This is a genomic window from Citrobacter gillenii (assembly GCF_013337685.1).
GTDB classification, from domain to species: Bacteria; Pseudomonadota; Gammaproteobacteria; order Enterobacterales; family Enterobacteriaceae; genus Citrobacter; species Citrobacter gillenii.
In genome coordinates, this window is record NZ_SUQN01000001.1 from 690151 (window position 1) to 745619 (window position 55469).

General features: G+C 53.1%; 62 protein-coding genes, 2 tRNA genes and 1 riboswitch (2 of these 65 only partly in view). Of the genes, 44 read left to right on the forward strand and 20 right to left on the reverse strand.

Features of this window, described 5'->3' with window-relative positions:
- From pduF to ldtA, 23 genes are all read left to right on the forward strand, one after another.
- Window positions 1-152, forward strand: the end of a protein-coding gene (pduF, locus tag FCH32_RS03200) for a propanediol diffusion facilitator PduF (RefSeq protein WP_096756652.1). It extends 658 nt beyond the left edge of the window; 152 of the gene's 810 nt are visible here — the last part of the coding sequence; its start codon lies beyond the left edge, outside the window; the stop codon is at window positions 150-152.
- 204 nt (window positions 153-356) lie between these two features.
- Window positions 357-1268, forward strand: coding sequence for a transcriptional regulator PocR (pocR, locus tag FCH32_RS03205; protein WP_117343318.1), 912 nt, complete (start codon window positions 357-359; stop codon window positions 1266-1268).
- Between the two features lie 331 nt (window positions 1269-1599).
- A riboswitch (cobalamin riboswitch) is annotated at window positions 1600-1774 on the forward strand.
- 88 nt (window positions 1775-1862) lie between these two features.
- On the forward strand, window positions 1863-3242 hold the full coding sequence (locus FCH32_RS03210; protein ID WP_146716948.1) for a cobyrinic acid a,c-diamide synthase CobB: 1380 nt from the start codon (window positions 1863-1865) through the stop codon (window positions 3240-3242).
- Window positions 3239-4198, forward strand: coding sequence for an adenosylcobinamide-phosphate synthase CbiB (gene cbiB, locus FCH32_RS03215; protein ID WP_153879968.1), 960 nt, complete (start codon window positions 3239-3241; stop codon window positions 4196-4198). Before FCH32_RS03210 ends, cbiB begins: the two co-directional genes overlap by 4 nt.
- 10 nt (window positions 4199-4208) lie before the next feature.
- Window positions 4209-4841, forward strand: a complete 633-nt coding sequence (locus FCH32_RS03220) for a cobalt-precorrin-8 methylmutase (protein WP_096756656.1) — start codon at window positions 4209-4211, stop codon at window positions 4839-4841.
- The gene (gene cbiD / locus FCH32_RS03225; protein ID WP_174360489.1) at window positions 4838-5986 is read left to right on the forward strand and encodes a cobalt-precorrin-5B (C(1))-methyltransferase CbiD; all 1149 of its coding nucleotides are present in this window, start codon (window positions 4838-4840) and stop codon (window positions 5984-5986) included. The genes FCH32_RS03220 and cbiD overlap by 4 nt, the downstream gene beginning before the upstream one ends.
- Window positions 5971-6576, forward strand: a complete 606-nt coding sequence (locus FCH32_RS03230; RefSeq protein WP_115258160.1) for a cobalt-precorrin-7 (C(5))-methyltransferase — start codon at window positions 5971-5973, stop codon at window positions 6574-6576. Before cbiD ends, FCH32_RS03230 begins: the two co-directional genes overlap by 16 nt.
- Complete coding sequence (locus FCH32_RS03235) at window positions 6566-7135, forward strand: decarboxylating cobalt-precorrin-6B (C(15))-methyltransferase (protein ID WP_115258161.1); 570 nt, start codon at window positions 6566-6568, stop codon at window positions 7133-7135. The genes FCH32_RS03230 and FCH32_RS03235 overlap by 11 nt, the downstream gene beginning before the upstream one ends.
- Window positions 7128-7901: a cobalt-precorrin-4 methyltransferase gene (locus FCH32_RS03240; protein ID WP_096756660.1), complete on the forward strand. Its 774-nt coding sequence runs from the start codon at window positions 7128-7130 to the stop codon at window positions 7899-7901. Before FCH32_RS03235 ends, FCH32_RS03240 begins: the two co-directional genes overlap by 8 nt.
- The gene (gene cbiG / locus FCH32_RS03245; protein ID WP_115258162.1) at window positions 7882-8937 is read left to right on the forward strand and encodes a cobalt-precorrin 5A hydrolase; all 1056 of its coding nucleotides are present in this window, start codon (window positions 7882-7884) and stop codon (window positions 8935-8937) included. The genes FCH32_RS03240 and cbiG overlap by 20 nt, the downstream gene beginning before the upstream one ends.
- On the forward strand, window positions 8937-9662 hold the full coding sequence (locus FCH32_RS03250; RefSeq protein WP_096756662.1) for a precorrin-3B C(17)-methyltransferase: 726 nt from the start codon (window positions 8937-8939) through the stop codon (window positions 9660-9662). Before cbiG ends, FCH32_RS03250 begins: the two co-directional genes overlap by 1 nt.
- On the forward strand, window positions 9659-10444 hold the full coding sequence (locus FCH32_RS03255) for a cobalt-precorrin-6A reductase (protein ID WP_117343323.1): 786 nt from the start codon (window positions 9659-9661) through the stop codon (window positions 10442-10444). Before FCH32_RS03250 ends, FCH32_RS03255 begins: the two co-directional genes overlap by 4 nt.
- Window positions 10445-10454: 10 nt before the next feature.
- On the forward strand, window positions 10455-11249 hold the full coding sequence (cbiK, locus tag FCH32_RS03260; protein WP_115258164.1) for a sirohydrochlorin cobaltochelatase: 795 nt from the start codon (window positions 10455-10457) through the stop codon (window positions 11247-11249).
- On the forward strand, window positions 11246-11959 hold the full coding sequence (locus FCH32_RS03265) for a cobalt-factor II C(20)-methyltransferase (protein ID WP_117343324.1): 714 nt from the start codon (window positions 11246-11248) through the stop codon (window positions 11957-11959). The genes cbiK and FCH32_RS03265 overlap by 4 nt, the downstream gene beginning before the upstream one ends.
- Complete coding sequence (cbiM, locus tag FCH32_RS03270) at window positions 11956-12693, forward strand: cobalt ECF transporter S component CbiM (RefSeq protein ID WP_096756666.1); 738 nt, start codon at window positions 11956-11958, stop codon at window positions 12691-12693. The genes FCH32_RS03265 and cbiM overlap by 4 nt, the downstream gene beginning before the upstream one ends.
- A 2-nt stretch (window positions 12694-12695) precedes the next feature.
- Window positions 12696-12977: an energy-coupling factor ABC transporter substrate-binding protein gene (locus FCH32_RS03275; protein ID WP_096756667.1), complete on the forward strand. Its 282-nt coding sequence runs from the start codon at window positions 12696-12698 to the stop codon at window positions 12975-12977.
- On the forward strand, window positions 12964-13641 hold the full coding sequence (locus FCH32_RS03280) for an energy-coupling factor ABC transporter transmembrane protein (protein WP_174360522.1): 678 nt from the start codon (window positions 12964-12966) through the stop codon (window positions 13639-13641). Before FCH32_RS03275 ends, FCH32_RS03280 begins: the two co-directional genes overlap by 14 nt.
- An 8-nt stretch (window positions 13642-13649) precedes the next feature.
- The gene (locus FCH32_RS03285) at window positions 13650-14465 is read left to right on the forward strand and encodes an energy-coupling factor ABC transporter ATP-binding protein (protein WP_146716945.1); all 816 of its coding nucleotides are present in this window, start codon (window positions 13650-13652) and stop codon (window positions 14463-14465) included.
- Window positions 14462-15982: a cobyric acid synthase gene (locus tag FCH32_RS03290; RefSeq protein ID WP_174360490.1), complete on the forward strand. Its 1521-nt coding sequence runs from the start codon at window positions 14462-14464 to the stop codon at window positions 15980-15982. Before FCH32_RS03285 ends, FCH32_RS03290 begins: the two co-directional genes overlap by 4 nt.
- A complete protein-coding gene (gene cobU / locus FCH32_RS03295) occupies window positions 15979-16524 on the forward strand; it encodes a bifunctional adenosylcobinamide kinase/adenosylcobinamide-phosphate guanylyltransferase (RefSeq protein WP_096756671.1) in 546 nt (181 codons plus the stop codon). The genes FCH32_RS03290 and cobU overlap by 4 nt, the downstream gene beginning before the upstream one ends.
- Window positions 16521-17264, forward strand: coding sequence for an adenosylcobinamide-GDP ribazoletransferase (cobS, locus tag FCH32_RS03300; RefSeq protein ID WP_135911858.1), 744 nt, complete (start codon window positions 16521-16523; stop codon window positions 17262-17264). Before cobU ends, cobS begins: the two co-directional genes overlap by 4 nt.
- A 25-nt stretch (window positions 17265-17289) precedes the next feature.
- The gene (gene cobT, locus FCH32_RS03305; RefSeq protein ID WP_135911859.1) at window positions 17290-18354 is read left to right on the forward strand and encodes a nicotinate-nucleotide--dimethylbenzimidazole phosphoribosyltransferase; all 1065 of its coding nucleotides are present in this window, start codon (window positions 17290-17292) and stop codon (window positions 18352-18354) included.
- A gap of 118 nt (window positions 18355-18472) precedes the next feature.
- Window positions 18473-19399, forward strand: a complete 927-nt coding sequence (gene ldtA, locus FCH32_RS03310) for a L,D-transpeptidase (RefSeq protein ID WP_117343330.1) — start codon at window positions 18473-18475, stop codon at window positions 19397-19399.
- Between the two features lie 30 nt (window positions 19400-19429).
- Here the strand turns inward: ldtA and FCH32_RS03315 are convergent, their stop codons facing one another.
- The 5 genes from FCH32_RS03315 to FCH32_RS03335 all read right to left on the reverse strand — a co-directional run bounded on the left by FCH32_RS03315 (window position 19430) and on the right by FCH32_RS03335 (window position 24756).
- Window positions 19430-20104 (reverse strand): ABC transporter ATP-binding protein, encoded by a 675-nt coding sequence (locus tag FCH32_RS03315; RefSeq protein WP_135911860.1) that lies wholly within the window; start codon window positions 20102-20104, stop codon window positions 19430-19432.
- A gap of 10 nt (window positions 20105-20114) precedes the next feature.
- Complete coding sequence (locus FCH32_RS03320; protein ID WP_115258171.1) at window positions 20115-21803, reverse strand: ABC transporter permease; 1689 nt, start codon at window positions 21801-21803, stop codon at window positions 20115-20117.
- Window positions 21787-22824 carry an extracellular solute-binding protein gene (locus FCH32_RS03325; RefSeq protein WP_115258172.1) on the reverse strand — a complete coding sequence of 346 codons (1038 nt, stop codon included), beginning with the start codon at window positions 22822-22824 and terminating at the stop codon, window positions 21787-21789. The genes FCH32_RS03320 and FCH32_RS03325 overlap by 17 nt, the downstream gene beginning before the upstream one ends.
- A 245-nt stretch (window positions 22825-23069) precedes the next feature.
- On the reverse strand, window positions 23070-24113 hold the full coding sequence (gene dctP, locus FCH32_RS03330) for a TRAP transporter substrate-binding protein DctP (protein ID WP_244958372.1): 1044 nt from the start codon (window positions 24111-24113) through the stop codon (window positions 23070-23072).
- 52 nt (window positions 24114-24165) lie between these two features.
- Complete coding sequence (locus tag FCH32_RS03335) at window positions 24166-24756, reverse strand: nuclear transport factor 2 family protein (protein ID WP_117343332.1); 591 nt, start codon at window positions 24754-24756, stop codon at window positions 24166-24168.
- Between the two features lie 109 nt (window positions 24757-24865).
- On the opposite strand from FCH32_RS03335, the gene FCH32_RS03340 reads away from it, so the two are divergent.
- Complete coding sequence (locus FCH32_RS03340) at window positions 24866-25753, forward strand: LysR substrate-binding domain-containing protein (RefSeq protein ID WP_174360491.1); 888 nt, start codon at window positions 24866-24868, stop codon at window positions 25751-25753.
- Between the two features lie 43 nt (window positions 25754-25796).
- Here FCH32_RS03340 and FCH32_RS03345 read toward each other — a convergent pair.
- From FCH32_RS03345 to FCH32_RS23400, 3 genes are all read right to left on the reverse strand, one after another.
- Window positions 25797-25872 (reverse strand) — tRNA-Asn (locus FCH32_RS03345).
- Between the two features lie 99 nt (window positions 25873-25971).
- Window positions 25972-27459, reverse strand: a complete 1488-nt coding sequence (locus FCH32_RS03350) for an EmmdR/YeeO family multidrug/toxin efflux MATE transporter (protein WP_244958373.1) — start codon at window positions 27457-27459, stop codon at window positions 25972-25974.
- A gap of 19 nt (window positions 27460-27478) precedes the next feature.
- The gene (locus FCH32_RS23400; RefSeq protein WP_226794618.1) at window positions 27479-27613 is read right to left on the reverse strand and encodes a DUF5951 family protein; all 135 of its coding nucleotides are present in this window, start codon (window positions 27611-27613) and stop codon (window positions 27479-27481) included.
- 6 nt (window positions 27614-27619) lie between these two features.
- Here FCH32_RS23400 and FCH32_RS03355 point away from each other — a divergent pair.
- A tRNA-Asn gene (locus FCH32_RS03355) sits at window positions 27620-27695 on the forward strand.
- 316 nt (window positions 27696-28011) lie between these two features.
- Here the strand turns inward: FCH32_RS03355 and purT are convergent.
- A complete protein-coding gene (gene purT / locus FCH32_RS03360) occupies window positions 28012-29190 on the reverse strand; it encodes a formate-dependent phosphoribosylglycinamide formyltransferase (RefSeq protein WP_174360493.1) in 1179 nt (392 codons plus the stop codon).
- Between the two features lie 131 nt (window positions 29191-29321).
- Here purT and yebG point away from each other — a divergent pair, with 131 nt between their 5' ends.
- From yebG to ptrB, 4 genes are all read left to right on the forward strand, one after another.
- A complete protein-coding gene (gene yebG, locus FCH32_RS03365; protein ID WP_115258185.1) occupies window positions 29322-29612 on the forward strand; it encodes a DNA damage-inducible protein YebG in 291 nt (96 codons plus the stop codon).
- Between the two features lie 119 nt (window positions 29613-29731).
- Window positions 29732-30085, forward strand: coding sequence for a protein YebF (gene yebF / locus FCH32_RS03370; RefSeq protein ID WP_096756683.1), 354 nt, complete (start codon window positions 29732-29734; stop codon window positions 30083-30085).
- 93 nt (window positions 30086-30178) lie between these two features.
- Window positions 30179-30838 (forward strand): tellurite resistance TerB family protein, encoded by a 660-nt coding sequence (locus tag FCH32_RS03375; protein ID WP_096756684.1) that lies wholly within the window; start codon window positions 30179-30181, stop codon window positions 30836-30838.
- Between the two features lie 86 nt (window positions 30839-30924).
- On the forward strand, window positions 30925-32985 hold the full coding sequence (gene ptrB, locus FCH32_RS03380) for an oligopeptidase B (protein WP_096756685.1): 2061 nt from the start codon (window positions 30925-30927) through the stop codon (window positions 32983-32985).
- Here the strand turns inward: ptrB and exoX are convergent.
- From exoX to FCH32_RS03395, 3 genes are all read right to left on the reverse strand, one after another.
- Window positions 32982-33644 carry an exodeoxyribonuclease X gene (gene exoX, locus FCH32_RS03385; RefSeq protein WP_174360494.1) on the reverse strand — a complete coding sequence of 221 codons (663 nt, stop codon included), beginning with the start codon at window positions 33642-33644 and terminating at the stop codon, window positions 32982-32984. The two genes, ptrB and exoX, sit on opposite strands and share 4 nt — an antisense overlap.
- 23 nt (window positions 33645-33667) lie before the next feature.
- Window positions 33668-34324 carry a carbon-nitrogen hydrolase family protein gene (locus tag FCH32_RS03390; RefSeq protein WP_153879980.1) on the reverse strand — a complete coding sequence of 219 codons (657 nt, stop codon included), beginning with the start codon at window positions 34322-34324 and terminating at the stop codon, window positions 33668-33670.
- Between the two features lie 106 nt (window positions 34325-34430).
- Complete coding sequence (locus tag FCH32_RS03395) at window positions 34431-34655, reverse strand: DNA polymerase III subunit theta (protein WP_174360495.1); 225 nt, start codon at window positions 34653-34655, stop codon at window positions 34431-34433.
- Window positions 34656-34799: 144 nt separating this feature from the next.
- Between FCH32_RS03395 and yobA the strand changes: the two genes are divergently transcribed.
- The 4 genes from yobA (at window position 34800) to pphA (ending at window position 37461) form a co-directional block, all read left to right on the forward strand.
- Window positions 34800-35174 (forward strand): CopC domain-containing protein YobA, encoded by a 375-nt coding sequence (yobA, locus tag FCH32_RS03400; RefSeq protein WP_135911868.1) that lies wholly within the window; start codon window positions 34800-34802, stop codon window positions 35172-35174.
- A 4-nt stretch (window positions 35175-35178) separates the two neighbouring features.
- On the forward strand, window positions 35179-36051 hold the full coding sequence (copD, locus tag FCH32_RS03405) for a copper homeostasis membrane protein CopD (RefSeq protein WP_135911869.1): 873 nt from the start codon (window positions 35179-35181) through the stop codon (window positions 36049-36051).
- Window positions 36052-36067: 16 nt separating this feature from the next.
- Window positions 36068-36406, forward strand: coding sequence for a YebY family protein (locus tag FCH32_RS03410; protein ID WP_115258191.1), 339 nt, complete (start codon window positions 36068-36070; stop codon window positions 36404-36406).
- A 413-nt stretch (window positions 36407-36819) separates the two neighbouring features.
- Window positions 36820-37461, forward strand: coding sequence for a protein-serine/threonine phosphatase (gene pphA, locus FCH32_RS03415; protein ID WP_137362932.1), 642 nt, complete (start codon window positions 36820-36822; stop codon window positions 37459-37461).
- Here pphA and FCH32_RS03420 read toward each other — a convergent pair whose 3' ends face one another.
- The 5 genes from FCH32_RS03420 to yebS all read right to left on the reverse strand — a co-directional run bounded on the left by FCH32_RS03420 (window position 37462) and on the right by yebS (window position 43478).
- Window positions 37462-37653 carry a YdfD/YebW family protein gene (locus FCH32_RS03420; protein ID WP_045444034.1) on the reverse strand — a complete coding sequence of 64 codons (192 nt, stop codon included), beginning with the start codon at window positions 37651-37653 and terminating at the stop codon, window positions 37462-37464.
- A 102-nt stretch (window positions 37654-37755) separates the two neighbouring features.
- Window positions 37756-37992 carry a YebV family protein gene (locus FCH32_RS03425; protein ID WP_161959030.1) on the reverse strand — a complete coding sequence of 79 codons (237 nt, stop codon included), beginning with the start codon at window positions 37990-37992 and terminating at the stop codon, window positions 37756-37758.
- 100 nt (window positions 37993-38092) lie between these two features.
- Window positions 38093-39514, reverse strand: coding sequence for a 16S rRNA (cytosine(1407)-C(5))-methyltransferase RsmF (gene rsmF, locus FCH32_RS03430; protein WP_117342937.1), 1422 nt, complete (start codon window positions 39512-39514; stop codon window positions 38093-38095).
- A gap of 78 nt (window positions 39515-39592) precedes the next feature.
- Complete coding sequence (locus tag FCH32_RS03435) at window positions 39593-42226, reverse strand: PqiB family protein (RefSeq protein ID WP_174360496.1); 2634 nt, start codon at window positions 42224-42226, stop codon at window positions 39593-39595.
- Entirely contained in the window at window positions 42195-43478 is a 1284-nt protein-coding gene (yebS, locus tag FCH32_RS03440) for a membrane integrity lipid transport subunit YebS (protein WP_096756695.1), read from the reverse strand. The genes FCH32_RS03435 and yebS overlap by 32 nt, the downstream gene beginning before the upstream one ends.
- Window positions 43479-43606: 128 nt before the next feature.
- Here yebS and FCH32_RS03445 point away from each other — a divergent pair, with 128 nt between their 5' ends.
- The 4 genes from FCH32_RS03445 (at window position 43607) to htpX (ending at window position 48029) form a co-directional block, all read left to right on the forward strand.
- Complete coding sequence (locus FCH32_RS03445; protein ID WP_096756696.1) at window positions 43607-44104, forward strand: GAF domain-containing protein; 498 nt, start codon at window positions 43607-43609, stop codon at window positions 44102-44104.
- Window positions 44105-44200: 96 nt separating this feature from the next.
- Window positions 44201-44887, forward strand: a complete 687-nt coding sequence (proQ, locus tag FCH32_RS03450) for an RNA chaperone ProQ (RefSeq protein WP_096756697.1) — start codon at window positions 44201-44203, stop codon at window positions 44885-44887.
- A gap of 19 nt (window positions 44888-44906) precedes the next feature.
- Window positions 44907-46955, forward strand: a complete 2049-nt coding sequence (prc, locus tag FCH32_RS03455) for a carboxy terminal-processing peptidase (protein ID WP_096756698.1) — start codon at window positions 44907-44909, stop codon at window positions 46953-46955.
- 192 nt (window positions 46956-47147) lie between these two features.
- The gene (gene htpX / locus FCH32_RS03460; RefSeq protein ID WP_096756699.1) at window positions 47148-48029 is read left to right on the forward strand and encodes a protease HtpX; all 882 of its coding nucleotides are present in this window, start codon (window positions 47148-47150) and stop codon (window positions 48027-48029) included.
- 49 nt (window positions 48030-48078) lie between these two features.
- On the opposite strand, the gene FCH32_RS03465 is transcribed toward htpX, so the two are convergent.
- Complete coding sequence (locus tag FCH32_RS03465; protein ID WP_117342934.1) at window positions 48079-49452, reverse strand: MFS transporter; 1374 nt, start codon at window positions 49450-49452, stop codon at window positions 48079-48081.
- A 175-nt stretch (window positions 49453-49627) separates the two neighbouring features.
- On the opposite strand from FCH32_RS03465, the gene kdgR reads away from it, so the two are divergent.
- Window positions 49628-50419: a DNA-binding transcriptional regulator KdgR gene (gene kdgR, locus FCH32_RS03470; protein WP_096756701.1), complete on the forward strand. Its 792-nt coding sequence runs from the start codon at window positions 49628-49630 to the stop codon at window positions 50417-50419.
- 113 nt (window positions 50420-50532) lie between these two features.
- On the opposite strand, the gene FCH32_RS03475 is transcribed toward kdgR, so the two are convergent.
- Window positions 50533-50772 (reverse strand): YobH family protein, encoded by a 240-nt coding sequence (locus tag FCH32_RS03475; protein WP_096756702.1) that lies wholly within the window; start codon window positions 50770-50772, stop codon window positions 50533-50535.
- 163 nt (window positions 50773-50935) lie between these two features.
- On the opposite strand from FCH32_RS03475, the gene mgrB reads away from it, so the two are divergent.
- The 6 genes from mgrB to rlmA all read left to right on the forward strand — a co-directional run bounded on the left by mgrB (window position 50936) and on the right by rlmA (window position 55278).
- Complete coding sequence (gene mgrB / locus FCH32_RS03480) at window positions 50936-51079, forward strand: PhoP/PhoQ regulatory lipoprotein MgrB (protein ID WP_115258239.1); 144 nt, start codon at window positions 50936-50938, stop codon at window positions 51077-51079.
- A 74-nt stretch (window positions 51080-51153) separates the two neighbouring features.
- Entirely contained in the window at window positions 51154-51435 is a 282-nt protein-coding gene (locus FCH32_RS03485) for a YebO family protein (RefSeq protein ID WP_117342933.1), read from the forward strand.
- A gap of 639 nt (window positions 51436-52074) precedes the next feature.
- Window positions 52075-52218 carry a DUF2627 domain-containing protein gene (locus FCH32_RS03490; protein WP_003034983.1) on the forward strand — a complete coding sequence of 48 codons (144 nt, stop codon included), beginning with the start codon at window positions 52075-52077 and terminating at the stop codon, window positions 52216-52218.
- Window positions 52219-52230: 12 nt separating this feature from the next.
- The gene (cspE, locus tag FCH32_RS03495) at window positions 52231-52440 is read left to right on the forward strand and encodes a transcription antiterminator/RNA stability regulator CspE (protein ID WP_001062678.1); all 210 of its coding nucleotides are present in this window, start codon (window positions 52231-52233) and stop codon (window positions 52438-52440) included.
- A gap of 219 nt (window positions 52441-52659) precedes the next feature.
- Window positions 52660-54405: a peptidoglycan glycosyltransferase FtsI gene (gene ftsI, locus FCH32_RS03500; RefSeq protein WP_137399982.1), complete on the forward strand. Its 1746-nt coding sequence runs from the start codon at window positions 52660-52662 to the stop codon at window positions 54403-54405.
- 63 nt (window positions 54406-54468) lie between these two features.
- Window positions 54469-55278 carry a 23S rRNA (guanine(745)-N(1))-methyltransferase gene (gene rlmA / locus FCH32_RS03505; protein WP_174360497.1) on the forward strand — a complete coding sequence of 270 codons (810 nt, stop codon included), beginning with the start codon at window positions 54469-54471 and terminating at the stop codon, window positions 55276-55278.
- Here rlmA and mntP read toward each other — a convergent pair.
- Window positions 55275-55469, reverse strand: partial view of a manganese efflux pump MntP gene (gene mntP, locus FCH32_RS03510; RefSeq protein WP_174360498.1) — the end only. 372 nt of this gene lie beyond the right edge of the window; only the last 195 of its 567 coding nucleotides appear in the window; its start codon lies off the right edge, out of view; its stop codon occupies window positions 55275-55277. The two genes, rlmA and mntP, sit on opposite strands and share 4 nt — an antisense overlap.

Consider the following 55469-nt stretch of genomic DNA (forward strand, 5'->3'; position numbering starts at 1 on the left):
TTGCGATGACGGGGGGACGCGATATCCCATACTTTATCGTCCCGATTGTGGCACCGATCATCGGTGCGTGCGCCGGGGCAGCAATTTATCGTTACTTTATTGGCAAAAATTTACCGTGTAATACTTGTAAGCTGGAGGAAAATGAGAACTAGCTTCATGGAAATTGTTTATTTCTGAAATGCAAAAACTGATTTCGTGATCCGGTTTCCTGAACAGCTTAAAAAGTCTCCCCACAATGGGAGACTTTTGTTATGGTCCATTAACACCTTTTATCATTGCGTCTAATAGCGAGATGAAAAGTGAATGTAAATAATGTGTTTTTATTTATAACAATAAATTAACTGAGAGGTTTTATCATGATTTCTGCGAGCGCCCTGAACTCAGAACTCATTAATAAAATCGCACAGGATTTTGCACAGGCCACCAGTCTGGCCGTTGTGGTTGTCAATATTCACGGTGATGAAATTTCTGAACTCTTTAATTTTACCCCTTTCTGCCAGTTGATGCGCCAGCACCCGCAACACAGCACGCGATGCCGTATGAGCGATCGTTGTGGGGGCCTTGAAGCATCAAAATCAGACCAGCCGTGTATTTATCGCTGTCATGCCGGCCTTACCGATTTTTCTATCCCTTTGGTGATTGCAGGCCACTTGGTTGGATTTGTTTTATGCGGTCAGGTGCGCTTAAGCAATGACGTAGGCCTGGTTGATATTTTGAGTGTCGATGATCGCTGGCAAGCCGATCCCGAACTGCTCAATGAATTTCGTAATGTTCCGGAAATGGACTATTCTCGCGTCATCGCCTCTGCAGATTTGTTGAAGTTGATTGTTGAAAATTGCCTTAAAAAACAATTGAATTTCGTTGTCATTAAAGACAGTACACAGCAGTCAGAGTCGGTGCGTCCAACCCGTAGCCCGACTCCGCATGACAGTAAAATGAAAAAAGCGTTGCGCTATATCGACGCACATTTGTCGGATGAGCTTCGCCTCGAGGAGGTGGCTTCGCATGTTTATCTCAGTCCGTACTATTTCAGCAAGCTGTTCAAAAAATATCAGGGGATCGGTTTTAATGCCTGGGTAAACCAACAGCGAATGGCAAGTGCTAAAGAGTTGCTTTGTCATAGTGACTGGAGTATTGCCAGTATTGCGCGAAATTTAGGCTTTTCGCAAACCAGTTATTTTTGCAAAGTTTTCCGCCAGACATACCAGGTGACGCCGCAGGCTTTTCGCCAGCAAATTAGTGTTGTTTCGTCCGAAGAGTCAGCATAAATAGCAATATTTTGCTATTGCCGATTTTTGATATCGTATTGTATGTCCGTCATTATAAAATGAAAAATAAGGATAGAAGACAATAAATTGTCATAGCGCAACAAAGTAATAGTGTCTGAAGGATAAACTGCACCAGTTTTTATTTTTGTGATGAGATACAGTGTCTGTGTGAATGACTTTCTTTATTATTAATTGAAGCTTTCATACGGAATGCAAACTTAAGAATAAGCTGAATGACGCCATAACATTGGCTGAATGAGCGTAAAAGATATTTAAATGAATTTTTGTCATGAGGTGTGTTAATTCATCTCATGCCTGGAGCTTAATAGAATTTGCTCCTGAGCTGACAGGTTTACCACGTTTGTGGTAGGGAAGGGGGTGAGAATCCCCCGCAGCCCCCGCTGCTGTGATGCTGACGACCCCGTATAGACCACTGATCGCGAGATTGGGAAGGACGGGTGAGAATGACGCTAAGCCAGAAGACCTGCCTGTCAGTGACTACCAACAACTTCGGTGGGAAGTGGGTTGCTCAGATGCATACAGTCGAAAGACTGGGTATCTCTACACCCCTACCACCCTGAACAGGATCAGGGTATGGCGGCCAATTTTCGCGCGTTTGTTCTTGCAGGTACCGGAAGCGGCTGTGGTAAAACCACGGTAACGCTGGGCTTGTTGAGTCTGCTGAAAAAACGCGGTTTGCGCGTCCAGCCTTGCAAAGTCGGTCCTGATTATCTGGATACCGGCTGGCATACCGCCGTATCCGGCACAGCCTCCCGCAATCTTGATAGCTTCATGCTCCCCACTTCCACGCTGAACGCCTTATTTTGCGAACATATGCAGCATGCGGATATCGCCGTCATCGAAGGCGTTATGGGGTTGTATGACGGTTATGGTACGGACCCCAATTACTGCAGTTCCGCCGCGATGGCGAAGCAGTTGGGCTGTCCGGTCATTTTGCTGGTGGACGGTAAAGCCGTCTCAACATCAATTGCCGCCACGGTGATGGGATTCCAGCATTTTGATCCAACGCTGAATATTGCTGGCGTGATTGTTAACCGGGTAAACAGCGAAACGCATTACCAGCTACTTAAAGTCGCCATCGAACGCTACTGTTCGATACCGGTATTGGGCTATGTTCCCCGCGTGGATGGCGTGGCGCTCCCTGAGCGTCATCTGGGACTGGTGACCGCGCGGGAATCAATCGTCAATCAGTTGCCGTGGCAGGAATTTGCTACAACGCTTGAGCAAACGTTAGATATCGACGCGCTGCTGGCCTTAAGCCAGTTAGACACCCCACCGGTGGGCGAATGGCCCGCGCTTCCTGCCGCCGATGCCGGAGCTGGACTGACGCTTGCCATTGCTGATGACGAAGCATTCAACTTCTACTATCCGGATAACATTACGCTACTGGCGCGCACGGGCCTCAATATTGTCCGTTTCAGCCCGCTACACGACAGCCGTCTCCCTGATTGCCAGATGATCTGGCTAGGGGGCGGATACCCTGAGCTGCACGCAGCCGGGCTTGCCCGAAATTCCACCATGCTGGCGCAACTGCGTGCGGCTCATCAGCGCGGTGTGGCGATTTACGCGGAGTGCGGTGGTCTGATGTACCTGGGGAGTTCGCTGGAAGACAGCAACGGCGATATCTGGCCGATGGCGGATATTATTCCCGGTCACAGCAAAATGGGCAAACGTCTGACCCGATTTGGCTATTGTGAAGCGCAGGCCGAACAACAAACCTTACTCGCTGCGCCCGGTGACGTGCTGCGCGGACATGAATTTCACTATTCCGATTTTACCCCTCAAACCCAGGCCGTGATGAGCTGTCGCAAAGTTCGCGATGGCGAAACGTTACAGGCGTGGTCTGGCGGTTGGCAGGTTGGCAATGCGTTTGCCAGCTACCTGCACGTTCATTTTGCTCAGCGTCCTGAGATGCTTAATCACTGGCTGGACGCCGCGAGGAGCGTGAAATGACACTGCTCGCGTGGTGTGTCGCCTGGCTGCTTGATTTTATCATTGGCGATCCGCAGAGCTGGCCGCATCCGGTACGTTGGATTGGCAATCTCATTACCGCTGTGCAGCGCCTGGTGCGCCGCTACTGCCATAGCGATGGCATGCTGCGTATCGGTGGCGCAGTGCTGTGGGTTGTGGTGGTCGGCGTGACCTGGGGCGTTTCATGGGGCGTACTGGCGCTGGCGCAATCGCTTCATCCGTGGCTAGGGTGGGGCGTCGAGGTGTGGATGATCTTTACCGTGTTGGCTGGCCGCTGCCTGGCGAATGCCGCACGAGATGTCGAACGTCCACTGCGTGCCAATAATCTCACAGAAAGTCGGGAAAAACTCTCCTGGATTGTGGGGCGTGACACCTCACAATTACAGCCGAAACAGATCAATCGCGCGGTGGTGGAAACCATCGCTGAAAACACCGTGGACGGCATCATTGCACCGCTGTTCTTCCTGTTTCTCGGCGGTGCCCCGTTGGCGATGGCCTACAAAGCGGTGAACACCCTGGACTCCATGGTTGGCTATAAAAATGAAAAGTACCGTGCTATCGGGATGGTCAGTGCGCGACTGGATGATGTCGCGAATTTGATTCCTGCCCGACTGGGGTGGCTGTTGCTCGGGTGCGCTGCATTTTTATGCCGTAAAGACGGCTTCGGTGCATTACACATTGGTTGGCGCGATCGCTACAACCACAGCAGTCCAAACTGTGCCTGGTCCGAGGGGGCCGTTGCCGGGGCATTAGGCATTCGACTGGGTGGTCCTAACGACTACTTTGGCGAGCGCGTTGAGAAACCGTGGATCGGTGATGCACAACGAGACATTTCAGTAGACGACATTTCCCAAACGATACGATTGATGTGGGTAGCATCGACCCTGGCTCTGGCGCTATTTATTGCGCTGCGGTGGCTGTTGGTCGGTGTGGCCTGAGGACAAAACAATGCAATACATTCAGCAACCCCAGGCGATTGAAGCCAAAAGTTTCGACATCATTGGCGACATTATTCGTGAAACCCGCCCGGACTATCAGTTTGCCAGCCCATTACATGAGGCCATCATCAAGCGGGTGATCCACACCACCGCTGACTTCGACTGGCTGGACATTTTGTGGTTTTCCGATGATGTACTGGCGCAGTTTTGCGCCGCGTTAAACCGATCAAGCGTGATTTATACCGATACTACGATGGCCCTTTCCGGGATCAACAAAACGTTGCTGGCAAAATTCGGCGGAGAATGCCGCTGTTACATCAGCGACCCGCGTGTGGTGCGCGCCGCAAAAGAACAGGGTATCACTCGTTCGATGGCCGCCGTCGACATTGCGGTTCAGGAAGAGGGCGAAAAGCTGTTTGTCTTTGGCAATGCGCCGACGGCGCTGTTCCGCCTGATGGAACACGATGTTGCCGTGAGCGGCGTGGTCGGTGTGCCGGTAGGGTTTGTCGGCGCGGAGGAGTCGAAAGATGCGCTGACGAAAAGTCATCTGCCTGCCATAGCTGCCCTGGGCCGCAAAGGCGGAAGCAACGTCGCCGCCGCTATCGTCAACGCGATGCTCTACCACATGCAGGGGGCGCGATGAGCGACCAACCCTTTGACGCACCGGTATGGCACAACGGTAAAGCGCTGCGCAAAGGGTACACCACCGGATCGTGTGCGACGGCAGCAGCCAAAGTCGCTGCATTGATGGTATTGCGTCAGCATTTGATCCATCAAGTATCCATAGTCACTCCGTCCGGGGTCACGCTATGCCTGAACGTTGAGTCGCCGCACATTGAAGGGCTGCAGGCGATTGCCGCTATTCGTAAAGACGGCGGCGATGATGTGGACGCCACCCACGGGATGCTGATTTTTGCTCGTGTGACGCTAGACGACAGCGGCGAAATAGCGCTGCAGGGCGGCGAAGGTGTCGGCACGGTCACCCGCAAAGGAATTGGCCTACCGGTAGGCAGTTCGGCAATCAATCGCACGCCGCGTCAGACTATTGAGTCAGCGGTTCGCGAGGCGATCGGCCCAAATCGTGGGGCACAGATTGAAATTTTTGCCCCGGAAGGTGAAGAGCGGGCGCAGAAAACCTACAACTCGCGTCTGGGTATTCTGGGCGGCATTTCCATTATCGGCACCACCGGCATTGTTACGCCCATGTCGGAAGAGAGCTGGAAGCGTTCACTGTCGCTGGAGTTGGAAATCAAACGTGCGGCGGGACTAGAGCGTGTGGTGCTGGTGCCGGGTAACCATGGCGAACGTTTTGTCCGCGAACAGATGGGGATTGACACGCAGGTGGTGGTCACCATGAGCAACTTTGTCGGCTACATGATTGAAGAGGCCGTCCGCCTTGGGTTCAAACAAATCGTTCTCGTCGGACATCCGGGCAAGCTCATCAAAATTGCAGCGGGTATTTTCCATACCCACAGCCATATTGCCGACGCGCGTATGGAAACTCTGGTCGCCCACCTGGCGCTGCTCGGTGCGCCGCTGGAATTACTGACGTTGGTCAGCGACTGCGATACCACCGAAGCCGCGATGGAGCACATCGATGCCTACGGTTTTCAGCATATTTACGATCATCTGGCTAAACGTATCTGCATGCGTGTCCTGCAGACCTTGCGTTTTACCAAAAATCCGCCGACCTGCGACGCCATCATGTTCTCTTTTGATAACCAGATCCTCGGCAGCAACCGCCCGGTCACAGAGATTGCGCAGGAGATGACATGCTTACCGTTGTAGGGATGGGACCCGCGGGGTTGCATTTGATGACGCCCGCAGCACGCGAGTCTGTCGCCACGGCGGATGTGCTGGTCGGTGGTAAACGGCATTTGCAGCAGTTCCCGGATTTTACCGGCGAGCGGTTTGCCCTTGGCGCCAATATCCCGGAGTTATTAACCTGGATTGGCGAGCATCAGGGGAAGCATGTAGTGGTACTGGCCTCTGGCGATCCGTTGTTCTACGGCATTGGCACCCGGATGGTGGCGCATTTTGGCATTGAACATGTGCGCATTATTCCTGGCATCAGTGCGGTGCAATATCTGTGCGCGCAGTCCGGTATTGATATGAACGACATGTGGCTGACCAGTAGCCACGGCCGTAGCGTCTGTTTCGATGAACTGGCACGACATAACAAGGTGGCGATGGTCACGGATGCCCTGTGCGGTCCGCGCGAAATTGCACATCAGCTTATTGCCCGTGGTAAGGGGCATCGCTGGATGGTGATTGGCGAAAACCTGGCAATGGAAAATGAACGCATCCACTGCCTGCCGCTCAGTGAAATTAATGCCGACTATGACATGAATGCAGTGGTGATCCTCGATGAAAGATGAGCTTTTTCTGCGTGGAGAGAAGGTGCCGATGACCAAAGAAGCGGTACGTGCACTTGCCCTCTCAAAACTTGAATTACACCGTGCCACGCACCTGATTGATATTGGCGCAGGAACCGGCAGCGTGTCGATAGAAGCGGCGTTGCAATATCCATCGCTACGCGTGACGGCGATTGAGCGTAACCCGGCGGCACTCAGACTGCTGGACGAGAATCGCCAGCACTTTGCCTGCGCCAACGTTGATATTTATCCCGGTATCGCGCCGATGACCATCGCGGAAAAAGCTGATGCCATCTTTATGGGCGGCAGTGGTGGTCACTTGACCGACCTGATCGACTGGTCGATGCGCCAACTGCATCCCGCCGGACGGCTGGTAATGACCTTCATTCTTCAGGAAAACCTGAATACCGCGCTGGCGCATCTGGAGCACCTTGGCGTGCAGGGTGTGGACTGCCTGCAAATGCAGGTGTCATCGCTGACCACGCTTGGCAGTGGCCACTATTTCAAACCGAATAATCCCGTTTTTGTTATCGCCTGTCAGAAGGAAGGAAACCATGTCTGAGATATTTGATCCCCGTAGTGTGTGGTTTGTTGGCGCTGGTCCTGGCGATCGCGAGCTGATTACCCTCAAAGGTTACCGGTTGCTGCAGCAAGCGCAGGTGGTTATCTATGCCGGATCGCTGATTAACACCGAACTGCTGGAATATTGCCCACCTGACGCTGAGTGTCACGACAGCGCCGAACTGCATCTGGAACAGATCCTCGACCTGATGGAAGCCGGTGTAAAAGCGGGTAAAACGGTTGTGCGTCTGCAAACCGGCGACGTCTCGCTGTACGGCTCGGTCCGCGAGCAGGGTGAAGAGCTGACCAAACGCGGGATTGAATGGCAGGTGGTGCCTGGCGTCAGCGCGTTCCTCGGGGCAGCGGCAGAACTCGGCGTCGAGTACACGGTACCTGAAGTGTCGCAGAGTCTGATCATTACCCGTCTTGAAGGTCGTACGCCGGTACCGGAGCGCGAACAACTGGAGGCGTTTGCCAGTCACCAGACGTCGATGGCGATTTATCTTTCCGTCCAGCGTATCCATCGGGTGGCTGAGCGTCTGATTGAAGGCGGTTATCCGGCGACCACGCCAGTGGCGGTCATCTATAAAGCCACCTGGCCTGAAAGCCAGACCGTACGTGGCACCCTTGAGGATATTGGCGACAAAGTGCGCGATGCGGGGATCCGCAAAACGGCGCTTATTCTGGTCGGCAACTTCCTGGGCACGGAGTATCACTACTCCAAACTCTATGCGGCGGACTTTAGCCATGAATACCGTAAAGCCTGAGTCTATCGCGTTGTTCTGCCTGACGCCCGGCGGTGTTTTGCTGGCGAAGCGTCTGGCGGCAATGCTACCGGTGACCTGTTTCACCAGTGAAAAATTGCTGGAGGAGGGATTTCTTCCCTTCGAAAACGGGTTTGCCAATGCGGCCCGCGATGCGTTTGCGAACTATTCGGCGCTGATTTTTATCGGCGCGACCGGTATTGCGGTACGTGTGCTGGCCCCGCTGGTTAACGACAAGTTTTGTGACCCGGCGGTGGTCGTGATCGATGAGCGTGCGCAGCATGTCATCAGCCTGCTGTCGGGCCATGCGGGGGGCGCTAACACGTTGGCGCGCTACCTGGCGGGCATGCTGGGTGCGGATCCGGTGATCACCACGGCGACGGATGTGAATGACATGGCGGCCCTTGATACGCTGGCGTTTCAACTGAATGCGCGAATGACCGACTTCCGTTCGGTGGTAAAAATCGTTAATCAGATGCTGGTCAGCAACAAGCGGGTTGGCCTGTGGTGGGACGACGAACTGGCGCAGGACGTCAGTCATTGCGATCGTCGTGGTTTCATCACGGTGACTGACCTGAACCAACTCCCTGAACTCGATGCGCTGATTTGCATCACCTTGCGGACCGATCTCCCCGAGTTGCCCCTTCCGCACTGGAAGTTGGTGCCACAGCGGGTTGTCGCCGGGATTGGCTGTCGTCGCGATACGCCGTTCCCGCTGTTAGCTGAACTGCTTTCCCGCCAACTTGAAGCCCAACGGCTCGATCCGTTGGCACTAAAAGCCATCGGCAGCATTACGCTGAAAAAAGATGAACAGGGGCTTATCCAACTGGCTTCCTGCTGTCGCGTACCTTTCGAAACCTTTACTGCTGACGCGCTGCGTGAGCATGAACACCGTTTTCCTGCCTCATCGTTTGTGCGTAAAACGGTCGGGACGGGGAGCGTCTCCGGTCCTGCAGCCTGGCTGCTGAGCCATGGACAACTGTTAGGCGAGACCCTGCGTGAACAGGGTGTCACTATTACTTTGGGAGTTTCACACTGATGTTAACCGTAATTGGAATTGGTCCTGGCTCGCAGGCAATGATGACCATGGAAGCCGTTGAAGCACTGAAAGCGGCAGAAATTATCGTGGGTTACAAAACCTACACCCACCTGGTAAAAGCCTTCACCGGCGATAAGCAGGTGATCAAAACCGGGATGTGCAAAGAGATAGAACGCTGCCAGGCGGCGATTGAGCTAGCGCAGGCCGGTCATAACGTGGCGCTAATCAGCAGCGGCGATGCCGGAATTTACGGCATGGCCGGGCTGGTGCTTGAGCTGGTCAGCAAGCAGAAGCTGGATGTTGAGGTCAAGCTGATCCCGGGGATGACTGCCAGTATTGCCGCGGCCTCTTTGCTCGGTGCTCCGCTGATGCACGACTTCTGCCATATCAGTTTAAGCGACCTGTTAACACCGTGGCCGGTGATTGAAAAACGCATTGTGGCTGCGGGCGAAGCTGACTTCGTTATTTGTTTCTATAACCCGCGCAGCCGTGGCCGCGAAGGGCATCTGGCACGTGCTTTTGAGCTGCTTTCTGCCAGCAAAAGTGCACAAACGCCGGTGGGTATCGTGAAGTCAGCCGGACGTAAAAAACAGGAAAAATGGCTGACCACGCTCGGCGAAATGGACTTTGAACCGGTGGATATGACCAGCCTGGTGATTGTCGGCAACAAAACGACCTACGTTCAGGATGGCCTGATGATCACCCCACGCGGTTATGTACTGTGAATTACGGTGATGTGCTGGTCATGGGCGGTACCAGCGACGCGCGCATGCTGTGCCAGCAACTGGATGCGGCGAACGTGGCTTATACCCTGTCGGTAGCTACCCCAACGGGGAAACAGCTGGCGGGCGATATTAAAGGTCAGGTGCGCTGCGGACGTCTGGAGCGGGAACACATGGTTGCCTGGCTGCAGGAAAACCGTACGCGCTGGGTGATTGATGCCTCACATCCGTATGCCGAAGTGGTGAGTCGTAACATCATGAGCGCCTGTGAAGCAGCGGGCGTGCTGCTGAGCCGCTATCAGCGCCCTGAGCAGTTGAGTGGCTTAACGCATCCGCATCTGTACACCGTGCAGAGTATTCAGCAAGCCTGCGACGTAGCGCGTCGCTTTGGCGAACGTGTGCTGCTAACCACCGGCAGCAAAGATCTGGCTATCTGGCGCGCGGGGCTGCCGGAAAAAACACTGCTGGCCCGCGTACTGCCGGTGCCTGACGTTATCCAGCAATGCGCCGATTTAGGATTTGGCGTTGGCGAAATATTCGCCCTGTGCGGGCCGTTTAGCGCTGAGTTTAATGCCGTGTTTTACCGTCAGTGTCAGGCTGACGTGGTCATCACCAAAGCATCGGGCGCGGAAGGTGGTTATCAGGAAAAAGTACAACCCTGTCTGGATGCTGGGATCCCCTGCATCGTGATTACACGTCCGGCACCGTTGGTGACGGGAGAAGAATTACTGGATAGTCAGGCCGCATTTACGGCGCGTTTAGTGCGCTGGCTGGCTGTGGCTTAAGGAGTTAGAGATGAAAAAGGCGCTTCTGGTGGTCAGCTTTGGCACCAGCTATCACGACACCTGTGAGAAAAATATTGTGGCCTGTGAACGCGATCTTGCGGCCAGTTGCCCTGACCGTGACCTGTTTCGGGCATTTACCTCCGGGATGATCATCCGCAAGCTCAAACAGCGCGACGGCATTGACATCGACACGCCGTTGCAGGCCCTGCAAAAGCTGGCGGAGCAGGGGTATCAGGATGTGGCTATTCAGTCGCTGCACATCATTAACGGTGACGAGTACGAAAAAATAGTTCGTGAAGTACAAAGTATGCGCCCGCTGTTTGCCCGCCTGACGCTGGGGGTTCCCCTGCTGAGTAGCCATGATGATTACGCGCAACTGATGCTGGCGCTGCAGCAGCAGATGCCGTCGCTTGGTGAGCGCGAAAAAGTGGTGTTTATGGGGCACGGGGCCAGCCATCACGCCTTTGCCGCTTATGCCTGCCTCGATCACATGATGACCGCGCAGGGTTTCCCGGCGCGAGTTGGTGCGGTAGAGAGCTACCCGGAAGTGGATATTCTTATCGACAGCTTAGGTCGCGAAGGGATAACTGCGGTGCATCTTATGCCATTAATGCTGGTTGCGGGTGACCACGCTATCAACGATATGGCCTCCGACGAAGACGACTCGTGGAAAACATTATTTAACGCGGCAGGCATTCCGGCCACGCCATGGCTGAGTGGTCTGGGTGAAAATCCGGCGGTACGCGCCATGTTCGTGGCACATTTACAGCAGGCGCTGAGCGTGGCGCTGGAGGAAGCAGCATGAGTGGCAAATTGTATGCATTGAGCACCGGGCCAGGTGCCTCCGATCTGGTAACCGTGCGCGCGGCGCGCACGCTCGGCTCACTGGATATTCTCTATGCGCCCGCCGGGCGTAAAGGTGGCGACAGCCTGGCGCTGTCTATCGTTCGGGAATATGTCGGTGAGCAGACCGAAATCCGCTGCTGCCATTTCCCGATGAGCGCCGACAGTACCGAAAAAGAAGCCGTCTGGGATGAGGTTGCCGCTGCACTGGTTGCGGAAGTGGAGGCCGGCAAGCAGGTCGGTTTCATTACCCTCGGCGATGCCATGCTGTTCAGTACCTGGGTCTTTTTACTCCAGCGTATTGGTAATCCTGATTGGTTAGAAATCGTCCCCGGCGTGACCTCATTTGCTGCTATTGCCGCGCGCTCAAAAACGCCGCTCGCCATGGAACAGCAGTCGCTGGCGGTCGTCTCGTGCACTGCGCCGGAGGCAGAAATCCGGCAGGCGTTAAAGCAGCATGACAGCCTGGTGCTGATGAAGGTCTACGGTCGGTTTGCACGCATCAAGGCGTTGCTGCAAGAAGAAGGCATTCTGGACTGCGCGTTAATGATGTCCGAAGCCACGCTACCGGGTGAGCAGTGCTGGCGCCAACTCAGTGAAGTGAGTGACGATCAGCCGCTGCCGTATTTCTCGACCATTCTGGTCAATAAACAGTGGGAGTATGAAAGATGAAGCTAGAACACCAGCTAAAACAGCTGTCTTTCAGCGGGTTGGCTGCGGCGCTATTGCTGATGATTGTGCCTGAGCAGGCGTTTGCTATGCACATTATGGAAGGCTTTTTACCGCCGATGTGGGCGCTGGCCTGGTGGCTGCTGTTTTTACCCTGCCTGTGGTATGGGCTGGTGCGCCTGCGCCAAATTGTGCAGGAAGATAACCACCAGAAAGTGTTACTGGCCCTGTGTGGCGCGTTTATTTTCGTGCTGTCAGCGCTGAAAATTCCATCTGTTACCGGGAGTTGTTCGCATCCGACCGGGGTCGGTCTGGCGGTGATTCTGTTCGGGCCAGGCGTGGTGGCCATTCTCGGGGCCATCGTTTTGTTATTCCAGGCATTATTGCTGGCACATGGCGGTTTGACCACGCTGGGCGCTAATGGTATGTCGATGGCGGTTATTGGTCCGGTCGTCGGCTATATGGTGTGGAAGATGGCTTGCCGTGCGGGGTTCCGTCGTGATGTCTGCGTCTTCCTCTGCGCCATGCTGGCCGATCTGGTGACCTATTTTGTGACGTCGGTGCAACTAGGTGTTGCTTTCCCTGACCCGTCCGTAGGTGCTACGGGCTCCATCATCAAGTTCATGGGGATTTTCTGCCTGACGCAGATCCCAATCGCTATCGCAGAAGGCTTGCTCACGGTGATGATTTATGACCAGCTCACCAAACGGCAGCTCATCACCGCACAAGGACATTAACCATGAAAAAGACGCTGATTCTGTTAGCAATGGTGATTGGGCTGGTTGTCCTGCCATTTTTCATCAACCACGGTGGAGAATACGGAGGATCAGATGGCGAAGCGGAAAGCCAGATTCAGGCCATCGCTCCGCATTATGAGCCGTGGTTCCAGCCGCTGTATGAGCCAGCCAGCGGTGAAATTGAAAGTCTGCTGTTTACGCTTCAGGGATCGCTCGGTGCAGCGGTAATTTTCTACATTCTGGGTTACACCAAGGGCAGACAACGCCGTGATGACCGGTCTTGACAGGCTGAGCTACCAGAGCCGCTGGTTTCATGTCACACCGCAGCGCAAAATTCTGCTGTGGTTAGTGATGATGATTCTGGCGTTTACCCTGCCTCCGTTGGGGCAGGGTATCGAGCTGTTACTCATTGCCGCACTGAGCTGCTGGCTGCTGCGCATCTCTTTCTGGCGTTGGTGTCGCTGGATGGCGTTGCCGTTTGGTTTTTTGCTGGTCGGGGTAGTGACGATCCTATTCAGTGTGAGTCGCGATCCGCATAGTTTACTGGTTAGTCTGCCAGTGGGTAGCTACTGGTTAGGCGTCACCGAAGCGGGTGTACTCACTGCCAATGCAACATTCTGGCGAAGCCTGGCGGCGCTGGCATCCACCTTTTGGTTGGTACTTAATCTGCCGTTCCCGCAATTAATTCTTTTACTGAAATGGGCGCGCGTTCCGCGCCTGCTGACTGAGCAGATCCTGCTGACCTGGCGATTTATTTTTATTCTTTTAGACGAAGCGCTCGCTATTCACCGCGCGCAAACGCTGCGTTTTGGTTATCGTAGCGTGCCGCTGAGCTATCGCTCGTTGGCAATGCTGGTGGGGCTGTTGTTTACGCGTGTGTTAATCCGCTATCAGCAAATGACCACCACACTGGATATCAAACTGTATCAGGGTGATTTTCACCTGTAAGGATAAGTATGCTTGCCACCTCAGCGCTTTGGTTTCGCTATCAGGATGACCCGGTCCTCAAAGGGCTCACGCTGGATTTTTCCGCGCAGGCCGTCACTGGACTGGTGGGGGCCAATGGGTGCGGAAAATCCACGCTGTTTATGAACCTGAGTGGCTTGTTGCGTCCACAGCAGGGGGCGGTGATGTGGCAAGGAAAACCGCTGGATTACAGCAAGCGAGGCCTGCTGGCACTGCGTCAGCAGGTGGCGACCGTATTTCAGGACCCCGATCAGCAAATCTTTTATACCGATATCGACAGCGACATCGCCTTTAGCCTGCGCAATATTGGCGTGGATGAAAAAGAAATTGCTCGCCGGGTGGAAGATGCCCTGACGCTGGTGGATGCACAACATTTCCGTCATCAGCCTATTCAATGCCTAAGCCACGGACAAAAAAAACGCGTGGCGATCGCTGGCGCGCTGGTACTGCAGGCGCAGTATCTGCTGCTGGATGAACCGACTGCGGGCCTTGATCCCTCGGGCCGTACGCAAATGATTGAGATTATTAAACGGATCGTGGCGCAGGGAAATCATGTGGTTATTTCCAGCCATGATATCGATCTTATCTATGAAGTGAGCGACGCGGTTTACGTTTTGCGCCGGGGAGAAGTGCTGACGCACGGCACTCCCGGTGAGGTATTCGCGCACACGGACCTTATTGAACAAGCAGGATTAACTCAGCCCTGGCTGGTGAAGTTGCACACGGAGCTAGGCTTTCCATTGTGTAAAACAGAGGCTGAATTTTATCGTTGTATGCGAGAGAACGCACTGAAGGAGGCGTCATGACGCAGGCAATAATGTTGCAGGGAACGGCATCTGATGTAGGCAAAAGCGTATTAGTCGCCGGGCTGTGTCGTATTTTTTATCAGGATGGACGACGTACTGCGCCGTTCAAATCGCAGAACATGGCGCTGAACTCGGGTATTACGCCTGAGGGGAAAGAGATGGGGCGCGCGCAAATTTTCCAGGCTGAAGCGGCAGGGATCACCCCAGATGTACGTATGAATCCGGTGCTATTGAAACCGACCAGCGACCGCAAAGCGCAGGTGGTATTGATGGGCAAAGTGGCGACCGATATGGATGCGGTAAGCTACCACGAGTACAAACCGCGTCTGCGCGAGCAGATCATTTCGGTTTATAACAGCCTGGCGCAGGAATTTGACGTTATTGTGCTGGAAGGGGCGGGAAGCCCGGCTGAAATTAACCTGCGCGATCGCGATATCGTCAATATGGGGATGGCGGAGATGGCGCAGTGCCCGGTTGTGCTGGTGGCGGATATCGATCGCGGCGGCGTGTTTGCCTCGATTTATGGCACGCTGGCGCTGCTGCATGATCATGAACGCGCGCGCGTAAAAGGCGTGATTATCAATAAATTTCGTGGCGATGTGGCGCTGCTCTATTCCGGTATTGAACAAATTGAAGCGCTGACCGGCGTTCCCGTACTCGGCGTGATGCCGTGGCTGGATGTTGATCTCGAAGATGAAGATGGCGTCGCGCTGCAAAAAGGCAAATATTTACGTACTGACAAACGCGATATCGAGATTGCTGTGGTGCAACTGCCGCATATTTCCAACTTTACGGATTTTAATGCGCTGGCCGCCCAGCCGGACGTTCGGGTGCGCTATGTTCGCCACCCGGAAGAGCTGGCAGGCGTCGATCTGGTGATTTTGCCAGGCAGTAAAAATACGCTCGGCGATTTAGTCTGGCTGCGCGAAAGCGGTCTTGCGCACAGCGTGTTGCAGTTACACCGTCAGAATGTGCCGGTGGTGGGGATTTGCGGTGGCTATCAAATGCTCGGCGAGACCATTATCGATGACGTGGAGTCGGGCCTGGGAACGCTGCCGGGCCTTGGCTTGCTCGATACCGTTACCCATTTTGCGCAGCACAAAACCACGACCCTGGTTGAAGGGCAAATGTCGGCCACATTGCCGGACTGGCTGGCAGACGCCTCAGGGTTAGCTGTTCGCGGCTATGAAATTCATATGGGTGAAACGGTGTTATCCGGGGAGTGTCAGTCGGTGATGACGCTGCAAAAAGAGGGCGGTAACGTTGCTGATGGCGCGGTGACTCACGACGGTCTGGCGTTCGGCACCTATCTCCACGGCCTGTTTGATAGCGATGAATTTACGCGCGCGCTGGTGAATGGCCTGCGGGTGCGCAAAGGGTTAGCACCACTGGATTCAACCTTCCATTACGCGCAATATAAATCACAGCAGTTTGATCTGCTGGCGGATGCGATGCGGCAACACATCGATATTGAGAAAATTTATACCATCATGCAGCAACACCAGGAGCCAGTATGATGATTCTGGTTACCGGTGGTGCCCGTAGCGGCAAGAGCCGTCACGCAGAGGCGCTGATCGCGGACTCCCCAAACGTGCTGTACATCGCGACGTCGCAGATTTTCGACGAGGAGATGGCGGCGCGAATTCAGCACCATCGTGATGGACGCCCTGCGCACTGGCGTACAGCCGAGCGCTGGCAACATCTTGATGCGCTGATTACGGCCGAGAACGATCCGCACGAGGCGATTTTACTGGAATGCATTACCACGATGGTGACGAACCAGCTGTTTGCGTTAGGCGGCGACAGTTCACCGGATGGCTGGGACTACGCCGCGATGGAACGGTCCATTGAGGATGAGATCCGTGTGCTGATTGACGCTTGTCAGCGTTGCCCGGCAAAAGTCGTGCTGGTGACTAACGAAGTGGGGATGGGGATTGTTCCGGAAAATCGTCTGGCGCGGCATTTTCGCGATATTGCTGGACGGGTAAACCAGCGCTTGGCGGCAGCGTCAGATGAGGTCTGGCTGGTGGTATCTGGAATTGGAGTCAAAATTAAATGAGTAAGTTGTTTTGGGCAATGCTCTCTTTTATCAGTCGCTTGCCCGTTCCTGCACGCTGGTCGCAAGGACTGGAGTTCGAACAGTACTCGCGCGGCATCGTCATGTTCCCGCTGATTGGCGTGGTGCTGGGAGGGTTGACGGGACTGGTCTTCATGGCGCTGCAAACCTGGTGCGGTATCCCGCTGGCAGCGCTGTTTAGCGTGCTGACGTTGGCGCTGCTGACCGGCGGTTTTCATCTTGACGGTCTGGCGGATACCTGTGACGGCGTGTTTTCTGCTCGTCGGCGCGAGCGGATGCTGGAAATAATGCGCGACAGCCGCCTGGGGACCCACGGCGGACTGGCGCTGATCTTTGTTCTGCTGGCTAAAGTGCTGGTGGTGAGCGAACTGGCTCTACGCGGAACGCCAATGCTGGCTGCACTGACTGCAGCCTGTGTGGCAGGGCGTGGAACCGCAGTTCTGCTGATGTACCGGCATCGTTATGCCCGCGAAGAAGGGCTGGGAAATGTCTTTATAGGCAAAGTAACCGGACGACAAACCTGCGTTACGTTGGGGCTTGCGGCGATCCTTGCTGCTGTACTGCTTCCCGGCATGCGTGGAGTGGCGGCGCTGGTCGTCACGATGGTGGCAATTTTCATTCTTGGGCAATTATTAAAACGCACGTTAGGTGGGCAGACCGGCGATACGCTTGGCGCGGCCATCGAACTTGGCGAGTTGATCTTCTTACTGGCTCTGCTTTGAGCCAGTCAACACATTGAGAACCCTTATGCAGACTTTATCCGCTTTACTCCACGCGATCCCTTCTCCCGACAGTGCTGCAATGTTACGCGCACAGCAGCATATTGATGGCTTACTTAAACCACCGGGCAGCCTGGGACGTCTTGAGTCCCTGGCCGTGCAACTCGCCGGTATGCCAGGCCTGAAGGGCGTGCCGCGCGTGGGAGGGAAAGCGATGCTGGTGATGTGCGCCGATCACGGCGTCTGGGATGAAGGTGTGGCTGTTTCGCCGAAAGTGGTTACGGCGATTCAGGCAGCAAATATGACGCGTGGCACGACCGGCGTTTGCGTACTGGCGACCCAGGTTGGCGCAAAGGTTCATGTGATTGATGTGGGGATTGACGCTGAACCTATTCCTGGCGTGGTGAATATGCGCGTTGCGCGTGGCTGCGGCAATATTGCTGAAGGCCCGGCAATGCACCGTTCTCAGGCCGAGGAACTGTTGCTGGAAGTGATGCGCTATACCCGTGAACTGGCGAAAGAGGGCGTCACGCTGTTTGGCGTCGGCGAGTTGGGCATGGCCAATACCACGCCTGCGGCGGCGATTGTTAGCGTACTGACCGGCAGTGATGCTGAGGCGGTGGTGGGGATTGGCGCTAACCTGCCACTCTCGCGGGTGGGCAATAAGGTGGATGTGGTGCGTAGGGCGATCGCCGTTAATCAGCCCGACCCCACAGATGGTATCGATGTGCTGGCCAAAGTCGGTGGTTTTGATCTTGTGGGGATGACGGGTGTGATGCTGGGGGCTGCCTCCTGCGGTCTGCCGGTGTTGCTGGACGGGTTCCTTTCTTATTCCGCTGCGCTGGCAGCCTGTCAGATTGCGCCTGAGATTAAGCCGTACCTGATCCCATCACATTTTTCCGCCGAAAAAGGTGCCCGTACCGCCCTGGCGCATCTGGAACTAGACCCGTATCTCAACATGGGCATGCGTTTAGGTGAAGGCAGCGGTGCCGCGCTGGCAATGCCGATCGTTGAGGCCGCCTGCGCCATGTACAACAATATGGGGCATTTAGCCGCCAGCAATATTGTGCTTCCGGACGGTAAGGAAGCGTAGTCAAGCTGCACCCCGCTCAACGGCGGGGTTCTTGTTGGTAGGGGCCGTCGTAACCCCGTTAACCCGATAAAAAAGCTATAATTAACGGATATCTGCTGCGGCGAAGGAAAGGACAATGATGCGTCGTGTAAAACTGTTGTGTTCACTTATCATACTGCTTGCCGGCCAGGGAGCTCAGGCGGTGAGCTATCCGTTGCCGCCAGAGGGCAGCCGCCTGGTCGGCAGTCCGCTGACTATTACGGTGCCGCCAGCCAATACGCAACCGCTGGAAGCATTTGCGGCGCAGTACGGGCAGGGGCTGAGCAATATGCTGGAAGCCAATCCGGGGGTGGATGTCTATTTGCCGAAGTCGGGCTCTACGTTGGTGGTGCCACAGCAGGTTATTTTGCCGGATACCGTGCGCGAGGGCATTGTTATAAACGTCGCTGAAATGCGTCTTTACTATTACCCCAAAGACAGCAATACAGTTGAAATCTTACCCATCGGTATCGGTCAGGCGGGGAGAGAAACGCCGCGCAACTGGGTGACGACGGTACAGCGCAAGCAGGAAGCACCGAGCTGGACGCCAACAGCAAATACCCGCCGGGAATACGCCGCGCGTGGCGAAAGCTTACCGGCGTTTGTTCCGGCCGGGCCGGAAAATCCGATGGGGTTGTACGCCATTTATATTGGCAAGCTGTACGCTATTCACGGCACCAATGCTAATTTCGGAATTGGGCTGCGAGTCAGCCAGGGCTGTATTCGCCTGCGCAATGACGATATTAAATACCTGTTTGATACCGTGCCGGTGGGAACGCGGGTTCAACTTATCGACCGGCCTGTTAAATACAGCACTGAGCCAGACGGTAGCCGCTGGGTTGAAGTTCATGAACCGTTGTCACGCAACCGCAGCGAATATGAGTCGGATAAAAAGATCCCACTGCCGGTGACTCCGGCATTACGCAGTTTTGTGAGCGGAGAGGGAGTGGACGTCAGTCGTGCTAATGCAACGCTGGAACGCCGCTCCGGGATGCCAGTGAATATCAGCCAGGTGCAGAGATTCTAATCACTACCACGCGCGGCCTGTATGTTACTGTCAGGCCGCGTGCTTCGTTTGAAACTGACCCATTTTCACAAAACCAATATGGTCCGCCATCAACTGCGCTTCATGCTCACTGTGGGTGACCAGCAGCGCCGTTTGTCCGGCGGCGCGCAAAATATCCCGCACCTCGCCACCCAGACGCTCGCGGGTGCTTTTATCCAGACTGGAAAACGGTTCATCCAGCAGCAGAATATCCGGATGTGGCGCCAGGGCGCGGGCCAGGGCGATACGCTGCTGCTGCCCGCCAGAAAGCTCATGAGGGTAATGGCTGGCGTGGCTGTGTAGTTCAACCATTTTTAACAGCTCGGTGACTCTGGCCTGTTGCGCTTCTCGTGGCAGACGGCGCAAACCAAAGGCCACGTTTTGTTGGGCTGTCAGATGTGGGAATAACGCGTATTCCTGAAACACCATGCCGACATGCCGTTTTTCCGGCGGCAGATGCACGCCGGGGCCAGCAACACGCCGCTGTGAAACATAAATCTCTCCGCGTTGCAGGCGTTCAAATCCGGCGACCGCGCGCAAAACCGTGGTTTTCCCACAGCCTGACGCACCCAGCAGGCAGGCGATTTCGCCTTTGCGCACCGACATTGAAAAGCCGGTCAGCACCGATTGCTGGCTGTTGCCGTAGGCCACGTGTACATCCTGGAGTCGTAACGCGATTTCTGACATTGTTGCTCTCTCAACCACGGCGCGTCATTTGATGACGAACCAGCAAAATAACAGGCAGTGTGCCGGCTAAAACAATCATTAGCGCAGCAATTGCCCCTTCTTCATAGGTACCTCGCGCCGCTTCTGCATAAAGCAGCGTGGCCAGCGTTTCGAAGTTTACCGGGCGTAGTAGCAGGGTAGTGGGCAACTCTTTCATTGCATCGGCAAACACCAGCAATGCACTGCTTACCAACGCTGGACGCAGCAGCGGGAAATGCACGCGAGCAAACGTACCGGCCCCATTTTCTCCCAGTAAACGTGAGGCTTGCTCAAGGGAAGGAGGAATACGGCCCAGCCCGGAATCCAGCGCGCCGATGGCTATGGCCTGAAAACGCATCGCACAGCAAATGATCAGCAAAATACCGGCAGACATCAGCGGTAAACCGCGCATGTCGAGCAGATCGGCCAGCCAGCGGTCAACCGCCATCGCCGGGGGAAGAAAACCAATCGCCAGAATCGTACCAGGCACGGCGTAACCTAACGAGGCCAGACGCATCACACCGCGACGAAAGCCGGGCATTGCGTTGTCTGCGGCGCTACGACGTGCGCTCCACGCTACCAGCATGCTGACGCAAATCACCACCAGCGTGGTACCAGCCGCCAGCGATAGCGTGTTTTGCAATGCAGAAAGTAATGACGCGGACAGCGGATTCTCACCGCCTAACCGTTTGGCGCTCTCCCACAGTAAAAACAATACCGGGGCCAGGAAACCCAGTACAACCGGGAGCGAAATAACCACGCCGAGCAGCCAACCGCGCCAGCCATGCACGCGCGTGGGTTGAATTTCTCGCAGACTGCGACTGCTGAATCCTTGTTTTCTGCGACCGTAAAACTCCAGCGTCAGGATAAAAAAGATAAACATCAACATCATGCAGGCGATTTGCGCCGCAGCGGATAAATCAGAGCGCGAGATCCACGTGGTGTACACGGTGACGGTTAAGGTTTGTACCCCAAGGAATTCCGACGCGCCGATATCATTGAGCGTTTCCAGCAGCGCCAGGCTGATCCCGACCGCCAGCGCCGGACGGGCCATTGGCAGGGCCACGCGGAAGAAGGTTCCGCTGGCGCTGCAGCCCAGGGTACGTGCCGCCTCCAGCAAATGCGCAGGCTGGCTGATAAACGTGGCGCGAGTGGTTAAATAAACATACGGATACAGTACTAAACCGAGCAGCAGGATCGCGCCGGAAAGGGAGCGTAAATCCGGCAAGCGGAACTGTCGCGGGCTATCGAAACCGAGTAAAAAACGGATGAAGGTTTGCAGTGGGCCAATGGGATGCAGTAAATCGAGCCAGGCAAAGGCCACGATATAGGTCGGCATCGCCAGCGGCAGCAGCAGCGCCCAGCTCAGTATTTTGCGCCCAGGAAAATCCCATGCAGTGACTGCCCACGCGCTGCCAACGCCAATCACGCCGACCATGACCGCGACACCTGCCAACAACAGTACAGTGTTTTTTAACGCAGAGGGCAACACCCAGGTGATGAGATTATCCCAGTGAGACAAATCAGCCTGTGTGGCCTGCCAGATGAGCGCCACAATAGGGGTCAGGACACCGAGTGCAATACACAGGGCACCAAGATGTAACGGCGTTAATAATGACTGCGGCCCGGAAACCAGGCCGCGTAACGTCGGAAGCAATAGCGGTTTATTGATCGAATCCAACTTTATCTACCAGCAGACTAGCTTGTTTACGGTACTTCACGATTTCAGTTAACGGGATCTTGTCGACGTCGATTTCACCGATAGTGGCGCTGATAACCGGGTCGAGCGTTACACCTTTGAGTACCGGGTATTCGAAGTTCGCTTTCGCGTACTGTTGCTGGGCAGGTGCGGAAACCAGATATTCCATCAGCTTAACGGCGTCGGCTTTATTGGGTGCGTAACGGGCTACGGCAGCACCGCTAATGTTGACGTGCGTGCCGCCTTTCTCAAAGGTCGGTTTCACCACTTTAATGGCATCGCCCCACTGACGTGCATCGGTGCCTTCTTTGGCATTTTTCATATGACCGACGTAATAGGAGTTGGCGAGGCCAATATCACAAATCCCGCCCAGAATATCGCGGGCAACGTCACGATCGCCGCCGGTTGCTTTACGTGCCAGGTTCGCCTTCACGCCGCGCAGCCACTCTTCTGTTTTGGCCTCACCGTGGTGGGCAATCATGGCGGCAATCAATGCGGTGTTATACGGATGCTGCCCGGAACGGATACAGACTTTGCCTTTGTACTCCGGGCTTGCGAGCTGCTCATAATGCCAGTTATCGATAGGCATCGATTTCTCAGCGTAGAGCACGCGTGCACGCATGGAAAGCGCAAACCACTGATTATCTGCACCGCGCAGGTTAGCCGGAATGGCGGCTTTCAGCGCATCGGACTCTACCGGTTGCGTTACGCCCGCTTCGACTAAATCGATGAGGTTACCGGCATCGACGGTCATCAGCAGGTCTGCAGGGGAGTTCTTCCCTTCCGCTTTAACACGTTCAAGCATGCCATCCTTGATATACACCGTGCTCACTTTTATACCGCTGGTTTTTGTCCAGCTATCGAGCAGGGGTTGGATCAGGCCTGGTTCACGGGTGGTATAAAGCGTTAACGTATCCTGTGCGAAAGCCGGCAGGCTGACGGAGAGGACCAGGGCAGATGCAAGCGTGATACGGCGCAGTCCGGTGCGAGGCAGAGCATTCATCGTTTATATCCCAGAGTAATTGGAACGTACAGTGACCCGAGCAGGCGCTCGTTCTTTTGGCCCGCGTACAATAAATGATAATCACTAGCACTTACAATAATGGCAAAGTTTAAACGATTTACATTTACATAACTTTAAACAACGGTGTGATGTGGGGTTTACTCGGCGAAAAGTGGCGGGTAGAGAGAGGGTGAGACTCCCTGCCTCTAGTTCATGGATAGCTACCGTTTTACGCGCGCTTTTTGTTACAGGGTTTCATCCATAATGGCGCTAACTTGTTTCATCACCGTGCCTGCGTTTTTGACGCCTTTCGCTTCCTGCTCGTGGACCCACTTGGTTTGCGCAGCCCGATATTGGGTGGCGGTGTTCCACTGCGCGACCTCCTGCGATTGCAGAACGCGTACCGAGGCCCCAGCCTGGCGTAAATCGTCTATCTGGGTGTTAAAACACCGGTCCATGACTGAACCCAGAGATTGATACGCCGTTTCAGCCGCACGCTGAATGGCGACCCGATCTTCATGAGAAAGCGCGTTCCAGGTTTTTTTGTTCATCGTCAGAATATAGAGATGCCCCAGCCACAGATTTTTGGCGAGAAGCACATTGGGTGCGAACTGATACGCTTTAAGATCGTAACCGCTGTCCACGTTCAGCATCATGCCATCGATTGCCCCCGTTTTTAGCGCGTTATAGGTCTTTTCACCCCAGGGCATGGTCACCGGTTTAGCCCCAGCGTTTTGCAGAAAATCACGGTGCCAGAAGCTGGCAGAGCGCCATGTGCCGCCTTTGATATCGCTCAACGTCGCTATGGGCTTAGCGCTGAAAAAGGCCAGTGGATAGCCAGTGGCAAGGAAAATACTCACCACATTATTTTTCTCAAGCTCAGCCGGGAATGCCGGGATGTCAGCGTAGACGTGGCGGAAGAAGGCCACCTGTTGTTCACTGGCCGGTCCGACGGGAAAGCTTTTAAATATCTGATTCAGGGGCAGCGCGTCGGCGGTGTATTCAGGTACGACAGTCGCCATATCCACCTTTCGTTCGTTGCCAACGTTGCGTAACGCATCGTAGCTGTTACTGAGCTCACCGCTCCAGTGCGCCTCTATTTTCAGCCGTCCGTTTGACTCTTTCTCAATGGCGGGGAAGAGCACGTCGTTAAGAAAGCGAGTGCGCATCCCACCCAGCGGTTCATGATCACTGTATGTCAGGATTTGTGTAGCCGAAACCGTGGTCGGTAGCAGCAGGGCGATGAACAGCATTGCCAGATATTTTCCGTATATTTTGTTGGGGCGCATACATTTCCTTTGCGTTGCTGAGATGAAAAAGGGTCAAGGGCGGATGAAATTGTCAGGCCGTCTGCCCGGCTAACCAGCGCGTACCACTTGCTTTCATTTGTTGTTCCAGATCGCTGCCACGGGTGGCAAAGACGCGCTGAACCGGAAAACCACTTTTTTCCAGCAGATAAGCCAGCGCGGCGTATTCACGCGGATATTTCTCTGCCGCACTTTGGTCAATCGCGACCATGCCGAGCGGAAAGGTAAAGCTGGCCATATCGTAAATACTCTGGCGATGGAACAGCTTCCAGACGCCGTCGCGTTTTTCTGCCATGTCATAGAAACGGTTATGACCAATGCAGCCCAGATTCAGCTTAACGTGCTCAGCGATAATCATGGCGTTGGTTTCGACAATAGCCCTCGTCGCGTTGGCATTGAAGGTGACTACCGGCGTGCCAATCAGATGCTTGGTGCGCACATCTGACGCTCCCATCCGCATTGAGCCCTCAACGAAATCGCTGGCGAGGCCCTCAAACCACGTGATTTCAATGGTGCCGTCCGGGTGAAAAAGGTTGCGCAGCTGCTCCCATTCCCCCAGATCGCGGTGCATCCAGCCCGTGAGAAGATCGGTGATTTGCTGACGGTCGTCCAAATAATTTTGCATAACATGTACTCTGGTATGGGATTGGATTTCAGTCTCATCCCCAATGGAGATAAACTCAAATAGATAGATATGACTGATCAATCATTTTATTTGATGACGGAGTAACGATATGGATCTGCGCCATCTGCGCTATTTTCTGGCTGTTGCCGAAGAAGGCCATTTTGGTCGCGCGGCTCAACGTCTGCATATCGTCCAACCTGCGCTGAGTATGCAAATCAAGGCCCTGGAAGAGGAACTCGGTGGTCCGCTGTTTGTACGCACCAGCCGCAAAGTGGAGTTAACGGACGCCGGGCGGCTACTACAGGTCGAGGCGCAGCGCACGCTGGAGCAAGCGGATCACGCCCGACTGACCGTTCAGCGCTCAATACGCGGTGAAACGGGTCAAGTACGCGTGGGGTTTGCCGGTAATGCCGTCTTTAGCGGCAAGCTCACCAACGATCTACGTGCTTTTCGCCGAACCTACCCTGATGCCGAACTGGTTGTGAATGAAGTCGCACCGTTGTTGCAAGCCGAGGCTATCCTGACGGGACAGCTCGATGTGGGTTATACCCCCGATCACCACAAAATCCATGATGCCGCGCTAATGGCTGAACAGATCGGTGTCTGGCACCGGCAAGTGGCGATGGCTGACGACCATCCGTTGGCCGCACGGGCGTCGCTGACAATCGATATGCTCGCCGAGCAGCCACTCATTTTTTATGACGCGCATGGGACTGATGAGTCGCTTTACACCGCACTTACCGAAATTATGGGCCATGCTCCGCGTATCGCCCATTGCACCGCAAGTACTCTAAGCGTGCTTGCACTCGCCGCCGCCGGTCAGGGGCTGGCGCTGGTGCCCGATCCTCTGCAGCATGTGAATATTCCTGGATTGGTATACCGCCCACTGGATGCGCCGGAACTGTCGGCGAATCTGATGCTCATCAGCAGGCAACAAGAGAATAAGGGGGCTGTACAGGCTTTTCTGCAGATAGCGCGTGAAAATGCGGGAGTATAAAAGCAAAAAACCCGCTTAGTTTCCTAAGTAGGCTTCTTAAATATGGCTCCTCTGACTGGACTCGAACCAGTGACATACGGATTAACAGTCCGCCGTTCTACCGACTGAACTACAGAGGAATCGTGTGAACGGGGCGAATATTAGCGATGCCAGTCAGCGTTGTCAAAGCCTGAATGGAGAAATGCGATCGTTTGCCGAATATTTCTTCATTTCGTTGCTTATTCAGACGCAACGGGTTGTTTTATAGACTTTTCCCGTTCCGGACGCGGATACTTCCATAACCATCGCCCGGAGATCATGCGCCAGTAAAACAGCGCAGCACGCACTGCCCAGTCGAAGAACATCCCCATCCAAACCCCGACGACACCCCAATCTAAGACGATCCCGAGGGTATAACCTGCCACCACGCGACAGCCCCACATGCCCAGCATGGAAACCCACATTGCAAAACGGACATCGCGTGCCCCCTTAAACCCGGAAGGAAGAACCCATGATGCCGCCCATATCGGCATAAATGCCGCGTTGAGCCAAATCAGAACAACTATGACCTCTTTTACATCCTGATCGCGGGTATAGAACGAGGCCATTAATCCGGCAAAGGGAGCTGATAACCAGGCTATGGCGGTTAAACCAATTGTGGATAGCCAGAATACATGCCGCAACTGAATCTCAGCCTGGGCAATCTGTCCATTTCCCAGACGCCGCCCGGTAATAATGGTGGAGGCAGAACCCAGAGCATTGCCGGGCAGGTTAATCAGTGCTGCGATAGAGAAGGCAATAAAGTTACCGGCAATGACGCTGGTTCCCATCCCTGAGACAAACATCTGAGTGAGCAGCTTACCGCCGTTAAACAGTACTGATTCGATACTCGCAGGAATACCGATCCCCATCACCTCCCAGATAATGGAAAAATTCAACGGCTTAAAATAGCTCTTCAGGGGAATCCGCAGCGCTGGGTTAAAACCAATCATCAATACCCAGATAATGGCGACAGCACCGATGTAACGAGAAATCGTCAACCCCAGCCCAGCGCCTGCAAACCCCAGCCCTTGCCAGGAAAAAATACCGTAGATCAGGATACTACTGATGATGATGTTCAGTATGTTCATACCGCCGTTAATCAGCAGCGGTATTTTGGTGTTACCAGCACCGCGTAGCGCCCCACTGCCGATCAACGCAATGGCTGCCGCAGGATAACTGAGCACCGTCAGTTCAAGATACGTTAGCGCCAGCGCTTTAACCTCAGGTGTCGCTTCTCCGGCAACGACATTAATGATCTGTTCCCCAAAGTAATGAATGATCGCGGCCAGCACGACGGCAAAAATTGTCATGATCACCAGTGACTGTCTGGCTGCGGCTCGGGCTCGACGACGATCGCGTTTTCCCAGACTAAAGGCCACGACTACCGTGGTGCCAAGATCGATGGCGGCAAAAAATGCCATGATGACCATATTGAAACTGTCGGCGAGGCCGACGCCTGCCATCGCTTCTTTGCCCAGCCAGCTTACCAGGAAGGTACTCAGTACCCCCATTAAGAGCACGCAGGTATTTTCCAGAAAAATAGGTACGGCAAGCGGGGTGATTTCGCGCCAGAATAGAACTTTATAACTCTTGCGTTTGGCGTACCAGGGCGTGCGGGAAACGACCTGGCGTAAGGCAGCGGAGACGTTCAAAGTGGACCTTAATGAAGAAAGTTGAAACCTCATTTCAAATGATGAGGGAGAATCAAAAAAGCTGCAAAGTTTTTTCCATATAAAATGTCTGTAAATGCAACAAACTGTCGAGAGAAGCACCAATTGATACGCATTGAAGGAAATGGGGTTTGACAAAAAATTTTTCGCCGCTAAGATAAGCCTCCACACCGATTCCTCTGTAGTTCAGTCGGTAGAACGGCGGACTGTTAATCCGTATGTCACTGGTTCGAGTCCAGTCAGAGGAGCCATATTTAAGAAACCTGCTTAGGAAACTAAGCGGGTTTTTTGCTTTTAGCGCAGTACAGCCGTTTGAGTCGGGATAGCAAGCCAGGCGGCGGTTTCACCTATCGAAAATTGTTTATCCCAAACGTTTTGCTGTGCGAAGGGTCCGATCCTTTTTGGAGAGAATACGGTCAACTAACGTCAGTTTCGTTTCCAGAGAATATTGTGATTTAGTCAAAAAAAACTGCACCTTATTCAGTTGGATAACCAATCTTGGGGTGCAGTCCACTACGCTTTTCGGTCCGACGGAATACCTTAAAACGGGCCAGAAGGCCCGATATTTTATCCTGCGACGTTCACCTGTGCGACAGCATTCTTTGCCCGTTCAACCGCCTCGTCAACGCTTTCATCTGTTGCCAGCACAACGCCTAAGCGACGTGAGCCATCAATTTCCGGCTTACCGAACAGACGAAGCTGCAAACCTGCGCCAACGGCACTTTCTACGTGATTAAACGTCACATTCTGACTGGTGAGTTGTGGCAGGATAACGGCTGATGCGGACGGACCATATTGGCGGATTGCGCCGATGGGTAATCCGAGGAACGCGCGGACGTGCAGCGCAAACTCGGACAGATCCTGCGAAATTAACGTCACCATGCCGGTGTCGTGTGGGCGAGGGGAGACTTCGCTGAAAATTACCTCATCACCGCAAACAAATAGCTCTACGCCAAACAATCCGTGACCGCCCAACGCCAGCACGACCTTGCGGGCAATTTCCTGTGCGCGTTTCAGCGCCAGTTCACTCATCTGCTGCGGCTGCCAGGATTCGCGGTAATCGCCATCTTCCTGGCGATGGCCTACCGGCGCGCAGAAGTGCACACCGTCAACGGCGCTGACGGTGAGTAGGGTGATTTCAAAATCAAAATTCACTACCCCTTCCACGATTACACGTCCCGCACCAGCTCGGCCGCCCTGCTGGGCATATTCCCAGGCTTCGGTAAGCTGCTCAGCGGAGCGAATAAAGCTCTGACCTTTGCCGGAAGAACTCATTACCGGTTTCACGATACATGGAAAGCCGATTTCAGCCACCGCATCTCGAAAGCGGGCTTCGCTATCGGCGAAGCGGAAAGAGGATGTGGGTAATAACAGCTCTTCAGCAGCCAGACGACGAATGCCTTCACGGTTCATGGTCAACTGTGTGGCGCGCGCGCAAGGCACGACGTTCATACCTTCCTGTTCCAGTTTTACCAGCATATCCGTCGCAATAGCTTCAATTTCTGGCACGATATAATGGGGTTTTTCGCGCTCGACAACCTCGCGCAATGCCTCGCCATCCAGCATATTAATCACGTACGCACGGTGGGCTACGTGCATCGCTGGCGCGTCGGGGTAACGATCCACGGCGATGACTTCTACACCCAGGCGTTGGCATTCAATCGCCACTTCTTTACCCAGTTCCCCTGAACCTAATAACATCACTCGCGTTGCTGCCGGACGCAGCGCTGTGCCTAATAACGTCATAAATTAATCCCCTGTTTTATCTGGGCGCAGTATATACGAAAACGTTTGCGTCTGTCTTTATTACCAGGTTGATTTTGCGGCTGAAAAAGAATATACTGTACATAATTACAGGTAATTTAAGAGGCTGCAAAATGGCGGTTGAAGTTAAATACGTAGTCATTCGGGAAGGTGAGGAAAAAATGTCGTTTACCAGCAAAAAGGAAGCCGATGCGTATGACAAAATGCTGGATACAGCAGACCTGCTAGACACCTGGCTGGAGCAGTCGCCGGTCGCGCTGGAAGATGAACAGCGTGAAGCGCTTTCTCTTTGGCTGGCCGAGCAAAAAGACGTGCTAAGTGCGATCCTGAAAAACGGCAAACTGCCGTCGCCTCAGGCAGTAGAAAACACGGCGTCCGACGGAGATGACACACAAGCAGCCTGATCCGACTTGCGCTCCCGGCGTTTTGTACCATGCTTTTCCCTGAATCATTGTGCTGTACCCAACTGATTTCGCGTTGCATTTCTGCGGCCTGAAGGACGAAGGGAATAAAGGAGAAAAGAATGAATAAAAGAAAAACGCTGTTAAGCCTGCTGCTGTTATCCGCCAGCGTGTCGACCTTTGCTGCAAATACGGAAAGTAAGACCGTTCAGTTTCCCAAGTGTGAGGGACTGAACGCCGACGGTATTGCTGCGAGCGTGAAACGTGATTATCAGCAAAATCGTATCGTGCGCTGGGCTGACGATCAGAAAAAACTGGGACAACTCGATCCCGTTGCCTGGGTTAATCCACAGGACATTGTCGGCAAAGACGGGCAGTGGACGGTACCACTTACCGTGCGCGGCAAAAGTGCGGATATTCGCTATCAGGTGAAGGTTGATTGCAAAACGGGCAGCGCAGAGTATCTGGCGCAGTAACCTGGTATTTGCGCATCTTTTGCTACAATAGACACTTCCTGACATCCCCTCGGGTACGCTGTGATAATTAATCGTCAGTATTTGAGGGGCAAAATGGCTAACTGGCTGAATCAACTGCAATCTCTTCTTGGGCAAAAAGGATCTTCCGCGTCTTCTTCGGGCGATCAGGGACTGAGCAAATTGCTGGTTCCCGGCGCATTAGGCGGACTGGCGGGGTTACTGGTAGCCAATAAATCCTCGCGCAAATTGTTGACCAAATACGGTACCAGTGCGCTGCTCGTTGGTGGCGGCGCGGTGGCTGGCAGCGTGTTATGGAACAAATACAAAGATAAAGTCCGCACGGCGCATCAGGATGAGCCGCAGTTTGGCGTGCAAAGTACGCCGGTGGATGAGCGGACTGAACGCCTGATCCTCGCGCTGGTTTTTGCGGCAAAAAGCGATGGTCATATCGATGCAAAAGAGCGTGCGGCCATCGATCAGCAGCTGCGTGAAGCGGGAGTAGAAGACCAGGGGCGTATCCTGATTGAACGCGCCATTGAGCAACCGCTGGATCCTCAGCGTCTGGCACAGGGGATCCGCAACGAAGAAGAGGCGCTGGAAATCTACTTCCTCAGCTGTGCGGCGATTGATATCGACCACTTTATGGAGCGCAGCTATCTGAACGCGCTGGGCGATGCGTTAAAGATTCCACAGGATGTTCGAGAAGGTATTGAGCAAGATCTTAAGCAACAAAAACAGGCATTGCCGGGCTAAATAGTTACGGCGCAGGAGCATATTTCGCTTGCATCATTGCTGACTTTTGCCACCCTTATAGGATGATTAAGCAAAAGAACAGTGACATGCTACCGAACGCTCCTCGTATTCCACACGCCATGACGCAACATGGCGACACCCGCGTCGATAATTATTACTGGTTGCGAGATGACACGCGCTCGCAGCCAGAGGTCCTCGATTACCTGCAGCAAGAAAATGCTTATGGTCGCCAGGTTATGGCCTCACAGCAGGCATTACAGGATCGCGTGCTGAAAGAAATTATCGACCGTATTCCCCCGCAGGATGTTTCGGCTCCCTACGTGAAAAACGGTTATCGCTACCGGCATATCTATGAGCCCGGTTGTGAGTATGCCATTTACCAGCGTCAGTCTGCGCTCAGCGAAGAGTGGGATGCCTGGGATACGTTGCTGGACGGAAACCAGCGCGCAGCTCACAGCGAGTTTTATACACTGGGCGGTCTGGCAATCTCCCCGGACAACACCATCATGGCGCTGGCTGAGGATTATCTCTCGCGCCGGCAATATGGTGTGCGTTTTCGCAATCTGCAAAGCGGTAACTGGTATCCGGAAGTCCTCGACAACGTCGAGCCTGAACTCGTCTGGGCCAATGACTCGCAAACTTTCTACTACGTGCGTAAGCATGAAACAACGTTACTGCCGTATCAGGTCTGGCGACACACCATCGGTTCGCCGTCATCCGAAGACAGGCTGGTATATGAAGAGGCAGACGATATGTTTTATGTCAGTCTGCACAAAACGACTTCGCAGCATTATGTCGTTATTCATATTGCCAGTGCGACCACCAGTGAGGTTCTGCTGCTTGACGCTGAGCTGGCCGACGCTGAACCGTTGGTTTTTTTACCGCGGCGTAAAGACCATGAGTACAGCCTCGATCACTATCAGCACGCGTTTTATCTTCGATCTAACCGACAGGGTAAAAACTTTGGTCTGTACCGTACCCGTGTGCGTGATGAACAGACCTGGGAAGCGTTAATTCCGCCGCGTGAAAACGTTATGCTGGAAGGGTTTACGCTGTTTACCGATTGGCTGGTGGTGGAAGAACGTCAGCAGGGCTTAACCAGCCTGCGGCAGATCAACCGTAAGACGCGTGAAGTGGTTGGGATTGCCTTTGACGACCCGGCTTATGTCACCTGGCTTGCTTATAATCCCGAACCGGAGACGTCGCGGCTGCGCTATGGATATTCATCCATGACGACACCGGACACGCTATTTGAACTGGATATGGACACCGGAGAGCGACGGGTGCTCAAACAGACGGATGTCCCCGGTTTTGATGCGACAAACTACCGCAGCGAGCATGTATGGGTAACCGCCCGTGATGGCGTAGAGGTGCCGGTTTCACTGGTTTATCATCAGCGGCATTTCCAAAAAGGGAAAAATCCACTGCTGGTATATGGATATGGTTCGTATGGCGCCAGCATGGATGCTGATTTCAGCAGCAGCCGTTTGAGCCTGCTGGATCGCGGCTTTGTATATGCTATTGCCCACGTCCGTGGCGGTGGTGAGCTGGGGCAGCAGTGGTACGAAGACGGTAAATTCTTGCAGAAGAAAAATACCTTCAACGATTATCTCGACGTCTGTGACGCGCTGCTCAAACTGGGCTACGGAGCGCCTTCACTCTGCTACGGCATGGGAGGAAGCGCGGGTGGAATGCTGATGGGGGTCGCCATTAACGAACGTCCGGAGTTATTTCACGGCGTGGTTGCCCAAGTGCCGTTTGTTGACGTAGTCACAACGATGCTGGACGAGTCGATCCCGCTCACCACCGGAGAATTTGAAGAGTGGGGCAACCCGCAGGATGTAGAATATTACGCTTACATGAAAAGCTACAGCCCATACGATAACGTCACCACACAGGCTTATCCGCATCTGCTGGTCACCACCGGGCTTCACGACTCCCAGGTGCAATACTGGGAACCGGCAAAGTGGGTAGCGAAACTGAGGGAGCTGAAAACGGACGACAATCTACTGTTGCTGTGTACGGATATGGACTCCGGTCACGGCGGCAAGTCCGGACGCTTTAAATCTTATGAAGGTGTGGCCCTTGAGTTCGCCTTTTTGATTGGCCTGGCGCAGGGGACGTTGCCCGGCAACGCGGCCGTCTAGGCGTTATCCAGATAGTGCTTCAATGTTAACCGCAGTTCCGGGCTCATACTGTCAAGGTTATTAAACAGCCAGCGCAGATAGCCCGGATCGCGTTCTGCCACCTCGGAAACGGGTTTACCGCGGTATTTACCAAAGGTAAATGTGGTTAACAGCGCAGGGCGACCGGTGATCTCGACCATTTGCTCTGCCGACCAGCCTGAGGTGTTCATGATGTCGATCAGCAGTGCCGCGGTAATGTAGCAATCGTATAGCGCGCGGTGCTGATGCAAACCAACGGGGGTTTGTACGCTCAGCTTGCGGGAATTATACAGCGCCATGTTGCTGTATTTTATCCCCGACCACAGGCGGCGGGACAGCTTCATCGTGCAAATCCATTCCCCCGGCATGTCCGGCAATACGCGACGGTCGAAACTGGCGTTGTGCGCGACGTACCACTCGCTACCGTAATAATGATGGATGACGTCTTCAATCCACGGTTTATCCGCCACCATGGCTTCCGTAATCCGATGTATCGCCATTGCCTGCGGGCTGATGGGGCGGTCGGGTCGCACCAGGTGGCTCATCGGATTCACAATTTTGCCATCAACCACATCGACAGATGCGATCTCAACAATGCCTCCCTGCAGACCGCAGGTTTCTGTATCTATTATGCGCAGCATGCCATGCTCCTGGCCGAAAACGCCTAGCGTAATGGAATGATATCGCCTTGCCAACCCTGAGAGGTGCGCTTGCCGGTTAAGAGCAGTGAGCCGCTGTCCGCGCGAACAATTAAACGGCCCCGTTCATCCCATAATGCGCTGCTTCCGCGTGCATTGGCCATCAGTACCGCAATGGCGAACTGATGCGAGAAACGTTGCAGGCGAGAGGTTGATGAGAGAAGTTCAGGTTCGCTGACGCACTGGCAGGTGGTAAACAGTGAAAACGCAGGATCAATATCGATGCCTTCTGGCTGGCTGTCGACAACGCTAATGGTATTTCGCTGTCTGGCAATACAAGCCCCATGGCTCTGGTGGAACATTAAGGGGGCGGTCATCCACGGCGAAAAAAGCGCCATACCTTTCACAAAACGTTCGTTATGTTCAACCGGCAACCCCACAATAATGGTCATGCGATACGTCGCCGCGGCGTGGGCGAGGGGCTGCAACAGAGATTCATCGGGTGGGGCTGGCAGCTCATCGCTTTCATCCATACAACCTAATAGAGAAAGGGAGGGGAAAACCAGCAATTCACATTGGCATTTGGCCGCCGCCCTGATGAATTGCAGGTGATGGGCGACGTGTTCAGTTAGTGAGGTTTGAAGCGGTTCATACTGCGCTGCGGCAATTTTCCAGTGTGACATAATGACTTCCTTTTCATAGTGTCTACAATCATCTCTAAAGTATAGATTAAGAATATACTTATACTGTAGCAGTCATCATGTAAGGAATCGTAACGTATTATAAGGTTTATTTAACTTTCGGCTCGTAAGGTAAACGTGAGAGGGAAACGGACGCTAAACGATGCGCAATTAACTGTTCACGAAACCAGTCTCGCAGGTGTGCGGGTTGCTCACGTTCGACGACTTCGGCAACAACAGGCATGTTATAGCGCTCTTTAAAGGCGACACCAGCGGCGGCCAGGTCAACATTGACCTTATCCATTTCAGATTGTTCGAGTTTGGCCAGATTCATGCGTTTCTCCTTATAGGTATCCCGTAGCGCGCAAAAGTTACTAAGAGTGTGCGCTAATGGCAAGCCTGAATTGATGATTCTCGACTCGTTCATTGTAGAAGGTTATTCTCTATAGATTAGACATAACAAAAAGGAATAGTTGATATGGCTTCATCTGCATCCTCACTTCGCTTTGCTCTCATCGCTCTCGTCTCCACGTTGATTTCTCCTGCCGCACTGGCACATGCACACCTGACGCAACTAAATCCGGCAGCGAATGCGCAGATTACCGTGTCTCCTGAGGCGCTGACCCTGAATTTTTCAGAGGGCGTTGAACCTGCATTCAGCGGTGCAACGCTGACAGGCCCACAGCAGCAGCCGATTAAAACGGGTAAGGCGACGCGTAATGAGCAGGATAAGACGCAACTGATCGTTCCTGTGGAACAATCGCTGGACGCCGGAAAATATACGGTTGACTGGCACGTTGTGTCGGTAGACGGTCACAAAACCAAAGGACACTATACCTTTAGCGTGAAATAAAACGATGCTGGCATTCACCTGGGTTACGCTGCGGTTTATCCATTTCACCTCTTTAATGCTGGTATTTGGCTGTGCGCTGTACGGCGCCTGGTTGGCACCTGTTTCGGTACGACGTTTAATGATGCGCCGTTTTATGCGCCTGCAACGCCATGCCGCGATGTGGAGCTTTATCAGCGCGACGCTGATGCTGGCTGTCCAGGGGGGATTAATGGGGGCCGGCTGGCAGGACGTTTTCTCCGTTGATATATGGGGAGCGGTCCTGCAAACGCAGTTTGGCGGCGTATGGCTGTGGCAAATTATCCTCGCTCTGGTTACGCTGGTGGTGACCCTCATTGTGCCGCGCAGTATGTCACGACTGCTGCTGATGCTGACAATTGCGCAGTGTATTTTATTAGCCGGTGTCGGACATGCGACGCTGCATGACGGCGCAACGCGGGCGGTGCAGCAGCTTAATCACGCTCTGCATCTGGTCTGCGCCGCAGCCTGGTTTGGCGGCTTGCTGCCCGTTCTTTACTGTATGAGAATGGCGCAAGGCCGCTGGCAACAACAGGCGATCGCCACCATGATGCGTTTTTCCCGCTTTGGGCATCTTTTCGTAATTGGCGTCTTGCTTACGGGCATCACCAACGGCCTGTTTATTGTCGGATTATCCTTTCCCTGGCATGCAGCCTATGGGCAACTTCTGTTGTTAAAATGTGTGCTGGTCGCGCTAATGGTGGCGATTGCGCTGGCGAACCGGTATGTTCTCGTACCACGTATGCAGCAGGATAATCGCTGCATGACTCTCTATTTTATTTGGATGACTAAGATTGAATGGGGAATAGGGGCCGTCGTGCTGGCAATCGTCAGCCTGTTTGCAACCCTGGAACCGTTCTGATGGACTGGCAAAACGTATGAAAAAATTGATTATCTCTGTGTTACTGCTGGCAAGTTCAGGAGCTGCATTGGCCGCGCCGCAGGTTATTACCGTCAGTCGCTTTGAGGTTGGCAAAGACAAGTGGGCGTTTAATCGCGAAGAAGTGATGCTGACGTGCCGACCGGGTAATGCGCTGTATGTCATCAACCCCAGCACGCTGGTGCAATACCCGCTGAACGATATTGCCAGACAGCAGGTGGCAAGCGGTAAAACGACCGCCAAACCGATCGACATTATCCAGATTGACGATCCGGCAAAATCTGGCGAAAAAATGAGCCTGGCCCCGTTTATTGAGCGTGCAGAAAAGCTCTGTTAATTGTCAGATGTAGCTTTCTGATTTCCAATAAAAAACCGCAACGTTCTGGCTGCAGAACTTGCGGTTTTTGCATTCTAGCGGGTGACAATCGTCCTTTTTTTCAGGCCACTTTGGTCGCGGACTGGAAAACCTGGCGCTGTCATCTATTCTTAAATGGCAGGGTAACTTAGCCTGCATTAATGCCAACTTTTAGCGCACGGCTCTCTCCCAAGAGCCATTTCCCTGGACCGAATACAGGAATCGTATTCGGTCTCTTTTTATCTGTCGAATACGATGCCGTCCAGGGCAAAACACTGCGTGTCGCATGCTGTATTCTTCCCAAACCATACCATACTCCGCCCCTCAATCGTCCAGGCTTTTTTGCTGCTATTGTTAAATTATTATAAGGGCGATCGCTCTATCCGGGAGGTCGAATGGAACACCCTGATGCTGTCTACCAGAGAATAGAAGGTACGCGTTGGCGCCACGTCTGGGTGGTGGGGGATCTCCACGGCTGTTTTTCCATGTTGATGGCTAAATTGCGCCAGTGCCGTTTTGATCCGTGGCAGGATCTGCTGGTTTCAGTCGGTGATGTGATTGACCGTGGACCAGACAGTTTGCGCTGTCTGGTGTTATTGCGTAAAAACTGGATGGTAGCGGTCAGGGGGAATCATGAGCAGATGGCGCTGGATGCGCTGACAACGGGAGAACAGTTGCTGTGGCAAATGAACGGGGGAGAGTGGTTTACCCATGCCGTGCAACCGGCGGCGAGGCATGCGCTTGAGGCGTGTCAGCAATTACCCTGGATTGTGGAACTGCGCTGTCAGAATGGTGTGCATGTTATTGCCCATGCCGATTACCCGGATGATCAATATCAATGGCAAAAGCATGTCGATTTACAGCGGGTATTGTGGGATCGCTCGCGGTTGATGAACAAAAGTGGCGGAATTGGTGGCGCGGACCATTTCTGGTTTGGTCATACGCCGCTGCGCCATCGTCTGGACGTTGATAACCTGCACTATATCGATACCGGTGCGGTATTCGGCGGCGAGCTAACGATGGTGCAATTACAATAATCAAAAATCGCTATATTCCTGCGCAGGTCGCCAGAAGCTGTCGATGTAGCCATCTGCTGGCAGGCATCCGCCATTGCGAATCCGCTGATCGTCCATCGAAATAAGGCACTGCTGTTCCGTATTGTAGACATCGACCACGATGTCTTCACAACCGCCATCCAGGTAGCAAACAAAAAGAACCAGCGTGAACATTCCATCCCCAAATTATACTGCCGTACCGATAGTGTAGAAGAGGTTACTGCGTGGGGGAAATGAAGACATAAATAACCCGTCTGGCGACGGGTTCTTTTTGAATCAGGCAAAACGCATGATCCAGGCATCTGACTTACGATCGTAGTGCTCGCGGAATAGAACGGAATGTTCGCCATTAAGGAGAGCCGGGACGCTGGTATCGGCATCCCAGGCGTCCAGTTGCATACATAAATCCGGATCGGATTTACACGGAATGGTTAACGTTCGGTCTCCCGGCGATTCGCCGTGTAACTCGGCGTCGTCGATTTCAAAAGCGCCAATGCGCACACTGGTTTTCATCATCGTGCTCTCCGTCAATTTGCTGGTTGTGGTACGACCAGTTAGGCCGTCCATTTTTCAGCGTAGTCAACGTGAGCAAAAGCGCCAGTAAAAACGTGCGTTATCCTGTAAAGAGTTTGCCATCCCGGACAAGATCGCGTGGATAGCTGTTCTTCAACCGTGAACCAATCCGTTTTGCCAGCCCAATCGGCTGGTGCTGGAAGGTGACCAGCACGTCGTCGCTGGCAGGCGCGGTCTGCGGGTAGACATCTCTGCCGCGATACCACTCTTCTGCTTCTTCAAGGTTCAGTTCGAACGCGTTGCGGTGATGTGGGTTGGCGAGAGCGATGACGGCCTCATGTTGCCAGCGGTACCCTTTATTGTGGGTTTCAGCCAGCTTAATCCCGAGGCGGGAAAAACGCACTTTACCAATCAGTGACTCAATCTCAACAGGGAATAACCAGACTTCTTTATCACGCTGCCAGAGGCGCAGATTGTCTTCCCATTGTAATCCGCTGGCGTTTGCCGCCGCAGTGATTTGTGCGGTTTCACGACCTTTCAATGGGCTGAACGGGAAATTGCCGACCTTATATTTAGGGGCAGGCAGAGGAGGGATAGCGGCTGTTTTTCGCAAACGGGCAACAAAGAATCCTTCGCAGTCGTAAATTTGCGGGAAGACATGCAGAAAACCTTCTGGCGTCAGCGCGCGTTCAGCATCCGGGAATAAATCACCTAATGGGAGAAACTCCACGGCGTCCGGATAGGTTTCTAGCAGCCACTGCATGACGAGTTCATTTTCATCACGGTTCAGCGTACAGGTGGAATACACCAGCGTGCCGCCAGGGCGTAAAGCATGAAATGCGCTGTCGAGCAGTTCGCGCTGGGTGGCGGCAATCTCAAGATTACTGGCGACGGACCAGTTTTTCAGCGCATCGGGATCTTTACGCACCACGCCTTCACCGGAGCACGGTGCGTCCAATAGGATGGCATCGAAAGATTCTGGCAACGCTGCGCCAAATACGCGTCCGTCAAAGTGGGTGAGGGCAACGTTAGCGATCCCACAGCGGCTGATATTGGCATGCAGCACTTTAACGCGACTGGCGGAAAACTCATTGGCCAGGATCGCGCCCTTATTCTTCATTTTTGCGGCGATTTGCGTGGTTTTTGAACCCGGCGCGGCGGCTACGTCCATCACCCGATCCGGAGTATTCCCTTCGGCAAACAGCGCGGCAACCGGCAGCATTGAACTGGCTTCCTGAATATAAAACAGCCCACTTAAATGCTCGGCGGTGCTGCCCAGTGGGACTGACTGCTCTTCGTCACGCTCGATCCAGAACCCTTCTTCACACCAGGGGATCGGCGTGAGCGACCAGCCGTAAGGTGCCGTTAAGGCGAGGAAATCAGCAACGGAGATTTTCAGCGTATTGACACGAATGCTGCGTCGTAACGGACGCTGGCAGGCGGCGAGAAAATCATCGAAAGAGAGCGTGGAAGGCATTGCTTCCCGCATTTGAGTCAGAAAGGCGTCAGGAAAATAAGCCACTTGGTACCACCGGAAAAAAAACAGGCGCGCAGTGTAGCATATTTGCTCCGGCGCGAGTACGCCGGAGCAGGAGGGTCATTAACGCGGCAGGGCGGTTCCCCATTCACGCCACTCTTTGGGTTCGCTTTCCAGCAACAGGAAGTGTTTTCCAGCCTGTGCTTTTGGTGCCAGTGGCGTACCCGGTGGAGTGGCGAAGGCAATACCGCCGCGAATGAACTGATTAAAGGTCCCGGTTTTCACCACGCCGCCGGTCAGGCCGAAGTCGAGGTTGTAGCCGGACGCCAGCCAGAACACGGAGTTATTACGCACCAGATGCTGATAGCGCTGGCTGATGCGCATGGCAATCATCACGCGGTCAGAAAGCGAACCCAGCGTCAGCCCGGTGACGGTACCCACCTCGATACCTCTGAACAGAACCGGAGTGCCGATATTCAGCGACCCGGCTTCCGGCGCTTCGACCACGATGCTCAGGCCATCAAGATAACGCGAGTCGGTAATAGTGGCTTCCTGTAGCTCAAAATCACGGCGTGGATTCCCGCGACCCGGCTCCACGTTAATATAAGGCTGCAAGATGGTATCGAGGTGCTCCACACCTGCCGCAGAGATTTGCGGGGTAATTACCGAGAAGCGTGTCCCGCTGCGCGCAAAGGTCTGGACATATTCCGGGTACAGTACCGCTTTCGCCTGCACTTCATTGCGTGCGGTGATGAGTTCCAGGGTTTGGATCTGACCAATATCGATGCCAAGATAGCGAATTGGCATGCCCGCGGCGAGCTTACCGGCGTCAAAGGCGTGCAGGGTAATTTGGCCGCCTACCGCACGTGCGGCGGTTTCAGAAGCGTACAGAATCCGCTTGTCACCTTTGCGTTGGCTGGCGCTGGCACCGCTCAGGTTGTCGAAGCTAATTGCCCCTTTTAGCGCGCGAGACAACGGAGAAGCCTGTACGGTCAGTCCGCTACCGTTAAGTTGAACTTTTGCGCCGCCTTCTGCCCAGAACACGCTGTTGTTGGTTAACAGGTTGCGGTATTCCGGTTTGATGTGCAGGTCGATATCAAACGCATCGGCGCGAGGGCGCACGCTAATCACTTCACCCACTTCGAATTTACGGTACAGCACCACTGAACCGGCCTGAACGTCAGGCAACGTTTCGGCGCGCAGGCTGAGCGTGGTGGTCGGCAGATCGCTCAGGCTGTTTTCAATCGCTTTCTCCAGGTTGGCATAAAGCGGATAGTTGGGTTTCATTTCACCTTTGGTGCCGGGTAAAATACGAATACCGCCGCTAATCCATTCGCTGGCACTGGCTCCTAAGAACTCCACGCCGTCAATGCCTACTTTGACGTCAACCCGACTGTTGACCACAAATTTACTGTCACCTTGTACCAGGTCGCGATGCTGGGGTTCGATGGCAACAGTAAAGGAAACGCCTTTGCTGGACAGCGTACGTTCAATCACTTGTCCAACCTGGACACCATGCAGGATCAGCGGTTGACCCGCCTCAATGCCGTAGCTTTCCGGTGCAGTCAGGGTGAGCGTCATCACACCTGGATCATGCAATAAGGATTTTTCGCCGGGAACTACTACAAACTGACTGCGAGGTTCGCCCTCGCCGGGGACCAGTTCGAAGGTTTTACCGGTTAACAGCGAACTGAGGTTTGCATCGCTCAACGACAATTTGGGGCTGCGCAGTTCAATGCGCGTATTGTCCCGCAGCAACGAGACGACGCTCGGATCCACCGTCATTTCGCCGGTGACTTTGCCTCCTGGGATAAGTTCCAGTTTCGTCAGTTCGCCGACCTCCAGGCCCTGGTACATCAGCGATGTGGACCCTGCTTTTAGCCCATCGCCGCTGGGTAATTCCAGCTTGACGATCACGCCGCGCTGGCTGTGGGCAAGATCTTGATACAGACCAAATGTATCGTCGGCAACAGCGGGCTGTGAATCTTCCGGTGAGTCAAAGGCGATGGCACCATTCACCAGTGCGGCCAGACTTTCCAGCTTAACCTTCGCCCCACTGAGGCTGATATCCGCATTGACCCCAGACACGTTCCAGAAACGGCTGCCTTTTTTGACCAGATTAGTAAATCGGCGCTCAATGAGCACATCGATGGTTACGCCCTGATTATTGGGGTTAATGGTGTAGTCATATACCCTGCCTACCGGTATTTTGCGGAAATATACCAGCGAGCCGCTGTTCAGGGAGCCGAGGTCAGGTGCATGCAGATGCAACATTAAATCGCCGTTATTCAGGCGATACTTGGGCTGCGTATCCAGGGCGACGAAATGATCTCTCGGCTCTCCGGTTCCGGGCATCATTCCGATATAGTTTCCGCCAACCAGTGCGTCGAGGCCGGAAACGCCTGCCAGCGAGGCTTTTGGCGTCACCAGCCAGAACTGCGTATCTTTACGCAGGGCATCTTTCATGCTGGCCTTGATGCTGACGCGAACTTCAATCTTGCGCAGATTTTTGCTGAGACTGATATCCTGCACCGTGCCAACTTCGACACCCTGATAGCGAACAGGCGTCCGGCCCGGCACAATACCATCTGCAGACATAAAGTCGATGGTAACGGTGTTGCCGCGGTCTTCATAGCTTCCCCAGATCAGCCACCCGGCGATCATCAGGGCGATGAACGGTAGCAGCCAGAATGGAGAAATGCGGCGTTTTGTTTTAATCTGCGCTTCAGTCTGCGAAGCGGGCGTTTCCTGACTCATGTGCATCCCAAAGTAAGCGGCTGTCCAGCCATTCCACAGCAAGAATAGTCAAAATTACCGCTGCGCCGAAATAAAACGCAGCCGGTCCCATAGTAAAAGCCAGTATCTGGTCGCGATTAATCAGCGACATGGTTAAGGCAATAACAAACAGATCCAACATTGACCAGCGGCCAATCCACGTCACTATGCGCAGTAGCAGAATGCGCGTGCGTAAGCCCTGTTCACATTTAAAATGGATGCTAATCAATAGGGTAAGCATCACGATCACTTTGGTGAAAGGCACCAAAATACTGGCGATAAAGACGATTGCCGCGACACCAACATTGCTGCTTGCCAGCGACATAATGCCGGACAGGATCGTGTCTTCCTGCCGGGATCCGTTAACGTAAATAACCGAGATGGGCAGCAGATTAGCAGGCAGCAGCAGGACAATCGAGGCCAGCAGCGCGGCCCAGCACTTTTGTATGCTTTGATTCCTGCGCCAGCGCAACGGAATATGGCAACGCGGGCAGCGACTGCGGGTGTCCGGATAGCCTGTAAAATGGCAGCCGAGGCACACGCGAAGCTGTTCATCGGGGCGCCGTGCGGGTCTTTGCGGGTAAAAACGGTCCCACAACTGTTCCACGTTGAGGTGCGACAGCGTCAGAATACTGAGGATCACCAGCGCAAGAAAAGCATACAGCCCCACGCCCGGCAGTAGGAAAGCGTAGTCCTGCACTTTGATCGACGCGACGCCGATACCGACCAGGTAAATGTCGAGCATGACCCACTCTTTGAGCCTTTCCAGCATCAGCAGGACCGGGCGCAGGTTCATACCGAGAATGTTGCCTAACCACAGATAAGCAATGGACGAGACAAGTATTATCGGCGCGCCCATCACGCAAAAGAGCACGAAGGAGGCGGTGAGTGGATCACCCTGGCGGGTCATTTGCCAGATCCCCTGAACCACATTGGCGTCAATACGAATGCCTAATAAAAAGATGTGTAACAGCGGCTCTCCCCAGGCAAAAGGCATCAGCAGCAGCATGGTGAAGGCCATTGCCGCCAGCCGTGTTAATGACCAGTCGCGTCCGTCACGAATTTTTGCCTGACAGCGGGGACAGTATGCACTTTGGTGCGAACGCATTTTCGGCAAGCTAAATAGCATGTCGCATTCGGGGCAACGCTGGTAGTGCGCACGGGGTAGCGCCTCACCGACGGACCTGATCGCTATTTTTTTGGATGGCTTGATGCGTGGAGTATTTAGGGCCATGTATCGCGGATCAAAGTGTTAGAGTAATGTTATCTTAACCCATGACGGGAATGATCTTGAGCATTAACGCATTTAATGTTTATTTTAGTAGGCTGCAGTTTTAAGTAAGACAACTAAGTGATTACATAATGAACAAAATAGAGCTATACACGGATCTGAACCGTGATTTTCGCGCATTGATGGCAGGTGAAACCAGTTTTCTGGCAACGTTGGCAAATACCAGCGCCTTGTTGTACGAACGTCTTTCAGAAGTGAACTGGGCTGGTTTTTATCTGCTCGAAAACGACACGCTGGTGCTCGGTCCCTTCCAGGGAAAGATCGCCTGTGTGCGTATCCCTGTTGGGCGTGGCGTGTGTGGTACAGCGGTGGCGCAGAACCAGGTTCAGCGCATTGAAGACGTTCACGCCTTTGACGGGCACATTGCTTGCGATGCCGCCAGCAATGCTGAAATCGTCCTGCCAATCATGGTTGAAAATCAGATAATCGGCGTGCTGGATATTGATAGCACAGCGTTTGGCCGCTTTACTGAAGAGGATGAACAGGGGCTGCGTACGCTTGTGGCACAGCTTGAAACCGTGCTTGCAATGACGGATTACAAAAAATTCTTTGCGACCGTCGCAGGATAATCAACGGATAACGTAGCAATTACTGATGACGTCATTATAATGACGCCTGTTCATGCCTGCGCTTGTTGGCTACGTCCGTTGTAATCAGGAAATTTCATGGAAAATCAACCTAAGTTGAATAGCAGTAAAGAAGTTATCGCGTTTCTGGCCGAACGCTTCCCGCAATGTTTTAGTGCGGAAGGCGAAGCGCGCCCGCTGAAAATTGGCATTTTTCAGGATCTGGTAGAGCGTGTTGAGGGTGAAATGAACCTCAGCAAGACACAGCTTCGTTCTGCCTTACGTCTCTACACTTCAAGCTGGCGCTATCTGTATGGCGTTAAGCTGGGCGCAACGCGTGTCGATCTCGACGGCAACCCATGTGGTGAGCTGGATGAGCAACACGTCGAACATGCGCGCAAACAGCTTGAAGAAGCAAAAGCCCGCGTTCAGGCGCAACGTGCCGAGCAACAGGCGAAAAAACGCGAAGCGGCAGCTGCTGCGGGTGAAAAAGACGGCGCACCGCGTCGCGAGCGTAAGCCGCGTCCTGCTCCGCGTCGTAAAGAAGGTGCAGAGCGTAAACCTCGCGCTGAAAAACCGGCCGCTCAAGCACCGCGTGCTCCTCGCGAAGAACAGCATACCCCAGTGTCTGATATTTCAGTGCTGAAGGTAGGGCAGTCTTTAAAGGTGAAAGCAGGTAATAATGCGATGGATGCCACCGTATTAGAAATCACCAAAGATGGCGTCCGTGTACAGCTGAATTCGGGTATGTCTTTGATTGTACGCGCAGAACACTTGGTGTTCTGAAACGGAGGCCTGGCCTGGCATGAACACTTTTTTTAGGCTTACTGCGTTAGCTGGTCTGCTTGCATTAGCAGGCCAGGCACTCGCTGTGGAAGACATCACGCGTGCCGATCAACTCCCCATACTGAAGGAAGAAACGCAGCACGCGACGGTGAGCGAACGTGTCACATCGCGTTTTACGCGTTCTCATTATCGCCAGTTCGATCTGGATCAGGCGTTTTCGGCAAAAATTTTTGACCGCTATCTGAATCTGCTCGACTACAGCCATAACGTGCTGTTAGCGAGCGATATAGAGCAGTTTGCTAAAAAGAAAACCGTCATCGGTGATGAACTGCGCACGGGCAAGCTGGATGTCTTTTACGATCTCTACAATCTGGCGCAAAAGCGCCGGTTTGAACGTTACCAGTACGCGTTAAGCGTGCTGGCGCGTCCAATGGATTTCACCGGTAACGACACGTTTAACCTCGATCGCAGCAAGGCCCCATGGCCAAAAAGCGAAGCCGAGCTAAACGCATTGTGGGACGGTAAGGTTAAATTCGATGAACTTAGCCTGAAACTGACCGGTAAAACCGATGCTGAAATTCGTGAAACGCTGACCCGTCGTTACAAATTTGCTATTCGCCGTCTGGCGCAGACTAACAGTGAAGATGTGTTCTCACTGGCGATGACGGCGTTTGCGCGTGAAATCGATCCGCATACCAACTACCTGTCTCCGCGGAATACCGAACAGTTCAATACCGAAATGAGCCTGTCTCTGGAAGGTATTGGCGCGGTTCTGCAAATGGATGATGACTATACCGTTATTAATTCAATGGTAGCGGGTGGTCCGGCAGCCAAAAGCAAGGCGATAAGCGTAGGCGATCGTATTGTTGGCGTCGGCCAGGCTGGTAAAGGCGTCGTTGATGTGATTGGCTGGCGTCTCGATGACGTTGTCGCGCTGATCAAAGGACCAAAGGGTAGCAAGGTTCGCCTTGAAATCCTGCCTGCCGGTAAAGGCACCAAGACACGTACCGTTACGCTAACGCGTGAACGTATTCGTCTGGAAGACCGTGCTGTTAAAATGTCGGTCAAAACCGTTGGCAAAGAAAAAGTCGGTGTGCTCGATATTCCCGGTTTCTACGTTGGCTTGACGGATGACGTTAAAGTTCAGCTGCAGAAGCTGGAAAAACAGAATGTCAGCAGCGTGATCATCGATTTGCGCACTAACGGTGGTGGTGCACTGACCGAAGCCGTATCGCTTTCCGGTCTGTTTATTCCTTCTGGCCCTGTTGTTCAGGTTCGCGACAATAACGGTAAAGTGCGCGAAGACAGTGATACCGACGGCGTTGTTTACTATAAAGGCCCGCTGGTGGTGCTGGTTGACCGTTTCAGTGCTTCTGCTTCTGAGATTTTTGCCGCGGCAATGCAGGATTACGGCCGTGCGTTAATCGTCGGGGAACCGACCTTTGGTAAAGGCACCGTGCAGCAGTACCGTTCTCTGAACCGTATCTACGATCAGATGCTGCGTCCGGAATGGCCAGCGCTGGGTTCCGTTCAGTACACTATCCAGAAATTCTACCGTGTTAACGGTGGCAGCACGCAACGTAAGGGCGTGACGCCGGATATCATCATGCCGACAGGCAATGAAGAAACTGAAACCGGTGAGAAGTTCGAAGATAACGCCTTACCGTGGGATAGCGTTGATGCTGCAACCTATGCGAAGTCAGATAATTTAACGCCGTTTGGTCCTGAATTACTGAAAGAACATAATGCGCGTATCGTTAAAGATCCTGAGTTCCAGTACATCATGAAGGATATTGCTCGTTTCAATGCCCTGAAAGATAAGCGCAACATCGCGTCTCTGAATTACGCTCAGCGTGAGAAAGAGAATAACGAAGATGATGCCCTGCGTCTGGCGCGTATCAACGATCGCTTGAAGCGTGAAGGTAAACCGCCGCTGAAGAAACTGGACGATCTGCCGAAGGATTACCAGGAGCCGGATCCGTATCTCGATGAGACGGTGAAAATCGCGCTCGACCTGGCGCGTCTTGAAAAAGACAAGCCAGCGGAACAGTCTGCGACCAAACAGTAATATCCAACAGGCACAAGAAATTGTGCCTGTTTTTTTAACAAGCGTATGAAGTCGTCAGTCTGATACGGTAAAATGTAAAGTTGTGTCTTTCTACTGACTTAGCACGTATGCATGCTTGAAAATAGCCGTAAGACCCATACGATATGGGTAATCGCATAGTGCGTTTTGTTAAATTGAGGTTAAAAGAAAATTATGATGCGAATCGCGCTCTTCCTGCTGACGAACCTGGCTGTGATGGTCGTTTTCGGGCTGGTATTGAGCCTGACAGGGATTCAGTCAAGCAGCGTTCAAGGCTTGTTGATTATGGCTCTGCTGTTTGGTTTTGGTGGTTCCTTTATTTCGCTGCTGATGTCCAAATGGATGGCGTTAAAGTCCGTTGGTGGGGAAGTAATTGAACAGCCCCGTAATGAAAGAGAACGCTGGCTGATGAATACTGTAGCAACTCAGGCTCGTCAGGCTGGGATCGCTATGCCACAGGTGGCTATTTACCATGCGCCAGATATTAACGCGTTTGCGACCGGTGCTCGCCGGGATGCGTCGCTGGTGGCTGTCAGCACCGGCTTGTTGCAAAACATGAGTCCCGATGAAGCCGAAGCCGTTATCGCACATGAAATTAGCCACATTGCCAATGGCGATATGGTTACCATGACGCTGATCCAGGGCGTGGTGAACACCTTTGTTATCTTTATCTCACGTATTCTGGCGCAACTCGCCGCCGGCTTTATGGGCGGAAACCGTGAAGAAGGTGAGGGTAGCAACGGCAACCCGCTAATCTATTTCGCGGTAGCGACGGTGCTGGAGCTGGTGTTTGGTATTCTGGCGAGCATTATTACCATGTGGTTCTCACGTCATCGTGAATTCCATGCGGATGCAGGCTCTGCCAAACTGGTGGGTCGTGAGAAAATGATTGCTGCGTTGCAGCGGCTGAAAACTAGCTATGAGCCGCAGGAAGCAACCAGCATGATGGCCTTCTGCATCAACGGTAAATCTAAGTCGCTGAGTGAGCTGTTTATGACTCACCCGCCGCTGGATAAGCGTATTGAAGCGCTGCGCAGTGGGGAATACCTGAAATAACCCGCAGCAGGTTAAATAATGAAGAAGCGCGTCGTTAGACGCGCTTTTTTTACGCCTGAATCCGAGGTTGGGTGATCCGCAGTCCGCTGACAATAGCGGCAAGCGTCGCCAGAATGCCAGCCGCCAGCAGAGACATGTGGGTACCGCTGTCGCCAAACTGATTCAACATCAACGCCACTAACGCGGCACCGGTGCTTTGTCCCAGTAAACGCGCCGTTCCCAGCATCCCGCTTGCGCCACCGCTGCGTTCACGCGGCGCGGAAGTGATGATGGTATGGTTGTTTGGTGACTGGAACAGACCAAAGCCAGCACCGCACAGGATCATCGGCCAGATAATATTGAAGTCCGACGGGGCGGAGGGCAGCAACACCAGAGAAAATAACCCGCATGCCATCACCACCATGCCTAATGCCCCTAAAAGCCCGGCGTGGACGCGTTCAATCAGGTAACCCGCCAGCGGTGCCATAACCATGGTGGCCAGCGGCCATGGGGTCAACAACAGACCTGTTTCAACTTCACTACGACCCAACACGGTTTGTAAAAAGAAGGGGAGAGAGACCATGGCCAACATTTGCGCGCAGAATGAACAGATCGAGGTGCCGATGGAGAGCGAAAAAAGCGGTATGCGCAGCAGATCAACCGGTAACAGCGGTACAGGTAGTGACAGCTGTCGACGGACAAAGAAATAGCCCACCACGAGAAGTCCCGCCAGTTCAGCCCCGATTAGCGTGAGTGACTGTCCCTGGGCAAACCCACTGAGTGCAGTTATCAGCAAACCGAACGTTAACGCATTCATCACTGCGCTGGGTAAATCAAAACGGGGTTTATTGCTGCGTGCAGCGTTTGCGGGCAAAAAGCGCATAGCCAGCAGTAGAGCAATAATCCCAAGCGGTACGTTAATCAAAAACAACCATTTCCATGAGGCAATGGAGAGGATCGCCGCGGCAATAGTCGGACCTGCAGCAGACGAGACCGCCACGATGAATGAATTAATACCCATTCCGCGCCCCAGTTGGCGTTGAGGGTAAATAAGCCGGATCAGCGCCGTATTCACGCTCATTAATGCGGCTCCGCCAAACCCTTGTGCCACGCGCGCCAGCGTGAGCATCTGCAGGGAATCTGATAATGCGCAGAAGAGAGATGCGAGCAGAAAAACGACCAGTCCGCATTTATAAATACGTCGGTAGCCAAACATGTCGCCCAAAAAAGAAAATGAGAGTAGTGAAACCACTATCGCAATTTGATAGGCATTAACGACCCAAATTGAACTGGCGGGGGAGGCCTGAAGATCGGCGGCAATCGTCGGCAGGGCAACATTGGCAATTGCACCATCCAGTACGGCCATCGAAATACCCATAATAATGGTTAATATTGCGCCATATCGTTGGGGCAGCGGCAGGCCATCGGCCTGAAATTTATCCATAGGAAGTCAATATTGTCGGAAATTATGATGAGAATAATAATTTTAGCATTGATATTCAGGTGTTATGTCGCAGATTTGTAACTAAGTGGGCAAAGATGGATTGCGAGCATCGGTACGTGAAATTATAATAAAAACCGGTTCTGATTTTTATAAAACACTCGTAATGAGGTGATAAATGGCTATCGCAGATCTGGATAAACAACCCGATTCTGTTTCTTCCGTGCTGAAGGTTTTTGGCATTCTGCAGGCACTGGGTGAAGAGCGCGAAATTGGTATAACCGAATTGTCGCAACGCGTCATGATGTCTAAAAGCACCGTTTATCGCTTTTTACAGACCATGAAAACGCTGGGTTATGTGGCACAGGAAGGTGAGTCTGAGAAATACTCTCTGACCCTGAAACTGTTTGAACTGGGCGCTCGCGCGTTGCAAAACGTCGATCTGATCCGTAGCGCTGATATTCAGATGCGTGAACTGTCGCGTTTAACTAAAGAGACGGTCCACCTCGGTGCGCTGGACGAAGACAGCATTGTCTACATCCATAAAATCGACTCGATGTACAATTTACGCATGTATTCTCGCGTTGGACGTCGTAACCCGTTATACAGCACGGCGATCGGTAAAGTACTGCTGGCATGGCGTGACCGTGACGAAGTAAAACAGATTCTTGAAGGCGTGGAATACAAACGCAGCACCGACCGTACGATCACCAGCACTGATGAGTTGCTGCTGCTGCTGGATAAAGTGCGTGAGCAAGGCTACGGTGAAGACAACGAAGAGCAGGAAGAAGGACTGCGCTGCATCGGCGTTCCGGTCTTTGATCGTTTCGGTGTGGTCATCGCAGGTTTGAGTATTTCATTCCCGACTCTGCGTTTTTCTGAAGAGCGTTTACACGAATATGTCGAAATGCTGCACACGGCTGCGCGAAAAATTTCAGAACAAATGGGTTATAACGATTATCCATTCTGATTTGATTTATACGCAATAGGTCAAAAGCCCCAGGTATTTTGTACCGGGGCTTTTTAAATGAGCAAAATTAATACAAGCCGACACCAATAACAGGTAATTTTCTTGCTTCAATATTAACCGTTATCGACAATGACGGTGCTTTTCCTTAACAGGGGACAGTCCGACAAGCCGATGATACCGCTGCTGGTATGTACGTACTGTGCGGTGCTGGTGCCCCGTGCCGTCAGGTACTTGCATTGCAGACCCAGTCCTGCTGCGTTCTCCTTACTCCCTATCAGCACGCCATAGCCACTCAGTAATAAACCAATCCAAACCAGAGCCAGCAATACAATTGCGCGAATAATCAGACGCATTACAACCTCTTATCTTTTCTCGTTATTATAAGATTAGCTTGTACACTGAATGAAACAAGTGAATCATTCCTAAAAATATTTATGCCGCTAAGGTTAACGTTGGGTTTAGGTAACGCATGATAATTTAGTCGCATAAGATGTGGATTCGGAGAGTGGAGTTGGAGTGAAAAAAATTCGGTGGGTGGTGCTGATCATTGTCGTACTGGTATGCATACTGATGTGGGCGCAGGTGTTCAACATCATGTGCGATCAGGACGTACAATTTTTCAACGGAATTTGTGCCATCAATAAATTTATTCCCTGGTAAGCGCATTTTAGCAACAGTTGATTACCTTCTTGTGCGGCAGTGGTAAACTACGCTGTCTACATTGAGGTGGTAAAATGAACGAAGTTTTGAACTCTGGCGCGCTAAGTTTTGCGTCTTTAGTGGTATCGGTGGTGGTTCTGGTTATCGGGCTTGTACTGTGGTTCTTCATCAATCGGGCAAGCTCACGAACTAATGAGCAGATCGAGTTACTTGAAGCGTTGTTAGATCAACAAAAACGACAGAACGCATTGCTTCGTCGTCTTTGTGAAGCTAACGAACCTGAAAAAGCCGCAGAACCTGCAGTGAAAAACCAGGATGAAGATGAAAGTATCATTCGCCTGGTAGCAGAACGTTAGTCAACTGAAAGACAGGGTGGGCGTCTGATGACGCTGTTCTCAGATATTCCATCCTGTCGTTAACCCTGTCATATCATTTTCTTCTGCGACCTCCACGCGGTTCGCGCGGTGAACTGTCGATAACGTTCTTCCATCAATCCATGTTGGCCGATTAATTCTGTGCCTGTACGTGGTGTTAAATATAATTACCCATACGTTAATAATATGATTATGCCATTTTTGTGATAGTGATCGTTTTTATTATCAGCGAAACGTTTCTCTTACTTTTTTTGTGCTTTGTCATCATTCTTTCATTATTTTTCTGCAAAACCAGAAGACGGATCTCATTTTTACCGTTGTGACAAATTATGCATTACTAAGCATAAAAAATGATATTCAGCACACGGTGCATCAGTGAGTCTGGAACAACCTCACAAGGTGAGCTATGGTAGACATGTCGCGGCTGCTGCGTATGCCAGCCGGGGCAGGGCGGGAGCGGTGAGAATATATCCAGACTCGGTCTGGCGCATAACTGTGCAGTTGTCGTGAGATGAACTTCGGGATTTGTGCGACCGATCGAGACACGTTTAAAAATGGCTTGCCATTATTATCGTTGTATGTGATAACACGTTTTGGGTTAAACGAGGTACAGTTCTGTTTATGTGTGGCATTTTCAGTAAAGAAGTCCTGAGTAAACACGTTGACGTTGAATACCGCTTCTCTGCCGAACCTTATATTAGTGCCTCAAGCAGTAATGTCTCAGTTTTATCTATGTTATGCCTGCGGGCGAAGAAAATACTCTAAGGAATTTTGCAAATGGCAAAGATTAAAGGTCAAGTTAAGTGGTTCAACGAGTCTAAAGGTTTTGGTTTCATTACTCCTGCTGATGGCAGCAAAGATGTGTTCGTACACTTCTCTGCAATCCAGGGTAACGGCTTCAAAACTCTGGCTGAAGGCCAGAACGTTGAGTTCGAAATTCAGGACGGCCAGAAAGGTCCGGCTGCTGTTAACGTAACAGCTATCTGATCGAAACCACTGATTTGAAGCGCTCAGGCGCAGCAATTTCAGATATAAAGCCTCGCATTTGCGGGGCTTTTTAATTCAGATTACGTCAAAGTATTTCAAAATGCCGTCCCATTAGCGCTTTGTTGCAAAGGCGTGATATTCGTAGCATTCTTTTCCCCGCTTTCTGTCGCTAATTCTCGTTAAATCAGTCACCTGAAAAACTATCTTGCTGGAGAACAGGTGAAAAAGAAAAACGACGGCGATGCACGCAATTTTACTCCCGTACGTTTTGCCCTGCTTTGCGCGGCAATTTTATTGAGTCTGGGGCTGCTCCTTGGCAGGGTTGCGTGGTTGCAAATCGTCACGCCGACCAGTCTGGTGAAGCAGGAGGACATGCGCTCATTACGTGAAGTAACGACAGCATCACCGCGTGGAATGATTACTGACAGAGAAGGGCGACCGTTGGCGGTGAGCGTACCGGTTAATGCTGTCTGGGCCGATCCTAAGACGATTATTAGCAAAGGTGGTGTCGGGTATAACGAGCGCTGGCAAGCGTTGGCAAAAACGTTGAATTTGTCGCTTAGCGCACTGGCGGAACGCGTTAATAGTAACCCCGCCGGACGGTTTATCTACCTGGCGCGCCAGATTTCACCCCAACAGGCGCAGTGGGTTGATAACCTGAATCTTCCGGGGATTAATCTTCGCGAAGAGTCCCGTCGTTTCTATCCCGCTGGCCACGTTGCCGCGAATTTGATTGGCTTCACCAATATTGATGGCCAGGGTATTGAAGGGGTAGAGAAAAGTTTCAATAGCCAGTTGATGGGCAAACCCGGCTCGCGGTTGGTGCGTAAAGACAAATTTGGTCATGTGATTGAGAACATCACGGAAGTGATGCCGGTACCCGCACATGAGTTGCAGCTCAGCATCGATGAACGCTTGCAGACGGTCACCGAGGATGCGCTGGACAATGCCGTGACGTGGAATAAAGCCGAGTCAGGGGCGGCGGTACTGATCAACATCGCCACTGGGGAAATATTGTCGATGGCGAGTTTCCCGGATTTCAACCCCAATAACCGCGACGGTGCGGTGCTGGACGATTTTCGTAACCGCGCGATCAGCGATACCTTTGAGCCAGGATCTACCGTTAAGCCGTTGGTGCTTATGACTGCCCTGCAACAGGGAATTGTACAGCCCGACAGTGTGATTGATACCCACCCCTTTAATCTTGACGGGCACCGTATTCGCGATGTTGGCTATTATCCTGAGTTGTCGCTGACCGGTATTTTGCAAAAATCGAGCGATACCGGCGTGTCACATTTATCATTAGCTATGCCCATTCAGCGATTGTTGGACACCTACAAGAGCTTTGGTTTTGGCGAACCGACAGGTCTAGGGTTGACTGGCGAAAGCAGCGGCTTAATGCCTCAGAGACGTTACTGGAGCAGTTTGGATCGCGCAACCTTTGCCTTCGGCTACGGATTAATGGTCACGCCGCTACAGTTGGCGCACGTTTACGCCACCATTGGCAGTTTTGGCATCTATCGACCGCTGTCCATCACCCGTATCGATCCGCCGGTAATAGGCCGACGCGTCATGTCTGAGGCGTTAGTTCATCAGGTTGAGCATATGATGGAAAGCGTTGCGCTGCCCGGCGGTGGGGGAACAAAGGCTGCGGTACGAGATTATCGCGTGGCGGTAAAAACCGGGACGGCAAAGAAAATTGGCGATGACGGCAAATATGTCGATAAATACGTGGCATATACGGCGGGCGTGGCTCCGGCAAGCGATCCGAAGTTTGCGCTGGTGGTGGTTATCAACAACCCGCAAAATGGGGCGTATTACGGTGGTGCCGTATCGGCCCCCGTCTTTAGTCAGATAATGGGGGATGTGCTGCGTCTGGAAAACGTTAAACCGGATGGCATGCCCGCTGACTCGGAACACTTGCTGGTAATGCACGGTAATCACGACGTCTCTCCGGCGCTGTAAGTTATTTTCCCTGGGCGCAATTCGCGTTACACTTGCGCCCTGAAGCCATCTGCCGGAGTTGTCATGTTGTTTTCCTGTCCCCTTTGCCATCAGCCTCTTACTCAAGATAACAACAGTTTTGCCTGCCCTGGGCGGCATCAGTTTGATGTGGCGAAAGAAGGGTATGTCAACTTACTGCCTGTTCAACACAAACGCTCGCGCGATCCAGGTGACAGTGCGGAAATGATGCAGGCACGTCGGGAATTTCTCGATGCCGGCCACTATCAGCCGCTGCGTGAGGCGATTGTGAATGTTCTCCAGGAATCGTTAACGCCAGGTGACGCGGCGATTCTCGATATCGGCTGTGGGGAAGGGTATTACACGCACGCGTTTGCCGATGCGCTGGCAGGAAGTGTGACCTTTGGTCTGGATGTCTCGAAGGTGGCGATCAAGGCCGCAGCAAGGCGTTATCCGCAGGTGACATTTTGTGTTGCGTCAAGTCATCGGCTGCCTTTTGCTGATGCTTCAATGGATGCCATTGTCAGGATCTACGCCCCCTGTAAAGCTCAGGAGCTGGCGCGCGTGGTGAAGCCGGGTGGATGGGTGATAACGGCCACGCCGGGCCCGCGCCATTTAATGGAGCTGAAAGGGCTGATTTACGATGAGGTGCGTTTGCATGCGCCACACACGGAACAGCTGGAAGGCTTTGCTCTGCAGCAGAGTATCGCGTTGGGCTATCAGATGCAGCTTAGCGGTAGCGAGGCTGTGGCATTGCTGCAAATGACGCCTTTTGCCTGGCGGGCAAAACCGGAAGTCTGGGAAACGCTGGCGGGGAAAACGACATTTGACTGCCAGACAGACTTTAGTATTCATATCTGGCAGCGTGTGAATTAACCGTGGAAATGTGCCCAGAGGATCTGGGCACCGATACCAATTAGCACCACCCCGCCGAGAATTTCAGCACGTTTACCCAGCATGGGGCCGATAAAACGGCCGATCATCATCCCCAGCGTGGACATCATTAGCGTGGCGCAGCCGATAGCCAGCGCGGTGGCAATAATGTTCACCTGCAGGAAAGCCAGACC

Bases quoted from the DNA above. Each gene is read 5' to 3' on its own strand.
- pocR (WP_117343318.1), top strand. From the start codon at position 357: ATGATTTCTGCGAGCGCCCTGAACTCAGAACTCATTAATAAAATCGCA.
- FCH32_RS03210 (WP_146716948.1), top strand. From the start codon at position 1,863: ATGGCGGCCAATTTTCGCGCGTTTGTTCTTGCAGGTACCGGAAGCGGC.
- cbiB (WP_153879968.1), top strand. From the start codon at position 3,239: ATGACACTGCTCGCGTGGTGTGTCGCCTGGCTGCTTGATTTTATCATT.
- FCH32_RS03220 (WP_096756656.1), top strand. From the start codon at position 4,209: ATGCAATACATTCAGCAACCCCAGGCGATTGAAGCCAAAAGTTTCGAC.
- cbiD (WP_174360489.1), top strand. From the start codon at position 4,838: ATGAGCGACCAACCCTTTGACGCACCGGTATGGCACAACGGTAAAGCG.
- FCH32_RS03230 (WP_115258160.1), top strand. From the start codon at position 5,971: ATGCTTACCGTTGTAGGGATGGGACCCGCGGGGTTGCATTTGATGACG.
- FCH32_RS03235 (WP_115258161.1), top strand. From the start codon at position 6,566: ATGAAAGATGAGCTTTTTCTGCGTGGAGAGAAGGTGCCGATGACCAAA.
- FCH32_RS03240 (WP_096756660.1), top strand. From the start codon at position 7,128: ATGTCTGAGATATTTGATCCCCGTAGTGTGTGGTTTGTTGGCGCTGGT.
- cbiG (WP_115258162.1), top strand. From the start codon at position 7,882: ATGAATACCGTAAAGCCTGAGTCTATCGCGTTGTTCTGCCTGACGCCC.
- FCH32_RS03250 (WP_096756662.1), top strand. From the start codon at position 8,937: ATGTTAACCGTAATTGGAATTGGTCCTGGCTCGCAGGCAATGATGACC.
- cbiK (WP_115258164.1), top strand. From the start codon at position 10,455: ATGAAAAAGGCGCTTCTGGTGGTCAGCTTTGGCACCAGCTATCACGAC.
- FCH32_RS03265 (WP_117343324.1), top strand. From the start codon at position 11,246: ATGAGTGGCAAATTGTATGCATTGAGCACCGGGCCAGGTGCCTCCGAT.
- cbiM (WP_096756666.1), top strand. From the start codon at position 11,956: ATGAAGCTAGAACACCAGCTAAAACAGCTGTCTTTCAGCGGGTTGGCT.
- FCH32_RS03275 (WP_096756667.1), top strand. From the start codon at position 12,696: ATGAAAAAGACGCTGATTCTGTTAGCAATGGTGATTGGGCTGGTTGTC.
- FCH32_RS03280 (WP_174360522.1), top strand. From the start codon at position 12,964: ATGACCGGTCTTGACAGGCTGAGCTACCAGAGCCGCTGGTTTCATGTC.
- FCH32_RS03285 (WP_146716945.1), top strand. From the start codon at position 13,650: ATGCTTGCCACCTCAGCGCTTTGGTTTCGCTATCAGGATGACCCGGTC.
- FCH32_RS03290 (WP_174360490.1), top strand. From the start codon at position 14,462: ATGACGCAGGCAATAATGTTGCAGGGAACGGCATCTGATGTAGGCAAA.
- cobU (WP_096756671.1), top strand. From the start codon at position 15,979: ATGATGATTCTGGTTACCGGTGGTGCCCGTAGCGGCAAGAGCCGTCAC.
- cobS (WP_135911858.1), top strand. From the start codon at position 16,521: ATGAGTAAGTTGTTTTGGGCAATGCTCTCTTTTATCAGTCGCTTGCCC.
- cobT (WP_135911859.1), top strand. From the start codon at position 17,290: ATGCAGACTTTATCCGCTTTACTCCACGCGATCCCTTCTCCCGACAGT.
- ldtA (WP_117343330.1), top strand. From the start codon at position 18,473: ATGCGTCGTGTAAAACTGTTGTGTTCACTTATCATACTGCTTGCCGGC.
- FCH32_RS03315 (WP_135911860.1), bottom strand. From the start codon at position 20,104: ATGTCAGAAATCGCGTTACGACTCCAGGATGTACACGTGGCCTACGGC.
- FCH32_RS03325 (WP_115258172.1), bottom strand. From the start codon at position 22,824: ATGAATGCTCTGCCTCGCACCGGACTGCGCCGTATCACGCTTGCATCT.
- dctP (WP_244958372.1), bottom strand. From the start codon at position 24,113: ATGCGCCCCAACAAAATATACGGAAAATATCTGGCAATGCTGTTCATC.
- FCH32_RS03335 (WP_117343332.1), bottom strand. From the start codon at position 24,756: ATGCAAAATTATTTGGACGACCGTCAGCAAATCACCGATCTTCTCACG.
- FCH32_RS03340 (WP_174360491.1), top strand. From the start codon at position 24,866: ATGGATCTGCGCCATCTGCGCTATTTTCTGGCTGTTGCCGAAGAAGGC.
- FCH32_RS03350 (WP_244958373.1), bottom strand. From the start codon at position 27,459: ATGAGGTTTCAACTTTCTTCATTAAGGTCCACTTTGAACGTCTCCGCT.
- purT (WP_174360493.1), bottom strand. From the start codon at position 29,190: ATGACGTTATTAGGCACAGCGCTGCGTCCGGCAGCAACGCGAGTGATG.
- yebG (WP_115258185.1), top strand. From the start codon at position 29,322: ATGGCGGTTGAAGTTAAATACGTAGTCATTCGGGAAGGTGAGGAAAAA.
- yebF (WP_096756683.1), top strand. From the start codon at position 29,732: ATGAATAAAAGAAAAACGCTGTTAAGCCTGCTGCTGTTATCCGCCAGC.
- FCH32_RS03375 (WP_096756684.1), top strand. From the start codon at position 30,179: ATGGCTAACTGGCTGAATCAACTGCAATCTCTTCTTGGGCAAAAAGGA.
- ptrB (WP_096756685.1), top strand. From the start codon at position 30,925: ATGCTACCGAACGCTCCTCGTATTCCACACGCCATGACGCAACATGGC.
- exoX (WP_174360494.1), bottom strand. From the start codon at position 33,644: ATGCTGCGCATAATAGATACAGAAACCTGCGGTCTGCAGGGAGGCATT.
- FCH32_RS03390 (WP_153879980.1), bottom strand. From the start codon at position 34,324: ATGTCACACTGGAAAATTGCCGCAGCGCAGTATGAACCGCTTCAAACC.
- FCH32_RS03395 (WP_174360495.1), bottom strand. From the start codon at position 34,655: ATGAATCTGGCCAAACTCGAACAATCTGAAATGGATAAGGTCAATGTT.
- yobA (WP_135911868.1), top strand. From the start codon at position 34,800: ATGGCTTCATCTGCATCCTCACTTCGCTTTGCTCTCATCGCTCTCGTC.
- copD (WP_135911869.1), top strand. From the start codon at position 35,179: ATGCTGGCATTCACCTGGGTTACGCTGCGGTTTATCCATTTCACCTCT.
- FCH32_RS03410 (WP_115258191.1), top strand. From the start codon at position 36,068: ATGAAAAAATTGATTATCTCTGTGTTACTGCTGGCAAGTTCAGGAGCT.
- pphA (WP_137362932.1), top strand. From the start codon at position 36,820: ATGGAACACCCTGATGCTGTCTACCAGAGAATAGAAGGTACGCGTTGG.
- FCH32_RS03420 (WP_045444034.1), bottom strand. From the start codon at position 37,653: ATGTTCACGCTGGTTCTTTTTGTTTGCTACCTGGATGGCGGTTGTGAA.
- FCH32_RS03425 (WP_161959030.1), bottom strand. From the start codon at position 37,992: ATGAAAACCAGTGTGCGCATTGGCGCTTTTGAAATCGACGACGCCGAG.
- FCH32_RS03435 (WP_174360496.1), bottom strand. From the start codon at position 42,226: ATGAGTCAGGAAACGCCCGCTTCGCAGACTGAAGCGCAGATTAAAACA.
- yebS (WP_096756695.1), bottom strand. From the start codon at position 43,478: ATGGCCCTAAATACTCCACGCATCAAGCCATCCAAAAAAATAGCGATC.
- FCH32_RS03445 (WP_096756696.1), top strand. From the start codon at position 43,607: ATGAACAAAATAGAGCTATACACGGATCTGAACCGTGATTTTCGCGCA.
- proQ (WP_096756697.1), top strand. From the start codon at position 44,201: ATGGAAAATCAACCTAAGTTGAATAGCAGTAAAGAAGTTATCGCGTTT.
- prc (WP_096756698.1), top strand. From the start codon at position 44,907: ATGAACACTTTTTTTAGGCTTACTGCGTTAGCTGGTCTGCTTGCATTA.
- htpX (WP_096756699.1), top strand. From the start codon at position 47,148: ATGATGCGAATCGCGCTCTTCCTGCTGACGAACCTGGCTGTGATGGTC.
- FCH32_RS03465 (WP_117342934.1), bottom strand. From the start codon at position 49,452: ATGGATAAATTTCAGGCCGATGGCCTGCCGCTGCCCCAACGATATGGC.
- kdgR (WP_096756701.1), top strand. From the start codon at position 49,628: ATGGCTATCGCAGATCTGGATAAACAACCCGATTCTGTTTCTTCCGTG.
- FCH32_RS03475 (WP_096756702.1), bottom strand. From the start codon at position 50,772: ATGCGTCTGATTATTCGCGCAATTGTATTGCTGGCTCTGGTTTGGATT.
- FCH32_RS03485 (WP_117342933.1), top strand. From the start codon at position 51,154: ATGAACGAAGTTTTGAACTCTGGCGCGCTAAGTTTTGCGTCTTTAGTG.
- FCH32_RS03490 (WP_003034983.1), top strand. From the start codon at position 52,075: ATGTGTGGCATTTTCAGTAAAGAAGTCCTGAGTAAACACGTTGACGTT.
- cspE (WP_001062678.1), top strand. From the start codon at position 52,231: ATGGCAAAGATTAAAGGTCAAGTTAAGTGGTTCAACGAGTCTAAAGGT.
- rlmA (WP_174360497.1), top strand. From the start codon at position 54,469: ATGTTGTTTTCCTGTCCCCTTTGCCATCAGCCTCTTACTCAAGATAAC.